The sequence below is a fragment of the Afipia sp. P52-10 genome, assembly GCF_000516555.1.
GTDB lineage: Bacteria > Pseudomonadota > Alphaproteobacteria > Rhizobiales > Xanthobacteraceae > P52-10.
The window spans coordinates 1,141,803-1,196,590 of the sequence record NZ_AZSJ01000007.1; the positions used below are offsets into that span (position 1 = coordinate 1,141,803).

Annotated in this window: 59 protein-coding genes and 1 tRNA gene (2 of these 60 cut by a window edge); 24 read left to right on the top strand and 36 right to left on the bottom strand. The window is 64.9% G+C overall.

Features of this window, described 5'->3' with window-relative positions; all coding sequences use genetic code 11:
* A protein-coding gene (locus X566_RS22695; RefSeq protein WP_034471843.1) for a flavin reductase family protein crosses the window boundary here: on the top strand, window positions 1-64 show its final stretch. Its footprint begins 419 nt before the window's first position; only the last 64 of its 483 coding nucleotides appear in the window; its start codon lies off the left edge, out of view; it ends in the stop codon at window positions 62-64.
* A gap of 39 nt (window positions 65-103) precedes the next feature.
* Window positions 104-298 carry a hypothetical protein gene (locus X566_RS24135; RefSeq protein WP_051444440.1) on the top strand — a complete coding sequence of 65 codons (195 nt, stop codon included), beginning with the start codon at window positions 104-106 and terminating at the stop codon, window positions 296-298.
* 53 nt (window positions 299-351) lie between these two features.
* Here the strand turns inward: X566_RS24135 and X566_RS22705 are convergent, their stop codons facing one another.
* From X566_RS22705 to X566_RS22710, 3 genes are all read right to left on the bottom strand, one after another.
* A complete protein-coding gene (locus X566_RS22705) occupies window positions 352-570 on the bottom strand; it encodes a hypothetical protein (protein WP_034471849.1) in 219 nt (72 codons plus the stop codon).
* Window positions 571-799: 229 nt separating this feature from the next.
* The gene (locus X566_RS24885; protein WP_152540030.1) at window positions 800-1,141 is read right to left on the bottom strand and encodes a hypothetical protein; all 342 of its coding nucleotides are present in this window, start codon (window positions 1,139-1,141) and stop codon (window positions 800-802) included.
* Between the two features lie 10 nt (window positions 1,142-1,151).
* Window positions 1,152-1,865 carry an outer membrane protein gene (locus X566_RS22710; RefSeq protein ID WP_034471852.1) on the bottom strand — a complete coding sequence of 238 codons (714 nt, stop codon included), beginning with the start codon at window positions 1,863-1,865 and terminating at the stop codon, window positions 1,152-1,154.
* 359 nt (window positions 1,866-2,224) lie between these two features.
* Between X566_RS22710 and X566_RS22715 the strand changes: the two genes are divergently transcribed.
* Complete coding sequence (locus tag X566_RS22715; RefSeq protein WP_034471855.1) at window positions 2,225-3,475, top strand: multidrug effflux MFS transporter; 1,251 nt, start codon at window positions 2,225-2,227, stop codon at window positions 3,473-3,475.
* Window positions 3,476-3,616: 141 nt separating this feature from the next.
* Here the strand turns inward: X566_RS22715 and X566_RS22720 are convergent, their stop codons facing one another.
* The 3 genes from X566_RS22720 to cutA form a co-directional block, all read right to left on the bottom strand.
* Entirely contained in the window at window positions 3,617-4,603 is a 987-nt protein-coding gene (locus X566_RS22720) for a tripartite tricarboxylate transporter substrate binding protein (protein WP_051444442.1), read from the bottom strand.
* A gap of 112 nt (window positions 4,604-4,715) precedes the next feature.
* Complete coding sequence (locus X566_RS22725; RefSeq protein WP_051444443.1) at window positions 4,716-5,144, bottom strand: hypothetical protein; 429 nt, start codon at window positions 5,142-5,144, stop codon at window positions 4,716-4,718.
* Window positions 5,145-5,212: 68 nt separating this feature from the next.
* Window positions 5,213-5,542 (bottom strand): divalent-cation tolerance protein CutA, encoded by a 330-nt coding sequence (gene cutA / locus X566_RS22730; protein ID WP_034472836.1) that lies wholly within the window; start codon window positions 5,540-5,542, stop codon window positions 5,213-5,215.
* Window positions 5,543-5,582: 40 nt separating this feature from the next.
* Here cutA and X566_RS22735 point away from each other — a divergent pair, with 40 nt between their 5' ends.
* From X566_RS22735 to X566_RS22745, 3 genes are all read left to right on the top strand, one after another.
* Complete coding sequence (locus tag X566_RS22735) at window positions 5,583-6,359, top strand: NAD kinase (RefSeq protein WP_034471862.1); 777 nt, start codon at window positions 5,583-5,585, stop codon at window positions 6,357-6,359.
* A gap of 87 nt (window positions 6,360-6,446) precedes the next feature.
* Complete coding sequence (locus X566_RS22740; protein WP_034471864.1) at window positions 6,447-6,992, top strand: response regulator; 546 nt, start codon at window positions 6,447-6,449, stop codon at window positions 6,990-6,992.
* Window positions 6,993-7,012: 20 nt separating this feature from the next.
* Window positions 7,013-7,609: an Hpt domain-containing protein gene (locus tag X566_RS22745; protein WP_034471867.1), complete on the top strand. Its 597-nt coding sequence runs from the start codon at window positions 7,013-7,015 to the stop codon at window positions 7,607-7,609.
* An 89-nt stretch (window positions 7,610-7,698) separates the two neighbouring features.
* On the opposite strand, the gene X566_RS22750 is transcribed toward X566_RS22745, so the two are convergent.
* The 4 genes from X566_RS22750 to folE form a co-directional block, all read right to left on the bottom strand.
* Window positions 7,699-8,877, bottom strand: a complete 1,179-nt coding sequence (locus X566_RS22750; RefSeq protein ID WP_034471869.1) for a DUF2336 domain-containing protein — start codon at window positions 8,875-8,877, stop codon at window positions 7,699-7,701.
* Window positions 8,878-9,026: 149 nt separating this feature from the next.
* A complete protein-coding gene (locus X566_RS22755; protein ID WP_034471871.1) occupies window positions 9,027-10,049 on the bottom strand; it encodes a transglycosylase SLT domain-containing protein in 1,023 nt (340 codons plus the stop codon).
* 99 nt (window positions 10,050-10,148) lie between these two features.
* Entirely contained in the window at window positions 10,149-10,616 is a 468-nt protein-coding gene (gene hisI, locus X566_RS22760; protein ID WP_034472837.1) for a phosphoribosyl-AMP cyclohydrolase, read from the bottom strand.
* 249 nt (window positions 10,617-10,865) lie between these two features.
* A complete protein-coding gene (gene folE, locus X566_RS22765) occupies window positions 10,866-11,519 on the bottom strand; it encodes a GTP cyclohydrolase I FolE (RefSeq protein WP_034471873.1) in 654 nt (217 codons plus the stop codon).
* 233 nt (window positions 11,520-11,752) lie between these two features.
* Here folE and X566_RS22770 point away from each other — a divergent pair, with 233 nt between their 5' ends.
* Window positions 11,753-12,217, top strand: a complete 465-nt coding sequence (locus tag X566_RS22770) for an iron-sulfur cluster assembly scaffold protein (protein ID WP_034471875.1) — start codon at window positions 11,753-11,755, stop codon at window positions 12,215-12,217.
* A gap of 55 nt (window positions 12,218-12,272) precedes the next feature.
* Here the strand turns inward: X566_RS22770 and X566_RS22775 are convergent, their stop codons facing one another.
* Window positions 12,273-13,151 carry a hypothetical protein gene (locus tag X566_RS22775; RefSeq protein WP_051444444.1) on the bottom strand — a complete coding sequence of 293 codons (879 nt, stop codon included), beginning with the start codon at window positions 13,149-13,151 and terminating at the stop codon, window positions 12,273-12,275.
* A 258-nt stretch (window positions 13,152-13,409) separates the two neighbouring features.
* Between X566_RS22775 and yidD the strand changes: the two genes are divergently transcribed.
* Window positions 13,410-13,775: a membrane protein insertion efficiency factor YidD gene (gene yidD / locus X566_RS22780; protein ID WP_051444493.1), complete on the top strand. Its 366-nt coding sequence runs from the start codon at window positions 13,410-13,412 to the stop codon at window positions 13,773-13,775.
* 27 nt (window positions 13,776-13,802) lie between these two features.
* On the opposite strand, the gene X566_RS22785 is transcribed toward yidD, so the two are convergent.
* The 3 genes from X566_RS22785 to X566_RS22795 form a co-directional block, all read right to left on the bottom strand.
* The gene (locus X566_RS22785) at window positions 13,803-14,153 is read right to left on the bottom strand and encodes a DUF3574 domain-containing protein (protein WP_244434856.1); all 351 of its coding nucleotides are present in this window, start codon (window positions 14,151-14,153) and stop codon (window positions 13,803-13,805) included.
* A 59-nt stretch (window positions 14,154-14,212) separates the two neighbouring features.
* Complete coding sequence (locus X566_RS22790; RefSeq protein WP_152540031.1) at window positions 14,213-15,376, bottom strand: MFS transporter; 1,164 nt, start codon at window positions 15,374-15,376, stop codon at window positions 14,213-14,215.
* Window positions 15,377-15,583: 207 nt separating this feature from the next.
* Complete coding sequence (locus X566_RS22795; protein ID WP_034471882.1) at window positions 15,584-16,723, bottom strand: MFS transporter; 1,140 nt, start codon at window positions 16,721-16,723, stop codon at window positions 15,584-15,586.
* Between the two features lie 275 nt (window positions 16,724-16,998).
* Between X566_RS22795 and thrS the strand changes: the two genes are divergently transcribed.
* Together thrS and X566_RS22805 are read left to right on the top strand one after the other, a co-directional pair.
* Window positions 16,999-19,038, top strand: a complete 2,040-nt coding sequence (gene thrS / locus X566_RS22800) for a threonine--tRNA ligase (protein WP_034471883.1) — start codon at window positions 16,999-17,001, stop codon at window positions 19,036-19,038.
* A 136-nt stretch (window positions 19,039-19,174) separates the two neighbouring features.
* Complete coding sequence (locus X566_RS22805) at window positions 19,175-19,738, top strand: nitroreductase (RefSeq protein WP_034471884.1); 564 nt, start codon at window positions 19,175-19,177, stop codon at window positions 19,736-19,738.
* 127 nt (window positions 19,739-19,865) lie between these two features.
* On the opposite strand, the gene X566_RS22810 is transcribed toward X566_RS22805, so the two are convergent.
* The gene (locus X566_RS22810; RefSeq protein WP_152540048.1) at window positions 19,866-22,346 is read right to left on the bottom strand and encodes a bifunctional diguanylate cyclase/phosphodiesterase; all 2,481 of its coding nucleotides are present in this window, start codon (window positions 22,344-22,346) and stop codon (window positions 19,866-19,868) included.
* A gap of 162 nt (window positions 22,347-22,508) precedes the next feature.
* Window positions 22,509-23,600 (bottom strand): hypothetical protein, encoded by a 1,092-nt coding sequence (locus tag X566_RS22815; RefSeq protein ID WP_244434857.1) that lies wholly within the window; start codon window positions 23,598-23,600, stop codon window positions 22,509-22,511.
* Window positions 23,601-23,828: 228 nt separating this feature from the next.
* Here X566_RS22815 and X566_RS22820 point away from each other — a divergent pair, with 228 nt between their 5' ends.
* Window positions 23,829-24,905 (top strand): patatin-like phospholipase family protein, encoded by a 1,077-nt coding sequence (locus tag X566_RS22820; protein ID WP_051444445.1) that lies wholly within the window; start codon window positions 23,829-23,831, stop codon window positions 24,903-24,905.
* A gap of 31 nt (window positions 24,906-24,936) precedes the next feature.
* On the opposite strand, the gene X566_RS22825 is transcribed toward X566_RS22820, so the two are convergent.
* Window positions 24,937-26,127 (bottom strand): CynX/NimT family MFS transporter, encoded by a 1,191-nt coding sequence (locus X566_RS22825; RefSeq protein WP_051444446.1) that lies wholly within the window; start codon window positions 26,125-26,127, stop codon window positions 24,937-24,939.
* Window positions 26,128-26,298: 171 nt separating this feature from the next.
* Here X566_RS22825 and X566_RS22830 point away from each other — a divergent pair, with 171 nt between their 5' ends.
* On the top strand, window positions 26,299-27,234 hold the full coding sequence (locus X566_RS22830) for a LysR family transcriptional regulator (RefSeq protein ID WP_034471890.1): 936 nt from the start codon (window positions 26,299-26,301) through the stop codon (window positions 27,232-27,234).
* On the opposite strand, the gene X566_RS22835 is transcribed toward X566_RS22830, so the two are convergent.
* Window positions 27,221-27,649 (bottom strand): CBS domain-containing protein, encoded by a 429-nt coding sequence (locus X566_RS22835; protein ID WP_034472845.1) that lies wholly within the window; start codon window positions 27,647-27,649, stop codon window positions 27,221-27,223. The two genes, X566_RS22830 and X566_RS22835, sit on opposite strands and share 14 nt — an antisense overlap.
* Window positions 27,650-27,926: 277 nt before the next feature.
* Complete coding sequence (locus X566_RS22840) at window positions 27,927-28,295, bottom strand: helix-turn-helix domain-containing protein (protein WP_034471891.1); 369 nt, start codon at window positions 28,293-28,295, stop codon at window positions 27,927-27,929.
* A gap of 175 nt (window positions 28,296-28,470) precedes the next feature.
* Between X566_RS22840 and X566_RS22845 the strand changes: the two genes are divergently transcribed.
* On the top strand, window positions 28,471-29,082 hold the full coding sequence (locus X566_RS22845; RefSeq protein ID WP_034471894.1) for an NAD(P)-dependent oxidoreductase: 612 nt from the start codon (window positions 28,471-28,473) through the stop codon (window positions 29,080-29,082).
* A gap of 21 nt (window positions 29,083-29,103) precedes the next feature.
* Here the strand turns inward: X566_RS22845 and X566_RS22850 are convergent, their stop codons facing one another.
* Entirely contained in the window at window positions 29,104-29,838 is a 735-nt protein-coding gene (locus tag X566_RS22850) for a rhomboid family intramembrane serine protease (RefSeq protein WP_034472847.1), read from the bottom strand.
* Between the two features lie 746 nt (window positions 29,839-30,584).
* On the opposite strand from X566_RS22850, the gene X566_RS22855 reads away from it, so the two are divergent.
* The 3 genes from X566_RS22855 (at window position 30,585) to X566_RS22865 (ending at window position 32,851) form a co-directional block, all read left to right on the top strand.
* Window positions 30,585-31,163: a PAS domain-containing protein gene (locus tag X566_RS22855; RefSeq protein ID WP_034471895.1), complete on the top strand. Its 579-nt coding sequence runs from the start codon at window positions 30,585-30,587 to the stop codon at window positions 31,161-31,163.
* A 100-nt stretch (window positions 31,164-31,263) separates the two neighbouring features.
* A complete protein-coding gene (locus X566_RS22860) occupies window positions 31,264-31,881 on the top strand; it encodes a PilZ domain-containing protein (RefSeq protein WP_034471899.1) in 618 nt (205 codons plus the stop codon).
* A gap of 385 nt (window positions 31,882-32,266) precedes the next feature.
* Window positions 32,267-32,851, top strand: a complete 585-nt coding sequence (locus tag X566_RS22865; RefSeq protein ID WP_051444447.1) for a transglutaminase-like cysteine peptidase — start codon at window positions 32,267-32,269, stop codon at window positions 32,849-32,851.
* A gap of 178 nt (window positions 32,852-33,029) precedes the next feature.
* Here X566_RS22865 and X566_RS22870 read toward each other — a convergent pair whose 3' ends face one another.
* From X566_RS22870 to X566_RS22885, 4 genes are all read right to left on the bottom strand, one after another.
* The gene (locus tag X566_RS22870; RefSeq protein ID WP_034471903.1) at window positions 33,030-33,884 is read right to left on the bottom strand and encodes an alpha/beta fold hydrolase; all 855 of its coding nucleotides are present in this window, start codon (window positions 33,882-33,884) and stop codon (window positions 33,030-33,032) included.
* Between the two features lie 113 nt (window positions 33,885-33,997).
* Window positions 33,998-34,528 carry a gamma carbonic anhydrase family protein gene (locus tag X566_RS22875; protein WP_034471906.1) on the bottom strand — a complete coding sequence of 177 codons (531 nt, stop codon included), beginning with the start codon at window positions 34,526-34,528 and terminating at the stop codon, window positions 33,998-34,000.
* A 98-nt stretch (window positions 34,529-34,626) separates the two neighbouring features.
* Complete coding sequence (locus X566_RS22880; protein ID WP_034472849.1) at window positions 34,627-35,235, bottom strand: bifunctional 2-polyprenyl-6-hydroxyphenol methylase/3-demethylubiquinol 3-O-methyltransferase UbiG; 609 nt, start codon at window positions 35,233-35,235, stop codon at window positions 34,627-34,629.
* A gap of 157 nt (window positions 35,236-35,392) precedes the next feature.
* Window positions 35,393-35,725: a DUF6949 family protein gene (locus tag X566_RS22885; RefSeq protein ID WP_034471909.1), complete on the bottom strand. Its 333-nt coding sequence runs from the start codon at window positions 35,723-35,725 to the stop codon at window positions 35,393-35,395.
* 211 nt (window positions 35,726-35,936) lie between these two features.
* On the opposite strand from X566_RS22885, the gene X566_RS22890 reads away from it, so the two are divergent.
* Window positions 35,937-36,641, top strand: a complete 705-nt coding sequence (locus tag X566_RS22890) for a hypothetical protein (protein ID WP_034471912.1) — start codon at window positions 35,937-35,939, stop codon at window positions 36,639-36,641.
* Window positions 36,642-36,652: 11 nt separating this feature from the next.
* Here X566_RS22890 and X566_RS22895 read toward each other — a convergent pair whose 3' ends face one another.
* Both X566_RS22895 and cysE read right to left on the bottom strand, forming a co-directional pair.
* Complete coding sequence (locus X566_RS22895) at window positions 36,653-36,868, bottom strand: DUF3126 family protein (protein ID WP_034472852.1); 216 nt, start codon at window positions 36,866-36,868, stop codon at window positions 36,653-36,655.
* A 203-nt stretch (window positions 36,869-37,071) separates the two neighbouring features.
* Window positions 37,072-37,893, bottom strand: a complete 822-nt coding sequence (cysE, locus tag X566_RS22900) for a serine O-acetyltransferase (protein ID WP_034472855.1) — start codon at window positions 37,891-37,893, stop codon at window positions 37,072-37,074.
* Between the two features lie 330 nt (window positions 37,894-38,223).
* On the opposite strand from cysE, the gene X566_RS22905 reads away from it, so the two are divergent.
* The gene (locus X566_RS22905) at window positions 38,224-39,591 is read left to right on the top strand and encodes a hypothetical protein (RefSeq protein ID WP_152540032.1); all 1,368 of its coding nucleotides are present in this window, start codon (window positions 38,224-38,226) and stop codon (window positions 39,589-39,591) included.
* Here X566_RS22905 and X566_RS22910 read toward each other — a convergent pair.
* Together X566_RS22910 and X566_RS22915 are read right to left on the bottom strand one after the other, a co-directional pair.
* Complete coding sequence (locus tag X566_RS22910) at window positions 39,549-40,301, bottom strand: alpha/beta fold hydrolase (protein WP_034471915.1); 753 nt, start codon at window positions 40,299-40,301, stop codon at window positions 39,549-39,551. The two genes, X566_RS22905 and X566_RS22910, sit on opposite strands and share 43 nt — an antisense overlap.
* Before the next feature lie 82 nt (window positions 40,302-40,383).
* Window positions 40,384-41,511, bottom strand: a complete 1,128-nt coding sequence (locus tag X566_RS22915; RefSeq protein ID WP_244434858.1) for a hypothetical protein — start codon at window positions 41,509-41,511, stop codon at window positions 40,384-40,386.
* Window positions 41,512-41,869: 358 nt separating this feature from the next.
* On the opposite strand from X566_RS22915, the gene X566_RS22920 reads away from it, so the two are divergent.
* Complete coding sequence (locus X566_RS22920) at window positions 41,870-42,115, top strand: zinc-finger domain-containing protein (protein WP_034472861.1); 246 nt, start codon at window positions 41,870-41,872, stop codon at window positions 42,113-42,115.
* Window positions 42,088-43,275 (top strand): FAD-dependent monooxygenase, encoded by a 1,188-nt coding sequence (locus tag X566_RS22925; RefSeq protein ID WP_051444449.1) that lies wholly within the window; start codon window positions 42,088-42,090, stop codon window positions 43,273-43,275. Before X566_RS22920 ends, X566_RS22925 begins: the two co-directional genes overlap by 28 nt.
* Here X566_RS22925 and X566_RS22930 read toward each other — a convergent pair.
* Both X566_RS22930 and X566_RS22935 read right to left on the bottom strand, forming a co-directional pair.
* Window positions 43,265-43,960: a class I SAM-dependent methyltransferase gene (locus X566_RS22930; protein ID WP_034471918.1), complete on the bottom strand. Its 696-nt coding sequence runs from the start codon at window positions 43,958-43,960 to the stop codon at window positions 43,265-43,267. The genes X566_RS22925 and X566_RS22930 overlap by 11 nt on opposite strands.
* 22 nt (window positions 43,961-43,982) lie before the next feature.
* On the bottom strand, window positions 43,983-44,414 hold the full coding sequence (locus tag X566_RS22935; RefSeq protein WP_034471920.1) for a hypothetical protein: 432 nt from the start codon (window positions 44,412-44,414) through the stop codon (window positions 43,983-43,985).
* Between the two features lie 353 nt (window positions 44,415-44,767).
* Between X566_RS22935 and X566_RS22940 the strand changes: the two genes are divergently transcribed.
* Complete coding sequence (locus X566_RS22940; RefSeq protein WP_051444450.1) at window positions 44,768-45,787, top strand: tripartite tricarboxylate transporter substrate binding protein; 1,020 nt, start codon at window positions 44,768-44,770, stop codon at window positions 45,785-45,787.
* Between the two features lie 39 nt (window positions 45,788-45,826).
* Here X566_RS22940 and ggt read toward each other — a convergent pair whose 3' ends face one another.
* Together ggt and X566_RS22950 are read right to left on the bottom strand one after the other, a co-directional pair.
* Window positions 45,827-47,515: a gamma-glutamyltransferase gene (gene ggt, locus X566_RS22945; protein ID WP_034471922.1), complete on the bottom strand. Its 1,689-nt coding sequence runs from the start codon at window positions 47,513-47,515 to the stop codon at window positions 45,827-45,829.
* A gap of 96 nt (window positions 47,516-47,611) precedes the next feature.
* Window positions 47,612-48,286, bottom strand: a complete 675-nt coding sequence (locus X566_RS22950; protein WP_034471923.1) for a L,D-transpeptidase — start codon at window positions 48,284-48,286, stop codon at window positions 47,612-47,614.
* Between the two features lie 530 nt (window positions 48,287-48,816).
* Here X566_RS22950 and X566_RS22955 point away from each other — a divergent pair.
* The 3 genes from X566_RS22955 to X566_RS22965 all read left to right on the top strand — a co-directional run bounded on the left by X566_RS22955 (window position 48,817) and on the right by X566_RS22965 (window position 50,633).
* Window positions 48,817-48,903 (top strand) — tRNA-Leu (locus X566_RS22955).
* A 193-nt stretch (window positions 48,904-49,096) separates the two neighbouring features.
* Complete coding sequence (locus X566_RS22960; protein WP_034471924.1) at window positions 49,097-49,501, top strand: YccF domain-containing protein; 405 nt, start codon at window positions 49,097-49,099, stop codon at window positions 49,499-49,501.
* 241 nt (window positions 49,502-49,742) lie between these two features.
* On the top strand, window positions 49,743-50,633 hold the full coding sequence (locus X566_RS22965) for a crotonase/enoyl-CoA hydratase family protein (protein WP_034471926.1): 891 nt from the start codon (window positions 49,743-49,745) through the stop codon (window positions 50,631-50,633).
* Between the two features lie 146 nt (window positions 50,634-50,779).
* Here the strand turns inward: X566_RS22965 and X566_RS22970 are convergent, their stop codons facing one another.
* From X566_RS22970 to X566_RS22985, 4 genes are all read right to left on the bottom strand, one after another.
* Window positions 50,780-52,816: a methyl-accepting chemotaxis protein gene (locus X566_RS22970; RefSeq protein ID WP_034472868.1), complete on the bottom strand. Its 2,037-nt coding sequence runs from the start codon at window positions 52,814-52,816 to the stop codon at window positions 50,780-50,782.
* A 163-nt stretch (window positions 52,817-52,979) separates the two neighbouring features.
* The gene (locus X566_RS22975) at window positions 52,980-53,951 is read right to left on the bottom strand and encodes an NADPH:quinone oxidoreductase family protein (protein WP_034471927.1); all 972 of its coding nucleotides are present in this window, start codon (window positions 53,949-53,951) and stop codon (window positions 52,980-52,982) included.
* A 34-nt stretch (window positions 53,952-53,985) separates the two neighbouring features.
* The gene (locus X566_RS22980; protein ID WP_034471929.1) at window positions 53,986-54,600 is read right to left on the bottom strand and encodes a 2-hydroxychromene-2-carboxylate isomerase; all 615 of its coding nucleotides are present in this window, start codon (window positions 54,598-54,600) and stop codon (window positions 53,986-53,988) included.
* Window positions 54,601-54,781: 181 nt separating this feature from the next.
* Window positions 54,782-54,788, bottom strand: partial view of a glutathione binding-like protein gene (locus tag X566_RS22985; RefSeq protein WP_034471931.1) — the final stretch only. 689 nt of this gene lie beyond the right edge of the window; only the last 7 of its 696 coding nucleotides appear in the window; its start codon lies off the right edge, out of view; the stop codon is at window positions 54,782-54,784.

Here is a 54,788-nt window from a genome sequence, read left to right on the forward strand (position 1 = left end):
CAAGGCGTTTACGCAGAACAGCACCATCCAGCCGTTGATCAGCTTCGCCGGCCGCTATCTATGATCGACATCGCGTGGCGACGGGCGGAATAGGACACGGGCCATGACCTCTGAGCAGAAGCGGCCGGACGAGCAGGATAACGTGATTTCGCTACGCGACGCACGGCAGCGGCAAGCCGCCGCGCAACGACAAGCCGCGGCGCAGCAGAAGCCCGTGCCTGAAAAGAAGATGCCGGCGTTTTTGATTTTCCTGGCCTTGCTGGCAATCCTGGTTGCCTACAAGATGCTGCTGAAATGATGCCGCGGCGGAGCACTCCTCTGGCACCAACGTCCCGCGCGCGAACGTCCCGCTCAGGCGGCGGGCTCCCTTCCCTCGGCGACCGCCGCCAGTAGCAGCTGATCTCGCGCGGTGACACCGCTCGATGCGGTCAGAACGATCCGCTCCGCCATTTTCGCTTTCGTCGCCGGCGTGCGGTTTTCGTAGTTGATCCGCTCGACCGCTTCTTCGAGAACATTGCGCATGATCGAAACCAGTTCAGCCCCGAATTCGGTGGGTGGGATTTTTGTCATGAGCACGCTTCCTCTTTCGGAAGTAAGCACTAGCCGCTCAACATGACCATTGTGAGTCTGGATACTCACAGCTTCGCGATTGGCCTTACATGACTTCTAAAGCCGAAGGCGCGCTACGGTTCTGCTGCTATGATCAGATTTTGAAATCGACAGCCGGCCCAGCCTGACCATCGGTCACGCGCATCAGTAACAGAACGGACACAGGTATGGCGGTGATACCACGCACCCTTCACAGATGCGTGCAGAGAAGCCAGACATTGACCGAGCACGCGAGCATCAACGTGAATGCCAACACCAGATTGACCGGTGTGCTGAGCTCGGGCCGCAATTTCCGAATCGACTGTTCCATAGAGATATTTGAGCGAGGCATGCCGAGCAGGTCACGCGCTTTGTTTTTCTCTGCAGGGGTTGCGACTCGCACCGAGTTCGAGTCCGCGACAGAATCGGTGGCGAGATGTTGAAGCCACGAATCGGCGGGCAAGAGCCCCAACTCGCGACGCCCATGTCCTTCCCATGCACCGCCACCAAAAACAAAGAGGCCGGCGCAAGGGCCGGCCTCTGCATCGAACATTGCGGAGCGCTTAGTAGCGCGGCACCTGCGGGCCGTCCCAGGTGAAGCGATAGTTCAAGCCGGCCTTCACGGTATGCTCGTCGTTCTTGAAGCTCGTACCCTCGATGGCCGGCGGGCCCGAGGTGAACGTGGTGCGGCCGAAGTCGTAGTACTGGTACTCGGCCTTCACCGACCAGTTCTGGGCAAACATGTATTCCAGACCGGCACCGACGGTGTAGCCGTCCTTACCCTTGCCCGAGGTGGAGAAAGCGGCAGGCGCACCGCCCACGTTCACATCCAGGCTGCGATCCAGAAACGCGTAGCCGCCCTTGGCATAGATCAGCACCGGGCCGATGGCATAACCGAGCCGGCCGGTGACCGAGCCAATGCCGCGGTTGTCCAGGGTCGCAGCGCCGTTCGGGGCGAAGGCCAGCGTGCGGTCGCTGCTCGTCGGCAGCCACGAATACTGCGCCTCGATACCAACCACCCAGTTCGGGGCGAACTGGTAGTCCGCACCACCCTGCACACCGACCATGAAGCGTGCATCATTGCCGGAGAATGTGTTGGAGCCGGCGAATGCGCCGCCGACATGGGCACCGATGTAGAAACCGGTCCAGTTGTAGACCTGCGCGACCGGCGTCGGCGCCGGCGGCGGCGCCTTGTAAACCGGCGCGCGCATATCGGCCGCCAGCGCAGGCGCTGCGACCAAGACTGCTGCTGCGGCAGCGAGAACAACACGTTTCATAACGACCACCCTCAAACCAAACAACGTCGCGGGCCCAACCGCAACGACATGCGACTTGTCATCAAACAACGTGGCACGGATTTGGTTGCTTGGCGGTGAAGCCATGGCGTCCTTTCCGGACCGGTTGTGGCGCGACAGTCACGGTGGAACCTGAATGGGTCTGCGGCGCAGTCATTCACGTTCAACGATGGCGATGATTGCTGCCATCCATGGCGAATATAGGCCTGACATGGCAAAAAACGGCCATGATCACGGCCACGTGATCAGCCGCGCTGGAACCGTGATGAGCAGCCATCCCGGCGGTGGGGTTGCACCGGCGGGAGCGACCGTGAACAACAGGGTTCCATACAGGTCCACTCATGAACTCTCCCGCAGCATCACCGCCGCTTGATACCGCCTCACCGCGGCATCTGCCGATGCGGTTCCCCGAATTCGTCATGCTGGTTTCGTGCCTGATGGCGCTGACCGCGCTGGCGACTTCGATGATGCTCGCCGTGCTGGCGCCGATCGGCCGGTCGTTCGCCGTCAACGACGCCAGCACCCAGGGCGTGCTGACGGCCTTCTTTGCCGGCTTCAGCGTCGGGCAGTTCGTGGTGGGGCCCGTCTCCGACCGGTTCGGCCGCAAGCCGGTGCTGCTGGGTTGCCTGGCGCTGTATCTCGTGGCCTCGCTGTTGTGCATCGTCGCGCCCAGTTTCGAGACACTGCTGATCGCCCGCTTCGTCCAGGGTCTCGGCGCCGCGGGCCCGCGCGTCATCACGATCTCGGTGATCCGCGATTGCTACAGCGGCCGCAGGATGGCGAGCGTCATGTCGCTGACCATGACGGTGCTGATGATCGTGCCGGTGATTGCTCCCACCATCGGCCAGGTGGTGGTGCTCGCCGCGCCTTGGCCATGGATCTTCGTGTTCCTGACCGGCTATGGCCTGATCGCATCGGCCTGGGCGTTCGCCCGCCTGCCCGAGACCCTGGACCCGGCCAACACCCGCTCGTTGCGTCCGGTGGAGATCATCGACGCCGTGCGGCAGGCGCTGACGACGCCGCAGACGCTCGGCTACATGTTGGCGAACGGCGTCACCCAGGGTGCGCTGCTGGCGACGCTCTATGCCGCTCCGCAAGTCATGGGCGGGTTGCTCGGCATGGGCCCCTATTTCACCATCGCCTTCGGCATCGCCGCGGCGGCAATGTCGACCGGCGCGTTCATCAACTCACGCCTCGTCGGCCGGCTCGGCATGCGGCTGCTGTCGCACGCCGGCATGATCATCGCGACCGGCCTCTCGGTCGTGCTGTTGCTGGTGGCGCAGGCGGGCATGGTCGATGCGATCAACTACACGCTGTTCATGTGCATCATCAATGCGCTGCACCTGATGGCCTCGTCGAACTTCAATGCGCTGGCGATGGAGCCGCAAGGGCGGATCGCCGGGACCGCCTCGTCGCTGATCGGCTCGGTCGCGACCATGATGCAAGCGCTGATCGCGCACATGATCGGCCAGCTCTACAACGGCACGTTGCTGCCGCTGTGCATCGGCCTCGTCGTCTGTGGCACGATCGCGATCCTCATCGCGGCGATCACCGAACGCGGCAAGCTGTTCGGGTCCGCCTCGCCCGCCTGACCTGCCCTGCCCCGGCCCCGGTCTACTCTCAGGCGCAGCAGCATGCGCAGACGCTGACGGTTCGTGCGTGCGCTGCCCATATGACAAAGCCGCCGCACATGGCTCCGTCCATGCCGGCGGCTTCGTTGCAGCTTCGAAGTTCTATTCGCGCTTCAGCCCGGTGGTCTCGATGATGCGCTTGTTGCGCGCGATCTTGCCGGCCACGAACTCCTGCGCCCATTTCATGTCGCCCGGCATCACCTTGAGCCCGAGATTCTCCAGCTTCTCCTTGATCTCGGGCTTCGCCGCCGCCTCGTTCACCGCCTTGTTCAGCTTGGCGATCACCTCCGGCGGCGTGCCGCGCGCGGCCACCAGCACGTTCCAGGCATAGGCGTCGTAGTCCTTGAAGCCGGTCTGCTCCGCAGCGGTCGCAAGATCAGGCAACAGCTTCAGCCGCTCAGGCCCGCCTGCCGCGAGCGCCTTCAACTTGCCGCCGGTGAGGAACGGCGTCGCAGACGCTGCAGCCACGGCGCCGATCGTCACGTCGCCGCTGAGCAGCGCGGTGATGGCCGGCACGTCGCCCTGGAACGGCACATGGATCATCTTGACCTTCGCAAGCTGCGACAGATTCTCGACATCGAGGTGCGCCGGACCGGCGACGCCAGCGGTGGCGAAGCTGATCTTGTCCGGATTGGCCCGCGCATCGTCCAGCACGTCCTTCATGGTGCTGTACTTCGAATTCGGCAGCGCGACGAACGCGAGATCGACGATGCTCAAGCCCGAGATGATGTCGAGGTCGCGCAGCGGCTGGTACGGCGTCTTCTGATCGATGAGTGGCGCGATCGCGGTCGGACCGACACCGCTGACGCCGAGCGTGTAGCCGTCGGGCTTGGATTTCGCGACCGCGTCGATGCCGATCGTGCCCGCCGCGCCAGGACGGTTCTCGACGATGACGTTCTGGCCGAGAATGGCCTGCAGTGCTTCACCGTAGATCCGACCTGTCAGATCGGTGGAGCCACCAGGCGTATAGGGAATGATCAACCGGATCGGCTTGTCCGGGAAGCCCTCCGCGGCAGCGGGCGCAGAAAACCCTGGCAGCAACAACAGCGATGCGGCCAGAAGTCCGCGCAGCGAACGTTTTATCATCATCACTCCTTGAGTTTCCTCGCACAGCCTTCTATGGGCCGTGCAGTCCCATCCATTGAACGGGGCGCCGCATTCTTTCCAGAACCGGAACGGGGTCAAGAACGAAGTTCTCAACTCAGCGTTTCAACTTTTCCAGTTCGGGGAATGGCGCATAGGCGGTTGCCGGACAGAGATCCTGCGGCTTCTCGATCATTCGGTCGAAGCGGCCGTCGAGATAGAGCGCTGCGCGGTCGGCCGTCCCAGTATAGTGGCCGCTTGAATCGCGTGTATCGTAGCGTACGCACAGCACGTAGCGGTTAGCGCCACCGATGAAACGCTGCACGGGCTCGGAAATCGAGGCATCCCGCACGTTGGTCGGATCGTTGAGATAGGTGCGCAGAAACGCCAGCAGGTCGGCACGGTAGTTGACGGGGAACGGCTGCGGGGCGCCCGCATTGCGAGGCCTGGCAAAATAGGTCTCCTCGCCCGATCCGCCAGCGCAGGCCGCCAGCGGAAGGAACATCGCGAGCGCGAGACTGCAGCGAACGAAACGACCCAACCCCATGGCGGCTGCATAGCATGGATAGCCAGCCGGTTGAAAGTTCACAACCGCGTCAGCGCTCCGCCCCGTGTTCAGGTCTCGTCCGGCTTGGTCGAGTCGAGCAGCCAACCGAAATAGTCGCGATCGACGCTCTCCAGGGCGATCACCGCGATCGCCGGCACTTCATAGGAGTGGTTCTGCCGCACCGCCTCGCGAACGCGGTCGGCGAGCGAGGTGCGGGTCTTGAAGATCGTCACCACCTCCTCCGCGCGTTCGACCTTGCCCTCCCAGCGGTAATGCGAAATCATCCCCGGCAGGATGTTGGCGCAAGCGGCAAGCTTGCCCTCGACGATCACCTTGGCCGCGGCTTCCGCCTCGACAAGGCTCGGAAAGGTCGTATAGACGAATACCGCGCGATCCATTTGGTAGTTTCCCTGCACGTTCTCGGGCCCGAACCAACCCATGACGCAACAGAAATATGACCGGATCGCGTTTGTTGCGAGCTCGAGCCCGGAAGCGCAGGAGGCGCTCGCAGCCCTCACCAACGTCTACGGCAATCACGATGTGCCAAAGGCCGACGTGATCGTCGCCCTTGGCGGCGATGGCTTGATGCTGCAGACGCTACACAAGCATATGCGCTCCGGCACCCCGATCTACGGCATGCATCGCGGCACGGTCGGCTTCCTGATGAACGAGTTCAGCACCGAGCGCCTGCACGAGCGGCTGGCGGCGGCGCGGCTGACCATGATCAACCCGCTGTTGATGCGGGCGACCGACATCCACGACAAGCAGCACAAGCACCACGCGATCAATGAGGTGCACCTGTTCCGCCAGACGCACCAGGCGGCGCGGCTGCGGATTCTGGTGGACGACAGCGAACGGATGGCGGAACTGGTCGCCGACGGCATCATGGTGGCGACGCCGGCGGGCTCTACGGCCTATAACCTGTCGGCGCAGGGACCGATCCTTCCGATCAACGCCGCCCTGCTCGCGCTCACGCCGATCAGCCCGTTCCGCCCGCGCCGCTGGCGCGGCGCCCTGTTGCCCAACACCGCCGTCGTGGTGTTCGAGGTGCTGGAAAGCGACAAGCGCCCGGTCGCAGCCGTCGCCGACCACGACGAAGCGCGCAACGTCAAACGCGTCGAGGTGGTCACCGACCGCTCGATCGCCATGCAGATGCTGTTCGACCCCGGCCATAGCCTGGAGGAACGGATTCTGCGTGAGCAGTTCGGAGCCTGATCCCTGACCCCGCAAACCGTTCATTAACCAAACGTCCATAGGGTTAATGCATCGTGTACCGGCTCTCCGGACGCGCGGGGCTGTGGCATGTTCGGGATCGATTTCAACAAGCTGCGTTTTCTGATCTGCGACGACAACGCCCACATGCGGCGGATCCTGCGCACGCTGCTGCACTCGTTCGGTGCGCGCGAGGCCTACGAGGCCGAAGACGGCGCCACGGCGCTGGAAATGTACATCCACTACGTGCCGGATATCCTGATCATCGACTGGTCGATGCCGATCTTTGACGGGCTCGAACTGACGCAGATGATCCGCCAGCCCAACGGCAACGGCAATCCCTATACCCCGATCATCATGCTGACCGGCCATTCGGACAAGCGGCGGGTGATGATGGCCCGCGATGCGGGCGTGACCGAATTCCTGGCCAAACCGATCTCGGCGAAAGCGCTGTATCAGCGCATCATCAACGTCGTCGTCAGTCCTCGTCCCTTCATCAAGACCAAGAACTATTTCGGCCCGGATCGCCGCCGCAACACCACCAACACCTATATCGGCCCCGAACGCCGCCAGGGCGGCAAGGCCGAGGTGATCCAGCAGCAGGCCTTGCTCGACAAGGTCAAGGCGTCGAGCTGACGCTGGCGGAGGATTCCATCATGGCCAACAGCCGACGCAGCCGCGACGCCAGCAAGGCGAAGATCGAGATCGAGACCTATCCCGACTATCAGATCATCCGCCAACCGAACCCCTTGCACGGCGCGGTGAAGCGCATCTCCGAGCAGGGACACGACGATCCAGTCGCCCGCGCCGAACAGGCGCTGAACGAGCTGTCCGGGGAGTTCGAGGGCTGGATGCAGGAGGAATGCAGCCGGCTGGCGCTGGCCCATGCCGCGATCATCAAGCAGGGCTTCAACGCCGAAACGCAAGCTGAGCTGTTCCGCGCGGCTCACGACATCAAGGGTGACGCCGCGACATTCGGCTACCCGATCGCCGCGGCGGCGGCGGAAAGCCTCTGCCGGATTCTGGAGCACGCGCCGGATGTCGCCAAGGTGCCGGGCGATCTGATCGCGCATCACGTCAACGCCATCCAGGCGATCGTGCGCGAGCACAGGCGTTTCGGCGTGGACAGCGTCGCCGGCGAACTGTCGCGGAAGCTGCGCGGCGTCGCGGACGAATTCCTCGCCGCCGTCAACAAGGATCGCCCCGACCATCTCGAAGTGATCCTCGCGCCAAGCATCATTCCGGCCGAATGATCGTCCCCTGAACGACCCGCGATCTGGCCGCTAGCGCGTTTGCGAGCGAAGCGAACACCATTTCGCGCGACGAACGCGCGAGAGGCGCCTCAGGCGGCCAGGCGACGATCGCTGGCATCGCGATCGAGGTGTTGCGCGGCGACCAATTCATCGCAGAACAGCCGCGCTTCCTCGCGCGCGGACTCGGTCTCGAACCGCCGCAGCAGGATCAACAGCGCTTCCGTCGCCTCCGAGTCCTGTTCGCAGCTCGTCAGCACGCGCTCGACCATCCGTCGCTGCAGCCGTGTCGCACCATCGATGGTTCCGGCGAAGCCGATCTCGCCGCCCGCTGCCAACGCCGCACCGAAGGCTGCGAAGGTGGAGGGCGGGAAACCGGCGCGGCTCAAGAGCGCGGTCAGGCTCGCGCCTGCGGGCTCCTGCAGGATCGCACTCACCCGCTGGCGGTTCATGCCGGTCAGTTCGACCAGCGACAGTTCGAACATGTCGGCATTGCCGGACAGCAGCGTCCGCAGGATCAATCCTGCCGTCAGCTGGCCGCTCTCGCGCAGGTGGCGGACCAGGACACACAGATCATCGCCCGGCGCCTTCGCCGCGATGTTGACCATCGAGCGCTCACGCGCTTCGCCGGTGACGATCTCCGCCCGCTCGGTGCTCAGCCAGTTGCGCGCCGTGACGAAGCGGCTGAGCTGATCCGACAGCTTGGCAACCAGAGCGAGGCGCGTCGCGGCAGGAAGCTCGCGGCCATCCAGCAGCCGCTCGCGGATCGCCGCGACATGACCGAACCGCTCGACGATGCGATCGATCGAGAGCGGTGTGAGCGCCGCCTCGGCATTTTCGATCAGCACCAGACAGGCTTCGATCGTGCCCACTTCGGCGATTGCCGCGCAGATCGACGCCGGCAGATTACGGCGGCTGGCGATCGCGCACTGCACCTCGCGCTTGCCGGTGGCGACGATATCGACGAGGTCGGCGTCGATCAAAAGCGGAGAATGTTGCAGAATCGGCAGCGCCACCGAGGGCTGGTCGCAGGACAGCGCCCGCACGATCGCGGCCGGCGCGTCGCTGCTGTGAGCGAACACCTGCGCCATCGCCTCTCGCACCAGCGGCGACGGATCATCCAGCAGCATCAGCAGCGCACCTTCGGTCGCCGCAACGTCGTCCGAGGACATTTCGGAGAAGAGCCAAGCCCGGGCCAAAGCGCGGGTCGCTTCCGCCCGCTCGCCCGCCGGAGCCGTACGCACCCAACCGAGAAAATGCCGGACAATCATGGGCATTCCACTTGACGCAACTGGTGACGGCATCGACCAACGATGCCAACTCTCGTCACTCTAGCGGCCGACGCTTAACAAAGCGTTCACCATAACTGTTTGGAATGATTGACGTTTGATTAACGGACGGCCGCACGGAGATACCGCCATCAGCTCCGGTATGCGCCGAAGCGATCGCTGAACAGATCGAGCGGCTGACTCTGCCCGGCGGATGCTGCGGGGGCCGCCGGAGCCGCGACCGCTGGCTTCTGCACGTCGGATGCGATGCCGGCGGTGGATGACGTGGAGCCGTTGGCCCACAGCTCGCGCACGGCTGCCGACACCGGCTCGGCGCGGTCACCGGTCTGAAACATCGCATGGAAGCTGAAGCGAGCGTTGCGCTCGGCGATGCCGCGTTGCCGGCTCTCGGCCTCGGAGGCCTCCGGCGCATAGGCGCTCGCCTGCGCCATGGTGCTTGTCGAGAGCGCAGCCAGCGTACCGCCGGTCGGCGGCGCGACACCGGCGGCCGCGATCATGCTGCGCGCATCTTCGGAGCGTGCGGCTGTGGCATATCGCCCGGTCAATGTGGCGTAGACCTGCGAGGCGGTGCGCGGCGTGCCGTCGTTGGCATAGAAGATCGAGCGGTTGGCGGCGGCAGCACGCGGAAACATCGCCGCTGCATTGGCCTGCGGATTGGTCTCGGCCTGCGCAATCAACCTGGAGGCTCCACCCGCGCCAAGGAAATGCGCGATGTACAGTTCGCCCTCGCTCGGCCTGCGGCCGAGATTGCTGGTGAGCTTGGAGCCGTTGGAACGGGTCAGCACGCCGGCCATCGCGGCATTCGCCGCCGGGTCCTTGCGCAACTGCAGGATCTCGTTGCGCATCGCCGGATCGCTCACCTCATAACGCCCCGACGGCGTGCGGGTGATCGCGTCAGCGTAGCGGTTGTAGCCGAAGTAGGAGCCCGCCTCCTTCACCGTGCCGAGCCAGGTCTGCTCGATGAACTGATAAAGCCCGCGCGCGGAGGAGGATGGGGCGGCGGCGGACGGGTTGAGATTGGACTCGATCTTCGCAGCTGCGACGAGATAGCCGAAGTTGACGCCGGTTGCGCTGGCGGCCTGCCGGATGGTCCCCGCGAGCGCGGTGCGCACCGGGTTGGCAGCTGAGACTGGTATGGCCGCTTCGACCGCCATGATGGGACCGGGCTTGGGTTCAGGTATGGGCGGCGACGCACGGGGCCCGCCCGACCTCCTCGACCGTCATCAAAGTGAAGCGTTATGGTTAACGCAGTGTTAATCGTCGCTGTGGCCGTGCCCGGCCTTGCCATACACCGCGTCCGGATCGAACAGCCGCTCCGCATCGACGAACGCGAGCGAATCCGCCCCGCCTGCCCCGGGCACGACCGCGCGGTAAAAACAGGAACGGCGGCCGGTGTGGCAGGCAGCGCCGCCGGTCTGATCGACCCGCAACCAGATCGCGTCCTGGTCGCAATCGATCCGGATCTCGACCACGCGCTGAACGTGACCCGATGTCTCACCTTTATGCCACAACGCCTTGCGTGAGCGGCTGAAATACCAGGCCTCACCGGATTCAACCGTTTTCTGAAGCGCCTCGGCGTTCATGTAGGCGACCATCAGCACCTCGCCGCTCGCAGCGTCGGTGGTGACGCAGGTCACAAGGCCTGCGGCATCGAAGCGCGGACGCAGCACCACGCCCTCCTCCAAATCGTCGGCTTGCTTTGCAGATGGTTCGGTCGACACGGAAGCCTCCAGCGGCGCATGGTCCGAAACGGCCACCGCCGCATCGGATGCGTGAACTCAAGATTTGCGAGCGGCTACGCCGTCAGCAAACTGATTAGGGAATCAGGTGCCAACAATAGCTCAGAGGAGCGCCGGATTTGACATCCAACTCATGGGCGACGACGCCCAGCCGGGCGCGGACGTCTCCTCCGCTCCACCCGGATCGTATTCGAACACGACGGAAAGCAGGCTCGGCCAGAGGCCGACCGGTCAGCGGCCGGGGCCGCGTACCATATTCAGGAAACGCCCCTGCATCTGAACGTCGTCGCGGAAGACGCCGGTGAACTGCGTGGTCAGCGTGGAGGCACCCTCCTTGCCGACGCCACGCACCGACATGCAGGTGTGCTCGGCCTCGACGACGACCGCGACACCGCGCGGCTTCAGGGTCTTCTCGATCGCATTGACGATCTGCGCCGTCAGGTGCTCCTGGGTCTGCAGGCGCGCGGCGAACACATCGACCAGCCGCGCCAGCTTCGACAGCCCCACCACCCGGTCCACCGGCGCATAGGCGATATGCGCCTTGCCGTAGAACGGCATCATGTGATGCTCGCAATGGGAGGTGAAGCCGATGTCCCGCACCAGCACGAAATCGTCGTAGCCGGCGGTCTCGCCGAAGGTCCGCTCCAGCAGTTCATCTGGGGACTGCTGATAGCCCTGGAAGAGCTCGTCATAAGCCTCGACCACCCGCCGCGGCGTATCGATCAGCCCCTCGCGGGCGGTATTCTCGCCGATGTAGGACAGCAGGGTCTTGACGGCGGCCTCGGCCTCGGCGCGGGATGGCCGCGCAGCAGCATTCCCACTCTTTGAAGCATCCATTTCAGCATCAGCACCGGCCGCGCGAAGCGGCTTGATCACGGCATCCATTACGACTCTCCGTTCGACCGGCCCCATTGTGGGACCGGAGTGTCACCGGTCAATCGCAGCGACTCTTTCGTTCGCTGGACGCCGCAAAATAGACCCAAGCGCCTGATAGCGCCCGGGCTGGCTTATTGTTCCCAGAGGCATTGGCAGCCGATGCTTTCCTGGGAGACCATGACTATATAATGCCGGAAGCACGTCCCGCAATGCGGGACCGGCACGGGTCTTATGCATTAGCCATGATAAACGACATCTATAACAAGCGGATCATCGAGCTGGCCGGCAGCATCCCGCGGCTCGGGCGGCTGGCCGACCCGGACGCAACCGCAACCGCACACTCCAAGCTCTGCGGCTCGACCGTGGTGGTCGACCTGAAGATGGACGGCCCGGTGGTCACCGCGTTTGCCCACGACGTAAGGGCCTGTGCTCTCGGCCAGGCGTCCTCTTCGATCATGGCGCGGAACGTGATCGGCTCCACCGCCTCGGAGCTGCGCGACCTGCGCGAGACCGTCCGGCGGATGTTGAAGGAAAACGGCCCGCCGCCGACCGGCAAGTGGGCTGATATCGCCGTGCTCGAACCTGTGCGCGACTACAAGGCGCGTCATGCGTCGACGCTTCTGACCTTCGATGCGGTGGTCGATGCGATCGGCAAGATCGAGGCCCGCGCGTCGTCAGACGCCGATACGAGCACGGTCGCAGGCTGAAAGCCTTTCGCCGAAACGGCTGCAGGCACGCGCGACGGGCCTGCATCACGACCGGCTACTTGTTTTCGGTGTTCACCGTCAGCGCCGGAGCTTTTGCCTCCGCCGTCTTCTGCACCTCGGCCGTCTTTGGCTGCTCACCCGCATAGCGATCCTGGACCGGCTTCGGCACCGATACCATCGGTACGGAGGCAACTCCCGGCAGCAGGTCAGCCAGCGTTTCAACGCTGGTCAGGTTGCTGGTGCGGATTTCGGCGGCGGTCAGCTCGCGCAACGGCTTCCAGGGCGGAACGCTGAGTGCGATCTCAAGCAGGTCGCCGGTCCCGCCCATCTCGAACGTATACCGGGCGAGCCGTCCGACATCGCGCTCGATGATGAAGACATCCTCCGCCGAATAGGTCGCGGCCTTGGCGTCCTCGGCCCGATCCCCCATCCAGATCTGGTGCACGCGCAGATGCGCGCCTGGCGGCACATAGCGATTCACGCCGGCCAGCAGCAGGAACACGCACATCGACTCGCAGGAGGCGTCCGGCGCGATCGAGACACGCGCAGCAATCGCCCCGTCGGCGGGCGGAGCAACCACTGTGCCGACCGTCGTCGACATCCGCAGCTCGCGCCAGCGCCGACCGAGCTTGATCGAGTCCAGCACCGAGCCGCCACCGGAGTCCAGCACGACCGTCGCACCGCGCAGGTCACGCCCGGCAGCGAACTCCTCGAACGCGCGGTAGGTATCGGCGGTGACAATGCCGGTTGCGGTAACCCAGCCCCTGCAGTGCGGCTCGCATGCCCGCGAGCCACCGTCCGCAGTCCAGGAAAATTTCATCGGCAGCTTTCGCTCTTCGAGCGAGGATGCCGCGTGAGCCGCTCCATCGAATACGGCCGGCAACACCGCGGTCAGCAACAATGCTGCGGCGCATAAGCGCACCCAGCCGCCCATCACAAGCGACCTACAGACCAAGTGAATCCCTTCCCCGCCCCAACAAACCCCGATAAACGCTAGCGAAGATTTCCGCAGCACGGCCCCGCCGGTGCTGTCACAGTCACATCATAAAAATCGTAACTGGCCGTAGGAGTCGCGTCCAGTTAAAGTTCGCTGCATTGCGTCGAACGCACGCAATATTTACGAACTGTTGCGGCGTTGCCGGACGAGCCGGTTCCAATGCCGGAACTACCGGATGATGACCGTACGCTCGACATGATGTTTCTTCGCGCCGTGCTGTCGCTGTTGTTACGCGGGCCAAGCCTGGCCGGACGCGCGCTGATCCGCACCTATCAATATACCCTGTCGGCCCTCGTCGGCCATCACTGCCGCCATCTGCCGAGTTGCTCGCACTTCGGCGATGAGGCGCTCGCGCGATACGGTCTGTGGGCGGGCGGATGGATGACGCTGGCCCGCCTTTGCCGCTGCCATCCATGGGGAACATCCGGCATCGACAATGTGCCGCAGCGTCTGCCCGCCGCAGCTCGCTGGTACCTGCCCTGGCATTACGGGCGATGGTCGTGGAAACCGCTCGATCCCACGCCTGACGCAACGTCCGCCTGCGGACATTGCAAACACTGAGGCTTGATCCGGTCGATCTCCTCGCGCTTAGAACGTGACGCAACTCGGACGTAGCGACGTCATCACCGATTGTTGGCTGAACGTTTGCTTATATGCATCGACGATCGCCGCGATGTCCGCGCGCCGGCGCGCATCATCGGCGAAGGTGATGAGCACGAGCTTGCTCGGCTCCCGCACGATGACGCCGCGGCTGCTGTCGCGCCATTGTCCCTTCGCATCGATCACGGTCAGACCGTCGGGAAAGCGCGGCGTGATCTCGCGCGCGACGAAGGCGGCGAAGGCCGCATCGCTGACGCCGATGCGGTCGCCAATTTTCCGGCCGAACATCAGTTCGGCGGCGATCATCGCCTGCGCAGGCGGCGCGCAAGCTTGCGGCAAGGCCGTACATGCCGGCAGCAACAACAGCGCAAGGAAAGCTGTCGCTGACCATCCTCGCATCACACGCCCGCACTGACATCAGCGTTGTGTGGCCTCGTCATCAACAGAACGCCGAGACTGGCGACCATCACCGCCGTCGCGAGATAGCCGATCGAGAGATAGTGGCCGCGGTCGAACAGCACGCCCCCGATCAGCGAGCCGATCGCCTGGCCGATATAGAGCACCGACGTGTTCAGCGCCACCGCGCCGGCACTGAGCGCCGGAGCCGCGAGCACCAGCCTCGCCTGCTGGAGCGAGTTGATCGCGGAGAACCCGATCCCCCAGATCAAAACCCCGGTCAGCATCGCCGCATAGATTTGCGCCCCCGCCGACCAGATGCACATGCCGATCGCAATCGCGCCGGCGAAGATCAACGAGGTGGTGAATGGCCCGACCGGGCCGACGATGCGGGCAGCGGTGACGCTGCCGATGATGCCGGTGATGCCGAACAGGCCGATGGCGATGCTGATGCCATCCGCATCGCTGTTGCCCAGCAGAACCAGCAGCGGCGCGATGAATGTCAGGATCATGTACTGCGCACAGGCGACGATCGCGGTGATCAGCAGCAGAAGCAGGATGTCGCGCGAACGGAACAGCGATGCCCAGGCTTGCAGATCGACCGGCGGCGTCTTGAAATGCGAAGGCAGCGCCGTGGCGAGCAGCAAGAAACTGACCGCTGCAGCGAAGCCGATCGCCAGATAGGCTGCCGGCCACCCGAACCGGCTCGCAAGCGCGGTCGCGATCGGTACGCCAAGCGCGATCGCAAACGACCAACCGATGAAGACAAAGGCGATCGCGCCGGCGCGCTTTTCCGGCGCCGCAGCGATTCCGGCGATGCTTGCCGCCTGCGGCGTGAAGAATGCAGCCGCCAGCAACATCACCATGCGCATGGCGAATAGCGCCACGAATGTCGAGACGAACGCCGAAACGATATGGCATACGGCGATGATCAACATCGCCCCCGCCATCGCGAGCCTGCGGTCGAGCCGGCCGGTGAGCCACGACATCAGCGGTGACCCGATACACAGCACGGCAGAGCCGAAGGCGATCAGATAGCTCGCCTCGCGAATGGTGACGTCCAGACCATCGGACAACTCATTGAGAATTCCCGCCGGCGCGACAACGCTTGTGCCGATGATGAAATTGCCGATCAGCAATGCGGTGAGCATGAACGGATTTGACAATGTGTGCCTTCTTCAAAAATGACAGGCTCGTCAAGTATTGAGCGCGCGCGGCGCGCCACACGCCATAGCATCGATCGCGCATGTACGCCACTTGCAGTCGCAGACATTCACACGATGCATCGCACACCGACGCATCAACAACGCATTTATCGAAACTTGCGCACGAGAATTTTGCAGTGAGGAATGACACCCCTCATGCAACGATGGTCAAGCGTGGCGTGAGCGGGCGATGAACGCCAGCGCGACGATCATGATCGCAACTGCAACATAACCGGTCGCCAGATAGTGGGCCTGCACGAACAAGGCTGAGCCGATCGCCGAGCCGATCGCCTGGCCGGTATAAAGCGCCGATGTGTTCAGCGCGACCGCCGAGCCGGCCTGCGCGGGGGCGGCTGCGACGAGCCGCGCCTGCTGCATCGAGTTGGCTGCAGCAAAACCAAGCCCCCAGACGAAGATCCCGGCGACCATCCAGACGTAGTGTCCGGCACTGGCCGCCCAAATGGCGATGCCGGTTCCGACCGAAAGGGTCGACAGCAGCGACGTGCGGAACGCGCCGAGCCCGCCGACCACTTGTGTCGCCGCGACGTTGCCAAGGAAGCCGCCGATGCCATAGAGCGCAAAAGCAATGCCGATCCCGTTCGGATCCGCCTGGGTGAAATGCGCCAGCAGCGGACCGATGAAGGTGAAGATCACGAACTGCCCGCTCATCTGCAGGATCGTGATGAACAGCAGCACCTGCACGAGACGGTTGCGAAACAAGTCGCCCCACGCCTTCAGGTCCACCGCCGGCGTGTGCAGCTTGGGCGGAAGCCGCCATGCGAGCAATGCGCAGCTCACCGCCGCCATGATCGCGATCACCACGAAGCCGTACTGCCAGCCGAACCGGCTGGCGATCGCAGTCATCAGCGGCAATCCGGCGGCGGCCGCCAACGACCAGCCGAGAAAGACATAGGCGATCGTACTCGATCGCCGCTCGACCGGCGCGATCAAGCCGACGACCGCGGCGGCTTGCGGCGTGAACGGCGCCGCGGCCGCCAGCATGACGAGGCGCAGCAACAGCACAGCCGCAAACGACGTCGTCAGCGTCGAGACGAGGTGCGTGACGATCACCACCAGCAGGATAACGCAGAGCAGTTTGCGCCGGTCCATCCGGCTCGTGGCCCAGGAGAGCAACGGCGAGCACAGACACAGGACCGCGGCGCCCAGTGTAACCAGCAGGCTCGTCTGGCCGATCCCAACGCCGAGATCGCGCGACAATTCGTTCAGCATGCCCGCGGGGGCCATGATGCTCGTGCCAATGACGAAGTTGCCAAGCAGCAACGCCGTGGGGACAAAACGGGCGTTCAAACGCGCTCTTTCGGTCTTGAAAGTTCAGGAGGGACAGCCCGGCAGAGGTAAGCAGCCTCAGCGTCCATCGCAATGGCTGCGGTCCACGGGATGTGACGGAAGATGCGTAACACGCTGCACGACCGGACCTGGTCACGGCCGCCCCTCGGCCCATTCCCAGAGCCTTAGACCTAAGCCCTGAAGCCTGGTTTGCCGTTGCTTTGGCTCCAACCGCTGCTATACAGCGGCTTCGCTTACCTGCGTCCGTTCGCAGGAGTGAGCAGAAGGAGATGCATATGGCTGACAAACCTGTTTCCGCGTCGGGCTTCCAGTACACGCTGAGCAACCTGAAACCCGTCGAATCGCGCGCGATCACCCTGACTTTTCCGGACGGCGCGCGCCGCGAATTCCCAAGACACACCACCGGCCTCGATATCGCCAAGGGCATCTCGCCCTCGCTCGCCAAGCGCACGGTGGCGATGGCACTGGACGGCACCCTCACCGATCTCGCCGATCCGATCGAGCGCGATGCCACGATCGAATTCGTCAACCGCGACGATCCGCGCGCGCTGGAATTGATCCGGCACGACTGCGCCCACGTCCTGGCGGAGGCGGTGCAATCGCTCTGGCCCGGCACCCAGGTCACCATCGGCCCGGTGATCGAGAACGGCTTCTACTACGACTTCTTCCGCAACGAGCCGTTCACGCCGGAAGACTTCGACGCCATCGAGAAGAAAATGCGCGAGATCATTGCCCGCGATGCGCCGTTCACCAAGGAGATCTGGACCCGCGACCAGACCAAGCAGGTCTTCAAGGACAAGGGCGAGCTGTTCAAGGTCGAGCTGGTCGACGCCATTCCGGAAGATCAGACCATCCGCATCTACAAGCAGGGCGACTGGTTCGATCTCTGCCGCGGCCCGCACATGACCTCGACCGGCAAGGTCGGCAACGCCTTCAAGCTGATGAAGGTGGCAGGCGCCTATTGGCGCGGCGACAGCAACAATCCGATGCTGACGCGCATCTATGGCACCGCCTTCGCAAAGCAGGACGACCTCGACGCCTACCTTAAGCAGCTCGAGGAAGCGGAGAAGCGCGACCATCGCCGCCTCGGCCGCGAACTCGACCTGTTCCACTTCCAGGAGGAAGGTCCGGGCGTCGTGTTCTGGCATCCGAAGGGCTGGACCATGTTCCAGGCGCTGGTTGCCTACATGCGCCGCCGGCTCGCCGGCGACTACGACGAGGTGAACGCGCCGCAGATCCTCGACAAGGAATTGTGGGAGACCTCCGGCCACTGGGGCTGGTATCGCGAGAACATGTTCGCAGCGCAGTCGGCGGGAGAAGAGGCCGAGGACAAACGCTGGTTCGTGCTGAAGCCGATGAACTGCCCCGGCCATGTGCAGATCTTCAAGCACGGCTTGAAGAGCTATCGCGACCTGCCCCTGCGCCTGGCCGAGTTCGGCATCGTCCATCGCTATGAAGCGTCGGGCGCGATGCACGGGCTGATGCGCGTGCGCGGCTTCACCCAGGACGACGCGCATGTGTTCTGCACCGAGGAGCAGCTTGCCGAGGAATGCCTCAAGATCAACGAGCTGATCCTGTCCACCTACTCGGACTTCGATTTCGGCGACATCGTCGTCAAGCTGTCGACTCGCCCCGAGAAACGCGTCGGCACCGACGAGATGTGGGATCACGCCGAGCGCGTGATGGCCACTGTGCTGTCGCAGATCGAGGCGCAGTCGGGCGGCCGCATCAAGACTGCGATCAATCCGGGCGAAGGCGCGTTCTACGGACCGAAGTTCGAATACGTGCTGCGTGACGCGATCGGCCGTGACTGGCAGTGCGGCACGACGCAGGTGGATTTCAACCTGCCGGAGCGGTTCGGCGCGTTCTACATCGACGCCGATGGTTCGAAGAAGCCGCCGGTGATGGTGCATCGGGCGATCTGCGGCTCGATGGAACGCTTCCTCGGCATCCTGATCGAGCACTATGCGGGCAACTTCCCGCTCTGGCTTGCGCCGACGCAAGCGGTCGTCACCACCATCACCTCCGAAGGCGACGAGTACGCCAAGAAGGTGCTGGCGGCGGCTCGCCGCGCCGGCCTGCGCACCGAGATCGATCTTCGCAACGAGAAGATCAATTACAAGGTGCGCGAGCACTCGCTGGCGAAGATTCCGGCGCTGCTGGTGGTCGGCAAGAAGGAAGCCGAGCAGCACACGGTGTCGATCCGCCGCCTCGGCTCGGAGCGTCAGCAGGTGATGCCGCTCAACGAGGCGCTGAAGGCGCTGGTCGAGGAAGCAACCCCGCCGGACGTGAGGCGGCTCCGCGACCTCGCCTAAAACGATCCTCTCTCGCGCCGGCATGCCGGCGCGAGATGGCGTTCCAATTTAGAGCTTTGCCAAACAAGGCACCCTTGCCTTCGCGAGGACCGTGCCGATATCAGCGCCTGACGCTCATCATTCGTTTGGACCCGGCATGCCCGACATCATCGACCTTCTGAAAACCCGCCGTTCGGTCAAGCCGATGGAGATGGCCGGCCCCGGCCCCTCGCCCGCCGAACTCGAAACCATCATGATGCTCGGCGCCCGTGTGCCGGATCACGGCAAGCTGGTGCCCTGGCGTTTCATCGTGTTCGAGGGCGAGGCGCGGGCGAAGGCGGGCGAGATTTTCGCTGCGATCTTCAAGGACAAGAACCCGCAGGCGACCGCGGACCAGATCGATGTGGAACGCAAGCGGTTCCTGCATGCACCGCTGGTCATCGCCGTGGTCAGCCGCGCCAAGCCGCATGTGAAGATCCCGCTCTGGGAGCAGGAGCTGTCGGCCGGCGCCAGCGTGATGAACCTCATCATCGCGGCGAACGCGCTCGGCTATGTGGCGAACTGGCTCACCGGCTGGATCGCGTTCGACCGCACAGCGCTAGACGCCCTCGGCCTTGCACCGGACGAGAAAATGGCAGGCTTCGTGCATATCGGCCGTTCGACCCGGCCGGTCGAAGATCGCGACAGGCCCAAGCTCGCCGACATCGTCACGCGGTTCTAAAGCGCGATGAGATTGAGATGAATCATCCTCGCGCGCTTTAGCTCATTGTTTAAGCATGATCCATTCGGAAAACCGCTACACACTTTTCCGGATCAGACGTTAGCCTGCAGCGCCTCGGCCGCGCCGCTCAAGCGGCCTGTGATGCGCTGTGGGCGCCGAACCTTGCAATGAGTTGCCGCGCCTCGGATGCCGGCCGCGCCGGGCTGAACAGGAAACCTTGAACTTCCATGCAGCCTTCGTTGCGCAAGCAATCGAGCTGCGCCGTGGTCTCGACGCCCTCTGCGGTGGTGGTGATGCCGAGGCTGCGGCCGAGGCCCGAGATCGCACGGATAATCGCTACGCAATCGGGCCGCTCGGTGACTTCGCTGACGAAGGAACGATCGATCTTGATCTTGTCGAACGGAAAGCTGCGCAGGTAGCTCAGCGATGAATAGCCGGTGCCGAAATCGTCCATCGAAATACTGACACCGAGCGCGCGGATCTGATGCAGCGTCGCAAGGTTGGTTTCGGTCTCCGCCAGCAGCACCGACTCGGTGATCTCCAGTTCGAGCCGCTTCGGTTCGAGACCGGAATGCGCCAGCGCGCTGACGACCGTCTGCACCAGATTGCGGCTGCGGAATTGTGCCGGCGATAGGTTGACCGCGACCTTCACGGACGCAGGCCAATGCGTCGCCTCGGTGCAGGCCTCGCGCAGGATCCATTCGCCGATCGGCACGATCAGGCCGATGTCTTCCGCAATCGGGATGAAGTCGCCGGGCGAGATCATGCCGTGCACCGGATGCCGCCAGCGCAGCAGCGATTCAAATCCCGTGATCTGCCCGGCGGCCAGATCGATCAGCGGCTGATAGTGCAACTCGAATTCGCTACGCGCCAGCGCTTGGCGCAGATCCGCCTCCATCGTGCGGCGGCGCTGGGCCTGATGATCCATGTCGACCTCGAAGAAGTGATGCGAGCCGCGGCCTTCCGACTTCGCGCGATAGAGCGCCATGTCGGCGTTGCGCAGGAGTTGGTCCGCACTGTCACCATCCCCCGGCGCAAGCGCAACGCCGATGCTGGCACCGATCACGAGCTCAACGCCGTCGATCAGGTAGCGCTCGCTGAGGATTTCGATCAGCGCGGCGGCGCGGGCGCTGACATCGTTCGCGCCCTGCACCTTGTCGAGGATGATCGCGAACTCGTCGCCGCCGATGCGCGCGACCAGCTCGCTTTCCCGCAACGACTGCCGCAGACGCTCGGCCACGCAGCGGAGCAACTGATCGCCCATCGAATGGCCGAACGAGTCGTTGACGTTCTTGAACAGATCGAGATCGACGCAAAGCACGGCGACGCTGCTCTGCGCATGCGCGCGTGCGAGCGCGGCTTCCAGCCGCTCGCGATAGAGCACGCGGTTCGGCAGGTCGGTCAGCGCGTCGTGATGGGCCATGTGCGCGATCCGCGCCTCGGCCTTCTTGCGGTCGGTGATGTCCACCGCCGTCACCAGGAAGGCATCGCGATTGTCGAAGGCGATGCGGCGGCCGCGCGTCAGCACCTCGATCTCGCTGCCATCGGCCTTCACATGACGCCAGCTCCGCGATGACTGGTAGACGTCGCCGAACTCGTTGATCGCCGCGAGGTGCGTCTCCCACTCGTCGCGCGGCCAGATATCCTGCAAGCGCATCGTCAGGAAGCCGTCGCGGCTGTAGCCGTAGTGACTGACCGCAGCGTCATTGACGCTGAGGAAGCGATGCGTCGTCGCGTCAAACACCCACATCGGCATCGGGTTGTGATCGAACAACAGGCGGAACGACTGCTCCCGCCGCTTGACGTCGGTGATATCGGTCAATGTCGCCGCGAGCAGATCGCCGATCGCGCCGACGCTGATTTGCAGATAGGAGAGTCCCTCGCCTTTCGGCACGGTCACCTCGAACTGCTGGCGGCTGCCGGTCTCGAGCACGCTCTGCATCCGTTCGGCCACCTCCGGCTTGGACAGGATCGGATGGCCATCGCCGATCCGCCGGAATCGCAATTCGTCCATCCGGCTGCGCAACAGGTGGCAGGCCCCCTTGTTCAGATCGAGGATCTGGAAATCGACCGTGCGGCCGTGCGAGTCGCGCAACGCCGCCAGCGCCAGAATGCCCTCGCTGGTCGAACCGAAGATCGCGTCGATCAGGTTGTAGCGGGTGCCGCGCTCCTTCACATACACCGCAGCCAGCGGGCCGCTCCAGCGGCACGCCATCGGCAGCGCCAAAATGTCGTAGGTCTCGACCAGGCCGCCTCGCACCCGGTGCGCGATCGCATGATGCGGCTGTCCCACCTGCAACGCGTGGCCGACCGCCTCGGTGACGGCGATGCTGGTGTCGAGCGGCAATGCGATCGGCTCGTCGTCGGCCGCGTCCGCCCAGTCGCGCACGTAACGCCCGGCGCGTGTGATCCCCTCGGCAAGGCCAAGGTCATAGTTCACCAGAAAGAGATGATCGCTCACCCGCCCGAGACTGCCGAGCATCACCTCTTCGAACGGAGGCAACGCCACACCGGGCTTCAGCGCAGCCCTCCACTTCCGCTGCAGCAGAGACATATCGTCCAGCACAGGCGGCTGAACCGACGGCTTGCGACGCAACGCCGACACCATAACACGCATCCCCAGTACCCAATCGGTCAGCGCGCAATGTTTGGTTCCGGCGTTAAGGCAAGGTAAAGGGCTACTGCATGAGTGCAGCCGAGCCGCATTATGACACTTTTAAGATGAGCGATGGTTACCGGCGGAAGACGGAGGCCGGATCAATCCAAGTGATCACTTCGACAGCACTTCGATTTCGCCATCGACGCCGTTGACGACGTCGAAGTTGCGTTCGAACACGCGGCCCTCGTTTCGGGCGATTGCGCGATACTGGCCCTCGGCCAGGACCACGCGCGGAAACGCGCCGATCGATTCCTTGACGATGTCGCCGCCCGGCGTCAGCACCGACCACGACGTGTTGGCGAGCGCCTCGCCGCCGCGCTCGGAGACGAGTTTCAGCACGATCAGCGCAGCGCGATGGGTGACGGTCACGTCGGTCAGCTTGCCCGCCTGCACGCGGATGTCCGAGCGCACGACCGAGTTGCCGTCGCCGTAGTTGGAGATGATGTAGTAGTTGCCCTCGGGGATCAGCGCGATATCACCGGAGGGAACGTTCTGCGCGATCGGCGTTTTCTCCTCGGCGTCGAACTGGCTGCCCTTATAGATGTTGAAGGTCACCTGCCCGGATGGAATGCGGGTGGTGCCGACGCGGCCCTCGATGCGCAAGCCACCCGCCGGAATTTCGAAGGACTCCCGCATCGTATCCTGGCGCAGCGTCACCGGGCGAACGGCGCTGGCAAGCCCGAGGCTCGCATGCACGACGTAGCTCCCCGGCGGCAGCACGATGTTCGGCGTCGGTGAGCGCTCCTCCCGCACCAGACGGAAGACGCCGCTCGGATCCGGCCTGTCGGCATAAATCCGCCAGATCACCCCGCCGGTGACGGCGGGCAGATCCTTGCCGAACTTGGCGCTGAGCGCGAGCACGGCCTGCTGCGGGTTCGCGGGCGGGGTTGCGGCACCAGCCGGCGCGGATGCGGACGGAACCGGCGCGGGCGCAGCCCCCGGCGGCGCCAGGATCGATTGCGGCAGGGCCGGCGCGGCGGCCGCCCCGGAGGACGGCGCAAGATTGGCGGCGCCGCCGATATCTGGCATCGGGACCGCGGCCGGCGGCACCGGCGGCGGGGACTCCCCGAAAATCTGCGCCTGCGCGGGGACCGCCAAGGCGAGCGCACCGGCGAGCCACAGCGGCCCAAACCGTACATAGACACCGATTCGCCCGGCTGACCGCCCGAACCGCTCGTTCGCTGATATTGCCGCCCCGATCATCACCCGCTTCTCGACCGAAAACGCGGCAAATTCAAGCCTGTGCGGACCCGAGCAGCCGTCCTTGCCATAGCTTTGCCGTGGCGCGCACTGATAGTGGTGTGGACAAACTGCAAGGCGGCAACGAATAGGTTACTTGGCCGGGATATTGGAACCGGTACGAGCAATTCCTATTTTCTCAGGGCATTGCGACACTCGCAACGGCAACGAGATACGAGGCAGGGCTTCAGCGTGCTTGAGAACTGGTTCAGGCAAAAGAACGGCGCGCCCAAGAACAAGGTCGGTCTTGGTCCATCGCGCCGTCCGGTGATCGGGCTTGCGCTCGGTGGCGGCGCTGCGCGCGGCTTCGCGCATATCGGCATCCTGCGCACGCTCTTGGCGCGCGGCATCACTCCGGACATCGTCGTCGGCACCTCGATCGGCGCGGCTGTCGGCGGCGCCTATGCCGCCGGCCACCTCGACGAGTTCGAGACGTGGGCGCGAAGCCTGCAGCCGCGCAGCGTGTTCAGCTATCTCGACATTCAGCTCAACGGCTCCGGCCTGATCGGCGGCGGCCGACTCGCGGCCGAGCTGGAGCAAGCGATGGGCCGTCGCCTGATCGAGGACCTCCCGGCGAAATTTGCCGCCATCGCCACTGAAATCACCACCGGCCACGAGATCTGGCTGACACATGGGCGGCTGGTGGATGCCTTGCGCGCGTCCTACGCCCTGCCCGGAATCTTTTCGCCTGTGATGGTCGGCGACCGCTGGCTGGTGGACGGCGCGCTGGTCAATCCCGTGCCAGTCTCGACGGCGCGCGCGCTCGGCGCCGAGATCGTCATCGCGGTCAATCTCAGCGCCGACAGCTTCGGTCACGGTGGAACGATCGCATCTTACGGTACCCCGCCCGATGTCGCGCTCGAGGAGGAATTTCCCCCCGAGACTGCGAAGACCGGCTTCAGCAAATTCTTCTCCGCCGAACGGACGATGAAGCGCGAATTCTTCGGCAGTGTCAGCCGGCCCGGCATCTCCACGGTGATGGTGGAAGCGTTCAACATCATGCAGGACCGCATCACCCGTGCCCGCTTGGCCGGCGACCCGCCCGATGTCCTGATCTCGCCGCGCGTCGGCAAGATCGGCTGGTTCGAGTTCCACCGTGCGGAGGAAACCATCGCGCACGGCCAGCGCGCAGCCGAGCGCACCATCGAATCGATCGAAGAAGCGATCGCGATCCTCGCGCCCGATTACGTTGCCGCAACCGATCCGGCGGAGACGGACGCGCCGAAGGACAACGGCGACACTGGCGAGCAGCAACAGGCAGCCGGCTAACGCGCGAGTGCTTCATTCGCGACCGGGCGTCTCATGGCCCGCGCAGCACCTTGCGCAACAGCAGCGATACGACGAAACCCGCAGCGCCTGCGGCCACAACGATCGCCGCGGCCGACGGCCAGCCGAACCGGTCGATCGCACCGCCAACCGCCACAGGACCGATCACCTGACCGAGGTTGCTGCCCTGCATCACGAGTCCGACGGCGACCGGCACAAGCCGCTCCGCCGGCGCCAGCATCGGCGTCGTCGCAACGATCGTCGCCGGCAGCATGCCTCCCACGCCGGAGAACACCACGCACAACAGGAGGGCGCCGAGCGGCGGCAGCACCGGGATGAAAATTCCGAGCGCCGCGAGACTCATGACCGCGCAGGCAATGCCGATCAGGGTCGTGCGGCTCGCGCCGCGCGAGAGCAGCACGCCCGCGATCAGATTGCCGGCGATATTCGCAGCGGTGGCGAGCGCGCTCAAGAAGCCCGCAGCGGTCAACGACACCGCCATCCGCTGCATCAGCAGCACCGGCAGGAAACTGAACAGTGCAAAGAACATCAGGCTGTAGAGCGCGAACGACACGGCGAGCAGCGCCGGCCCGACGCGCAGCGTCGCCCATGCGTCCTTCACCAAAGCGCGCCAGACGAACCTCGTACGGCTGTCTGCTCCTGCTACACTCACCGCGATGCCGACGGCGCTCAGCGCCGCCAGCGCGCCGCTGCACCACCAATAGACCTGCCAGCTCGCCGCGAGCGGCACCGTCAGCATCGCCAGCGCCATGCCGGCCGGCATGAAGCAGCTCCAGAGCGCGAAGGCGAGATCGCGATCGCCCGCGGCGACGATCCGCTGCAGCACCGCTGGTCCCGACACCGCGATCATCAGAAAGCCCAGCCCTTCGATCACCCGCGAGCCGAGCAGGACCGTGAAGGTGGTGGCGCCGCCGCCGACCGCAGCTCCCAACGCGATCGCCACAAGACCCGCAAGCAGCACCCGCCGATCCCCGAGGCGCGCCGTTACCGCACCGGCAGGTACGCCGCCGACGACACCGAGCACGGCAAAGATTGCGGTGATCCAGCCGACCGCGGCAAGATCGAGACCAAGATCGGCTTGCAGCAGCGGTGCGGCAATCGCCGCCTTGCCGACCTGCAAGGCCGCCGTCACACCGGCGCCGACCACCGTGCCGACCGCGACCCAAGCCGTGCGAGGCCGCGCAAGCGACGGCGTCATGACCATCACCGACGCCTCCCCAGCGCAGCACCACCGGCGACATTCATCCGCAGCGACGCATCCCGTTCAGCACCAGCGCCCATCGGAAATCCCATTGTCATGCGACGACAGTCTGATGGCTTCCGACGATCGATCATAGTGATATAATTTGCATCGAAACGATCGATCAAAGCGATCATGTTGGACGCCCTGACGCTAGACCAGATGCGGGTGTTCGCCGCCGTTGCCGACAGCGGCAGCTTCCGCGCGGCCGCCGGTCGACTGTCGCGAGTGCAATCGGCCGTCAGCCATGCGATCGCCAACATGGAGGCCGAACTCGGCCTGACCCTGTTCGACCGAACCGGCCATCGCCCGGTGCTGACGCCGGAAGGGCGCGCCTTGCTGGCCAACGTGCGCGACATTCTGCTGCGCGTCGATGCGATGCGGGCTCGCGCCAAAGGCCTCGGCGAAGGCGTCGAGCTCGAACTGCCGCTCGTGGTGGACACACTGTTTCCGCTGGCGCTGGTCGGCGCGGCGCTGAACGAGATGCGTGCGCATTACCCGTCGGTGGCGATCCGGCTCGCGGTCGAACCGCTGGGCGGTCCCGTCAACGGCCTGCTGCAGCGGCACTACGCGCTCGGCATCGTCGTCGGCGAAGAGCTGCGCGATCCGCGCGTCGCGCGCGAGGCGCTGCTGTCCGTGCCGATAGTCGCGGTCGTCAGCGCGCGGCATCCGCTTGCCGCACGAACCGAGCCCGATGCGCTTGGCGCCGCCGATCTCGCCGATCACCTGCAGATCGTCCAGTCCGATCCGTCGCCGCTCACCGAGGGTCGCGATTTCGGCGTGATCTCTCCGCAGACGCTCCGCGTCAGCAGCCAGGACACCAAACAGGCAATGATCGTTGCTGGCCTCGGCTGGGGCCGCCTGCCGCTCTGGCAGGCCGCGCGGGATCTGGCGGAGGGACGTCTCGTGCGCCTGGCGACGGCCGCACTCGGGCGGGACAGCGAAGTGACGATGGAGGCCTATCTCGCCCATCGGATCGATGCGCCGCTCGGGCCCGCCGCGCGTGCTTTCGGCGCGGCACTGAAACGCCTTGGCGCAACGCGAGACGAACAGATCGCTACGCGGTCTTGATATAGTCGCGCAGGGCTTCCTGCTCGTGTTCAAACTCCGACAGACGATGCTTGACCACGTCGCCAATCGAGACGATGCCGACGACGCGCCCGTCCTCGATCACCGGCAGGTGGCGGAACTTGCCGTCGGTCATCTTCTCCATCACCGAGGCGACCGTATCGGCCTTGCGGCAAGTCATGACCCGCGTCGTCATCAGCGCGCGCACCGGCTCGTCGAGCACCTTGGCGCCTCGTTCCGCCAGCACACGGACAATGTCGCGTTCGGATACGATGCCTTCCATCCGCTCGTCGGCCATCACCAGCACGGCGCCGATCCGCCGCTCGGCCAGCAGCGCCACCACCGATCCGACGGTCGCATCCACTCCGATGCTCACGACCTGGCGGCCTTTCACATCCAAAATTGCACGAACGGTCATCGTCGCCTCCCTTTCAGGCGACCGCGCCGGCCGGACGCGGTCACATTCTTGCATAACAAGAAACAGCGCAGCGTCGTTTTGGTTCACTGATGATGGAGCAACGCTCGGCGTCCCGCAAGACGGCGCGTGCCGATGTCGCAGCCTGCTCATGTTTGACATGAGCTTGACCGTTTCACTTAACCACGTTGTGGGGCTGAATCATTCGACACCCGCGGCCGATACCGTCAATGACGCGTGCGCCCGTTTTCGCTTGACCGGAAGCTCCGGCGGAGACCGCTCAAGCTCCGGCGTAATCGCGGCGAGCGGCTCGGATTGCCTGATGGTTCTTGTCGGCCCAGGCGACCAGGTTTCGCATCGGCTTGAGGAAGGATCGCCCGAGCGGCGTCAGGCGGTATTCGACCCGCGGCGGCACCTCGGGACACAACGTCCGGGCAACCAGCCCGTCCTGCTCCAGCCGCTTCAGGGTCTGCGACAGCATCTGCTTCGAGATATCGCCGATCCGCCGGCTCAGTTCGCTGAAGCGGAGCACCTCCTCCGCCAGCGAGTCGAGCACCAGGAAGCTCCATTGATCGCCGATCCGGTCCAGCACGTCGCGGATCGGACAGGCCGCTTCGCTCGTCTTCGCGATCTTTCTCTCCGCAGCCATATCAATCAGCCCTTCATTGTACCGCCTTTCGCCACATCCGGGTCAGTGCCGACTGACCTGATCACGCGGCGATGACGTCTTGTGGCGCCCTCGCTAGCAGCTTAGGTGGGTGCGTTCCAGGTCTACTTGAAGGACCTGGTCCGTTTTTCGAACCAAAGCACCAAAGGGATTTCGCATGGCGCATATCGCTCTCATCGGCGCATCCGGACAGGCAGGCTCGCGTCTGCTGAAAGAGCTCTCCGATCGCGGCCATACCGTCACGGCCATCGCCCGCAACCCCGACAAGATCGCCAAGCTCGAGAACGTGACCGTGAAACAGGGCGACGTGTTCGACCCGAGCGCCCTCGCAGTCTTGTTGAAGGGACACGACGCGGTCATCAGCGCGGTTCACTTCACGGCCAGCGATCCAGCGACGCTGATCGAAGCGGTCCGCGCCTCGGGCTTGAAGCGCTATCTCGTGGTCGGCGGCGCCGGCAGTCTCGAGGTTGCGCCCGGCAAGCGCCTGGTGGATACGCCGGACTTTCCGGCCCAGTACAAGGCGGAAGCGCTCAAGGGTGCGGAGTTTCTCGACCTGCTCAGAGGCGAGAAGCAGCTCGACTGGACCTTCCTGTCGCCATCGGCGATGTTCGTCGCTGGCGAACGCACCGGCAAGTTCCGGCTCGGCAAGGACACGTTGCTGACCAACGCCAACGGCAGCAGCATCTCGTTCGAGGATTATGCGATCGCCATGGTCGATGAGATCGAAAAGCCAGCCCATTCGCGCCAGCGCTTCACTGTCGGCTATTGAAGCTGGCGCCAGCAGGACCCCTTAGCCGCCCGAGCTCTGATCGGTCACACCGACCGCCGCATCGGAGAGGTTGCGCGAGGCCGGCGGGATCGGATCGAACAGCGAGAACAGCAGCAGGCCCGCAAGGAAGCCGCCGATATGGGCCTGCCAGGCGACGCTCTGCGACGGCGCCGCAAACGGCGTCGATCCAAGGCCGAAGATGATGTTGATGCCGAACCAGACGGCGAGGAACGCGATCACCCGTGGATGACGCAGCGCCTTCAACAGCGGCAGCGCAGGCACCTTCGCCGCAGCATCCGCGTCGCCGCGCCGGAACGACAGGAAGCTGCCGCGGCCGAAGGCAAAGCGCAGCGCCGCCGCCATCGCACCGGAGACGGCGGCCGAGGCACCGATCATCGGCGCCAGCTCACGGGCATGGGTGAGCAGGTGTGCGGCGGCTCCGGCGATCGCCGCCACCGCCAGGAACAGGAAGAAGCGGATCGCACCGAAGCGGCGCGCGACCGCGCTGCCGAACGGCAGCAACCACAGCATGTTGAAGGCGAGATGCGTGATGTCGGCGTGCAGGAAGCTGTAGGTCAGAAACGACCAGACCTTCGCCCCCTCGCCGCCATACTCGGCGAACCGGTCCGCCAGCAGCGATGAATCGAACCGCGCCGGAACAAAGCCGAAGGTCCAGATGATCCACTGATCGGACTCCGCCGGCAGGATCTGCCGGAAGAGATGGATACCTGCAAGCACGATCAGGACCGTCGTCATCGCCCCCGGCAGGTTGAGCACCGGTTCGCGCGGGGTTTCAGGCTCAGTCACGGCAAGGAACGTCCATTAGCGCGCACGTCGCAAGGGTACCGGATTCTCCAGGGAGGCGATGCGCCAGCGCTCGCTTGCGGCAACCGTCTCGCCCACGACTCGTAATCCCGACGTGTGGGCATAGGCGCCTTGGGCGGCGCAGGCAAGCATTTGCGCGCGGGAGAACGTCGAAAGCCTGTCCTGCGTGGGGACTGACAGCAAACGAAAAGGAGGGCCGGATCGGCCCTCCTCATCGCGTGTCCTGCCGCCGGTCGCATCCAGAGTATCCCCACCCCTCCCCGTGACCGACAGCCGGCAATCAGCAGTGTCCTTTGCGACTTTTCTGCGGGCCCTTCCTGGAGATGAAAAACCAGCAGGACAAACATACCGCCTGAGGCCGCCGACCCCAAGATCATGGTGAATTTAACGTTAATGCCCACCGCTCTCTTCGGGTGCGTCCGTATTGCCGGGGGCGCCTGAGACATTCGGACGGAAAGACCTCAGATCGAGCGACTGAGACGCGTAAGTTACTGATCCGTTTACGGCGATGGTGAATTTAACGTTAACGGCACAAAGAGAACCCGATCCACTTGTTTCCGACCGGCAGGCATGGACGCTGCAAGACCGACCTGCGAGAGACATAAGGCGCGGTTTTCTATGTCGGATCGGGACAATTGTGTTCCACCGGCCGCGCTTCCGCGTCAGTTAGGCCCTGAATGAAGCATTCGACGACCCGCGCCCTTTACGCCTACTGGGACAAGCAGCGCGCAGACGCCCAGGCTCCCGACCGGCGGGCGATGGAACCCGGACCGATCCGACACCTGATCGGGGACACCTTCGTTCTCGCCTGCGATCGCGGCGCCCGCTTTCCCGTCCGTGTCGCGGGAACGCGGGTGTGCGCCCTGGTTGGACGGGATCTCAAGGGGCAGGATTTCCTCGATCTCTGGAACGCCTCCGGCCGCCACGAGATCGAGGACCTGATCGGCATCAGCACCTCCGAGGGGCTTGCGACCGTCGCCGGCGTAACCGCCCAGACGGATACGCAACTGCCGGTCTATCTGGAGCTGCTGCTGCTGCCGTTCGCGCCATCGTCGCTGGCGCCGCAATGCATCACCGGCTCCCTGGTGCCGCTGACGGTGCCGGAGCGGTTCGGTCACACACGGCTCGAGACCTTCACGCTGACGACCTGGCGCCACCAGGGCCACCGGCTGCAGACGATCCGCCAACGCGCCGTGCGCAAGCTCGCCCTCGCCCGCGGCTTCATGGTTTACGAAGGATTGCGCGGCGAAGTCTGACCTACGGTCCACGTCTCGGACACGCCTTCATATACGGGGCGTTAACCCTGCCAGCCTTAGGGTTGCAAGATACCGATCACCGCGGCCCCGGTTGGCAGATATGGCGCTTGCACATAAGAATCCTCCGGCTGCCCCGCTGGGTGAGGAACGGAGACGCTTCCAACGCGTCAAGGTTCACCTCCTGGGACGGTACATGCTTCAGGATCATCGCGAGTTTCCGTGCCAGGTGGTGAACATGTCGCCGGGCGGGCTTGCGATGTATGCGCCGGGAATCGGCCAGATCGGTGAACGCGTCGTCGCCTACCTCGATCACGTCGGCCGCGTCGAAGGCAAAATCACCCGCCTGATCGACAACGGCTTCGCCATGACGATCTCGGCGACGCCGCGCAAGCGCGACAAGCTCGCTGCTCAGCTCACCTGGCTCGCCAACCGGCAAATCCTCAACCTGCCGGAAGACCGCCGCCACGACCGCATCGTGCCGCGCAATCCGAGCGGTGTGCTCACCTTCGAGGACGGCCGCAAGGTTCCCTGCCGCATTATCGATCTCTCGCTCTCGGGGGCTGCGATCGGCGCGCAGATCCACCCCGACGTTGGCACTGCGCTGATGCTCGGCCGGGTGCAGGCGCGGGTGGTCCGGCACCTCGACGATGGCTTCGCGATCGAGTTCCTGCACGCGCAACTTCCCGACACAGTCGAAGATAGCGTCACCGCCAGGTAAACGGCGCCGACGCCCAAACGTCTCTTTCCAGTCCGATCAAGCGCTTGATCCCGGCCTCCGCACCGGACGATGGCACCGGCGCGGCAGCTGCATCCGGTTGCCTGGGCGGTTAACGCTGCCGGTTGCGCGCGAAAGCGATGCGCATTTTCGCTGGCTTTGACGCGTTAATGCATAAAATTTGAATCAAATCGCGACGTTTCGAATTTTATGCAAAGTCGATTCAACTTCGCTTCGAGTTGTCGTTGAGTTTGACGCGTATTCGCTTCAATTGCTGATTTCGAACTTAGCTGCGGCGAAAATCGTTCGTGCGAAGTGTGGCCCAACAAGAAAACAGGGGGCCACAGTGGCTATTCGTTACGGACAGGGGATTGGTTTCGCGTTTGTCATGCTGCTTGCGATGGCGAACGGCGCACAGGCAAACGATCGCATCGCGTATGCAAGCGTCGGCGATACGTCGCGTGCACCGATCGGCTGGGTCGAATTCTGCGCCGACAATCCGCAGGAGTGCCGCAGCAGCCAAGCGCAGCCGCGCGATATCGTGATGTCGCAGAGCGCGTGGAAGGATCTCGTCCGCGTAAACCGCTGGGTCAACGAGACCGTCAAGCCGATGACTGACCAGGAACACTGGGGCGTGGTCGAGCGCTGGTCCTATCCGACCGACGGCTACGGCGATTGCGAAGACTACGTGCTGTTGAAGCGCAAGATGCTGATCGAAGCGGGCTGGCCGCGCGAAGCCCTGCTGATCACCGTCGTTCGCGACAAAAAGGGCGACGGCCATGCGGTGCTGACGGTGAAGAGCGACAAGGGCGAGTTCATTCTCGACAACCAGAACGAAGACATCCTGCCGTGGCAGGAAACTGGCTATCGCTTCGTCAAGCGCCAGTCGCAGGCCGACCAGAACGTCTGGGTCGCGCTCGGCGAGCCGCGCCCGAACGTGGCGACGGCAAGCGCCCGTTCGAGCGCCCGCTAAACAAACAGGAGCTCCGCGAACCGGTCACATCCCCACCCCTCCCCGTCCGACCGGTCCGCGCGCGGCCGAGCTTCCCCCAAGCTCGGCCGCACCTTTTTGATCTCAGCGTTGATCTCTGCCGATCAAAGCTGGCGCGCCTTCGCAACGAAAACCTGTAGCGCGCATCGCCGCAAGCGCATCAACGGCGCTGCGCGATCACACGCTCGACCCAATTCCGAAGCGCGATGGCTGCGCCCTCGTAACTGAGAATGCCGTGGTCGGCGTCGGCAATCGGATGCATCTCCGATTGCGGGATCGCCTTGTGCAGCGTCTCGCCCCACGCATAAGGCACGACGCGATCGGCTGTGCCGTGGATGATGCACACCGGCATCTGCAACTCCTTCAGCCGCGGCGTGTAATCGACGCCGAGATAGGCCTCGAAGTTCCTGATCTCGCCGACGGAATAACGAAACAGATCCTCCTCGGACACCGCCTGCAATGCGGCCTTCAGTTTTTCCTGCCGCGCGATCTCGGCCGCGTCCTTAGGCTCGCTCGGCGGCGGCACGCGCAGCGCATCCTTGCGCGACAGGAACACGGCCTTGTCGCCCTCGGCCTTGCAGCGCTGGACCAGCTCAAGCCGCGTCTTGCCCTGCGGCCGCTCCAGCGAGGCCAAATGCGCACCGGTGTTCGGCAGGCATAGCGCGATCACCCGCTCGGGCTTCGACAGCGCAAGCTCGAGCGCGATCGGCCCACCCGCCGAGGAGCCGACGATGATCGCCTTATCGATCGACAGGTGATCGAGCAGGCCGAGTGCATCGGCGGCCAGCGTCGGCAGCGTGTAATGGGCGTCGGTGTACGAAGACAGGCCGGCATTGCGGCGGTCGTAGAGAATGGTGCGAACGCGGTCGCGCGGCAGGATGGTCTTGATCGCGTGGGTCTGCGGCGCGAGCGTGGTCGGCGCACCGCCATAGCCGCCATGGATGAACAAGAGCGGCACACCCTCACCGACGCTGTCGTAAGCCAGCCGCACGCCGTTCACATCCGCAAAGGGCATCGTCCCCTCCTTGTTGTTCTTGTTTGTCTGATGCTGCGTGCCGGCCTCACAGGAACGTGGCACGCGAGCATCAGAGAGAGTATCGGCGCAGCCGAGGGCTACCCTGCCGCCGGTCAGCCGATCTTCTTCAGCCCCGCCTTGAAGCGCTTGGCGTTGGCGACGTAGCGCGGCGCGCCGCGCGTGAGTTGCGCGACCTGCTCCGGCGTCAGCGTCCGCACAGCCTTCGCCGGCGCGCCGATGATCAGTGAATTCTCCGGGAACTCCTTGTCCTCGGTGACGATCGCACCCGCGCCGACCACGCATCCGGACGCCAGCTTGGCGCCGTTCATGACGATCGCGCCCATGCCGATCAGGCAGCCGTCGGCGATGGTGCAGCCATGCAGGATCACGTTGTGGCCGATGGTGCAGTTCTTGCCGACGATCAGCGGCTTGCCGGGATCGGTGTGGCACACCGTATTCTCCTGCACGTTCGAGCCTTCGCCGATCTCGATCCACTCGTTGTCGCCGCGCAGCACCGAACCGAACCAGACGCTGGCGTCCGGCTTCAACCGCACCTTGCCGATCAGCACGGCGCTGTCGGCGACCCAGTAGCGGCCGTCGGAGGGAAGATCGGGCGCCTGCCCGTCGAGTTCGTAGATTGCCATGCCTGTCCGTGTCCTGTCCTTGGAGGGTTCTCAGTGTTTTGCGTCGCCATGACGGAGTCTGCCACGAAACCGCGGCCGGTGGCGAGCCGGTCAGTGCCTTACGGCTTCAGCGCGGTGACGTGCAGGAACGTACGCGGCACGCCGTCGTAACCGCCGCCGGGCGCCTCTTCCATCGTCACATCGATCCAGGCGCCCGCCTGCCGGTATGTCGCCTCGAGCCGCGCGCGCGACGGAAAGTTGTAATAGCGGCCGAGTCCGTCGCGATCGCCGCCGTCGCCCATCTTGTAGCTCGCATAGAAGCGGCCGCCGGGCTTCAGCGCGACGAAGATGCGCGTCAGCACGTCGCCCAGATGCTCCGCCGGCACATGCAGCAGGCACGCATTCGCCCAGACCGCATCGTAGGCCGCGAGCGCGTCCAATTCCGCGAACCGCATCAGCTTTACGGGCCGTCCGAGCCGCTTTTCTGCTTCGCGCGCAAGCCCCGGCGAACCGTCGGTCGGCGTCACGTCGAAGCCGGCGCGGATCATCGTCTCGGAATCCTGGCCGCCGCCGCAGCCGAGTTCGAGCACGCTCGCGCCCGGCTTCAGCGCCGCCATGAAGCCCTCCAGCCGCGGATTGCGCTCCGGCTTCGGGCGCACCGCATAGCTCGCAGCCTCGCGGTCGTAGAAGGCAAGCGTTTGCGCATCGTGCGCGACATTGTCTGACATCTGGAAACCTGCGCTGATCCATTCCATGAGCGGCACGATGTCAGCATCTGCATCCGATTACGACAACGCGCCCGCAAATCCCGACATCGCCCGCACCCATTTGCCCGCCAATCAGCGGGCCGCGCAAGCAGGATGCGGCAAGTCAGCCCTGCATGATTCAGCCCTGCATCAGGCCGACCGCCTGCAGCATCATCACGAAAAAGGTGCCGGACATCATGCTCCAGAAGCCTGCGAGCACCGTCGCCAGCATCACGAATTCGAAACGACGGCGTTCGATCCTGCGGCCGCGCACGGTGTTGCGCATGATGATGAAGGGCGCGGCAAACACCAGGAACGGTACGGCGGCGAAGGTTTGCGGACTGGCCCCACGGGCGAGCAGGCCGAACCCGGCCGGCTGTTGCACCAGCCCCTGATAGGCCGAGACCAGCGCACCCGCGAGCGCAAAACCGATGCCGATCGCAAGAAAGGAATGCAGCGTATCAAGGGACATGCCGGGCTCGCGTCTGTGCACAACGACGCGACAGGCTTCGCAAATGTCCGTTGGCCGCGCCAGCTTATCCTTAAGAAAAGGTTAATGCGCGAGGCGCGACCCGCCCCGCACGCATGACTTGCGATACCCGATCGCTGCCACAATAGCGAGGAAATCGCCGCGCGCATGGCATACTGCACGCTGATTCGACGCAAACTGCGGTTCTTCCTCGATGTCTTCCTACTCTGCCTCGCCTGCGCAGCCTGCCCGGCAGCCGCATCGGCCGAGTCCGCTTGCGCTCATGACATGCTGCGTGGTCGGCATCGCCGCCCTTGCCGGCGTCGTCTATCTGCTCTGGCCGACCTGGCACGCCACGGCCGCGAACGATCCGGACCGGCTGCCGATCACCATCGGCAGCGCGCTGTTCAACGTGCCGGCGAAAGCGATCCGCATGCGCATGCAACGCCGCGCCGGACCGCAGGAGCGGATCGATCTCGCCTTCGAGTATCCATCGCTGCAGCCGCCCGCGCCGCAAGTCCACGTCACCGCCGACACGGTCGAATCCCTGCCGGTCGCGCGCGATCGGATCGTGATATCGATCGCCGCCGATGGTGACGTGATCACGCCGCAGGAGCGCGTGCGCACGATCTATCCACGCTATGTGGAGGCCGACAGCACGACGCAGGACGGCTTGACCGCCCGCGCCTTCCGTGAGTCCTCGCCTTATCACGGCGAGGACCTGTTCACGGCGACGACGCCATACTTCGTCGTGCGTTGCACGCGCGATGCGATGACGCCGGGAATGTGCCTGAGCGAACGCCGTGTCGACGGCGCCTACGTCACCTATCGCTTTCCGCGCGCATGGCTATCGGACTGGCGTGGCGTCGCGAACGCGATGGATAAGCTGATCGAGCAGATGCAGGGCAGAACGGGCTGACGCGCCCGCTCTCAAGCCTCGTCGAGATCGGTATCGAGGATCGCCATCTGGAACTGATAGGAGCGGTCGTCATCCTCGTCGTCGACGAACAGGATGCCGACGAACTCCTCGCCGATATAAACTTCCGCCGAGTCGTCCTTCTTCGGCCGCGGCACCACGCGGATGCGCGGATTGCCGAACAGCCGCTTGAGGTAGCTATCGAGTTTCCTGACTTCCTGAACGTTCACAATCGTCTCCTCGTCCACTCGCGTCTGCACGCGGGAAATTTGAGGCCAACCTTTATTGCCTGTCGTGAGGAAGCGCTAGGGGTTCAACTCCAACATTTGCATCCAAGTACGGCCAAGCCGCACGCGAATGCGCGTCATCAAAGAACCGTCAGCAAACATAAGGGCTTAGGGAAGCGGGGATTGAAGCCCGCGCACCGCTCGGCTCACTCGCCGCCGTTCAGCATCTGATCCATGGTGCGCGAAGGCTCCGCGCAGCCTGCGGCGCCGACCACTTTTGCCGGCACGCCCGCCACCGTCACGTTGTTCGGCACCGGCTTCACCACCACAGAGCCCGCGGCGATCCGCGCGCAATGGCCGACCGCGATGTTGCCGAGAATCTTTGCGCCGGCGCCGATCATCACACCGCGACCGATTTTCGGATGACGATCCTCGTTCTCCTTGCCGGTTCCCCCGAGCGTGACGTCATGCAAAATCGAAACGTCGTCTTCGATCACCGCCGTCTCGCCGACCACAAATCCTGTGGCGTGATCGAGGAAGATGCCGCGGCCGATGCGCGCTGCCGGGTTGATATCGGTCTGGAAGGTTGCCGAGGAGCGGCTTTGCAGGAAGTAGGCGAAATCCTTGCGGCCCTTGTTCCAGAGCCAGTGCGCCAGACGGTGCGTCTGAATCGCGTGGAAGCCTTTGAAGTAGAGCAGCGGGTCGATGAAGCGCGAGGTCGCCGGATCGCGGTCGTACACGGCGACCATGTCAGCGCGGAAGGCGTTGCCGATATCCGGATCGTCGCGCAGCGCTTCCTGGTAGGCTTGGCGGATCAGATCACCCGACAGTTCGGGATGATCGAGCCGCTCGGCGACGCGATGGACGATGGCATCCTCCAGCCGCGAATGATGCAGCACCGAGGAATAGATGAAGGTCGCCAGCTCCGGTTCCTTGCGGACGATTTCTTCCGCTTCGTGCCGGACATGCGCCCAGACCGGGTCAAGCTTGCTCAGGGCGGACTGCGTGTCGAGGCGGGTTTTGGACATGGATTTCATCCGGCAGTTCTTCAGGAGGCGATCCTACCACATAATGCGCCTTGGTCATGCCGCAATGACTACGCGCACCGGATATGAGGTAAAAGATTTGCTCGCGTGCGTTGCAGAGCTCCGCGTTCGCGTCCAACAATCTGATTCTCACGAATAGAATCAATAACTTGCGTATTTGCGGATGGTTTGGACGAGGCTGCTCGCCGCTCCCTCCGCCAAGAGTTGAAGTCTCGGAAGCATCATGACGATTGTGTCTGCCGGGCCGGCGCCGCATAGTCCGCCGCGGGGATGAGGGGACAAGCAACCAGCACGCTCGCGCTCCGTGAGCGCTTGAGAATCTCGGCTGCCGCAAGCTTTGCGGCGGTGCTGCTGCCGCTTGCGCTGATGCTCCCTGCCCTCTGGAACGGTTTTCCGCTGCTGCAATACGACACCGGCGGCTACATCGCGCGCTGGTACGAAGGCTATCTGGTGCCGAGCCGCTCCACGACCTTCGGCCTCTATCTCCATCTCGGCGAGGACAGCCACTTCTGGCTCAACCTCAAACTGCAGGCGCTCGCCACGATCTGGATCCTGCAGGCAGTGCTGCGCGTCTACGACGTGGCGCGGCTGGCGCAGATCATCACCGTCGTCGTCGTCCTTGCGCTGACCACGGCGCTGCCGTGGCTCGTCAGCTTGCTGCTGACCGACATCTTCGCCGGCCTGTCCGTGCTGTCCTTGTTTCTGCTCGTGCTGCACGGAGAACGCGTCTCGCGGCTGGAGCGCGGCGCGTTGTTCCTGTTCACCGCCTTTGCCGCCGCCTCCCACAGCGCGACGCTTGCGGTGCTGCTCGGGCTCGTCGGCTGTGCTGTCTTGGCGCGGCGCTGGCTGGCACGCGCCCTTCCACTCAAGGGCATCGTCCACGGCGGGCTGGCGCTGCTCGCCGGCGCGGCGATGCTGCTCGCCACCAACCTGATGATGAGCGGCAGGCTCGCCTGGACGCCTGGCGCATACGGCATTGCCTTCAGCCGTATCCTGCAGGACGGCATCGTCGCACGCTATCTCAACGACCATTGCGCCCGCGAGGCATTGAAGCTCTGCCCGTATCGCAACGATCTCCCCGCCACCGGCGACATGTTCCTATGGGGCAAGAGCGTGTTCAATCAGCTCGGCCGCTTCGAGGGCATGAACGACGAGATGCGGGATATCGTGCTGCGCTCGCTGATCGCCTATCCCGGTCAGCATCTCAGCACGGCCGCCGCGGCGGCGATCAAGCAACTGACGATGGTTGCGACCGGCGAAGGCGTGCACAGCGACTTGATGCACACGCACCGCATTATCGAACGTTACCTGCCGCAGCAGGCCCTCGTCATGCAAACCTCGCGGCAACATCGCGGCGACCTGTCGTTCACCGAGATCAACCGCATCCATGTGCCGGCGGCACTCGCGTCGCTGCTGCTGATCGCAGCGCTCACCGCCTACGCGCTCTGGCGCCGCACCTTCGACGATATCGCGCTGCTCTGCGTCACCACCCTGCTGGCCGTGCTCGGCAATGCGGCGGTGTGTGCGGTGCTGTCAGGCCCGCACGACCGTTACGGCTCGCGTCTCGCCTGGATCGCCACATTCACGGCACTGGTCGCGTTCCTGCGCAGCTATCAAGCCCGCGCCGGCGCGCTCGATCACGCGCTGCTCGTGAGGAACGCCAGCACGCCCTCCTTGTAGACCTTGTCGCCGACCGCGCGCATGTGGTCACGGCGGGGAATGTCCAAGACCTGCGCGCCGTTGATGATCTCCGCAAGACCTGACGCCGAGCCCGCGATCTCATCGGTGGTTCCGACCGCGATCAGCACCGGCACCGCGATGCCTGCGACCTCTTCCCGTGTCATCAACCGGCGCGAGCCGCGCAGACAGGCGGCCAGCGCGCGGTGGTCAGACCGCGTCTGATCGGCGAAGGCGCGGAACATGCGGCCCATCTTGTGGGTGACCGCATCGAGCGACGGCGCCTCCAGCGCCTTGGCGACGTTTTCGTCCGGCCCGCCGCCCTCGATCAGGCCAAGCCCGATGCCGCCGAGGATCGCGCGATGCAGGCGCTGGCCGTGATGACGCGCCAGGTAGCCGGTGATGCGGCCGCCGAGCGAATAACCCATGATGTCGGCGCGGGCGATGCCGAGATGATCCATCAGCGCGAGCACGTCACCGGCCATGGTGCCGATGTGATAATCCTCGGGATCGTAGAGCTTGGTGGAGTCGCCATGTCCGCGGTTGTCGAGGGCGATCACGCGACGGCCGGCCTGCCGCAGAAACGAGACCCAGGTCGGATAGACCCAGTTCACGTTCTTGCTCGACGCGAAGCCGTGCACGAGCACGATCGGCTCGCCCTCGCCCTCGTCGAGATATGCGATTTCAACACCGGCGTTGGTAAAACAGGGCATCGGAACTCGTGCTTGGTCGCAGGCTGGAAAGACGATCGAGGTGGGAGAAGAAGGTAGCGAAGCGGGCCGCGGACGTCGAGGTTCAGGCCGCGGCAACGGCTTGCCGGGCGCGCCGCTCGCGCTTTCGTAACCACAGGCGATGGGTGATGCGCTCGGTGAGCGACTTGATCGAGGCAAGAATTCCAAACAGGAACAGAAGCGCGCTGAGCAGCCAGCTCGCCAGATTGAACGCGCCCGCCGCCAGCAGCAGCGCGCCGCGTCCAAGAACTTTCAGCAACGCCCGCGTCTGGCTGCCCTTGCTCTCGGCGAGCTTTGCAGCCTTCGCAAGCTCCTTCGGATTGTCCGCCACCTTGACCACGTCGAGCGCGGCACGGGCGCCGGCCTTTTCGCCGACGCGACCGACATCCTTCACCGCAGCGACCAGCAGCCCCGCCTTCTCGGTGCGGACCGCCGCTTTCAAAGCGCCGAGCGATTCGCCGGGCCGCGTCACCGATACGTTGGAAACCGCGCGCCGCAACCCATCCGTGTCGATCACATCAGCGGTCGAGCGCCGCGCCCAATGCGCCAGCCCTTCGCTCAGCCGCGCGGACTTGCGGGCGCCCTTGAACAGGCTGAGACCCGCCCGCGCGGGACTGACGGTGCCGACCGATGTGTAGGTGCCGGCGGTGATGGCGAGTCCGACCGCGGCAAGGCCGAGCACCAGCGTATCGGCCTGCTCGCCGAGGGCGTAGCGGCGCCCCTCGCGCACCATGTCGCGAATGTCGCCGAAGGTGAACAGATCGCCGGTGACGGTGCCGGACAGGCTGGCGAGATCGTCGGCTTCGCCGGTGACGAAACCGCTGGCGAACCGCCCGGCCAGGTGCGCAACCGAGCGCTGCTCGGCCACCGCGTCGGTGACTTTGACCAGAAGATCCGCCGAGACCGGCAGGTTCTGCGCGTCCGCAACGTCAACGAAACTCTGGGCGAGATCGGCATCGCCTTGTGCCAGCGCGGCCTGGATCTCGCGATCGATCAATGCCGGATCGCCCTTCACCGCACGTCGAAGTTGCAGATCGCTCAAGACCGCAGGATCGTCCTTGGCGGCGAAAATCGCAGCCGCCTCGCGGGCCTGCGGCCAGACGGCCATGAGCCCGCCGGCACAGAGCGCAGCGCAGGCAAGAGCGGCAAGCGGTCGAGACAGGAACGTCAATGTCATCAACGTCAATGTCATCTCAGTCCATCGCGCGGCATGGACGCTGAAGGAAACAGCCGGGAAAGCCGAAACCAGCCTGCCACGTGCCCACGCTCTCGTTAAGGCCCTCGTGCCGCGGGATTGCCCGCGCGGATGCCTGTACGGCACATACACAGTCACATAGCGCTGACGCCTGCCGAGACAAGCGGGCTGACATGCGACCAAAGACGGCCTTTCTTAAACGAGCGATTGTGTCGATTTTACCAGCCGCGCGGGCGGTATGGAGGCATGCAAGGCAGGGGTTCCTCTAGGAATCGCCACAACTCGCGATTATGGTGCGCGCGGCTCGGCAGGGTGCCGGCCGGTTCAGCCGCAGAAGAAGCTCGAGGTTAAGATCATGGCCGACCACGTCGTCCCCCATTTCCAGAATGATGCGGGCGTTCCCGTCATCGAAATCGGGGCCACGGAATTCATGTGCGTCGGCGCGCAGCCGCCTTTCGATCATCCGCATGTGTTCCTCGACCTCGGTGACGATCGCGAGATCATCTGCCCCTACTGCTCGACGCTCTATCGGTACGCTGGTGACTTGGCCGCCGGAGAATCACGCCCGCCGGAATGTGCGCTAAAGGACAAGGCAGCCTGACACCGGCGACCACCGCGCAGACCCGTGCACGGCGCGCGGTCGCGGTCGCCGGCGCCGGGATCGGCGGATTGACCGCGGCACTGACGCTGGCCGAGAAACGTTTCCACGTCGTCCTGCATGAAAAGGCCGAGGCGCTGGAAGAAGCCGGCGCCGGTATTCAGCTCTCCCCGAACGCCACCCGCATCCTGATCGGCCTCGGTCTGGAGCAGGAGGTCGCCGCGCGCGCGGTGACGCCGGACGGCATCAGCATCCGCAACGCGCGCAGCGGGCGTGAGATCGTCCGCATCCCGCTCGGCGCCTTCGCCCAGGCCCACTATGGCGCCCCGTATTGGATCGTCCATCGGGCGGACCTACAGGCCGCCCTGCTCGCTCATGTGCGCGCACACCCGGACATCGACCTGCGGCTCGGATCAGCCTACTCGGACAGCATCCACCCCGGCATGCCGCTGATCGGCGCCGACGGCGTCTGGTCCCGCGTCCGGCAGCAGCTTTTCGGCGGTCCGCCTGCGACGTTCTCCGGTCATGTCGCCTGGCGCGGCACGCTGGACGCCGCCGCCTTGCCGCGCGACATCGCCCCCGGCAGCATCGCGCTCTGGCTCGGTCAGGCCGCCCATCTCGTCGTCTATCCCGTCCGCAGCGGCACGCTCGTCAATGTCGTCGCGATCGTCGAGGGCCAATGGGAGCAGCAGGGATGGAATGCGCCCGGCGAGGCCGCCGAGATTGCCGCCGCGTTCGATCCGCGCCGCTGGTCGGGTGCTGCGCGCGACCTCATTGGCGCGATCGAAACCTGGCGCAAGTGGGCGCTGTTTTCGGTGAGCCACACGCAATGGGCGCGTGGTGATGTCGCGCTGATCGGCGACGCGGCGCATGCGATGCTGCCGTTCGCGGCCCAGGGTGCGGCGATGGCGATCGAGGACGCCGCAGTGCTTGCCGACTGCCTCGGCCAGTCACCGGACGATGCAAGCGGTGCGTTTCAGCGCTATGCGTTGCTGCGCCGCTCCCGCATCGCTCTGGTGAAACGCACGACCTGGCAGTCAGGCCTCATCTATCATCTGCCGCCGCCGGTCTCGCTTGCACGCAATCTGGTGATGACGCTGCTCGGCGGCGAGCGGCTGCTCGCTCAGCGCGACGCGATCTACCGCTGGCGGCTCACGCCGTAACGTCCGGCAGTTGCGCGATCGGCCACAGCGCCAGCGCCTTGTCGGCATAGTCGCCGCCCGCCTCATCGCAGCCTTCGACGATCACCGCCGCCGGTTCGGGAAAATCGAACGGCGCGCGCTGCAGGTTGAGCGGCCGCCAGTCGCCGTCATCGATGTCGCCGTTGCTGGTGATCTGCAGGAATGTCGTGGTCAGCAACCAGCGGCTGCCGGAGCGGCGGATATTGCGGAGCGCACGATGGATGTGCGCGAACGACAGATGCACCAGGCAATCGCGGCATAGGATCAAGTCAGCGGCAGGCAGGGGATCATCGACGAGATCGAGATGACGGAACGCGATACGATCCGGCCTTGCGTGGTGTGCCGTGTTTGCCGCGATCAGCGCCGGCACAATATCGGCACCGAGGTAGCGGACGCCCGCAAGGTCCACATGCGCCATCCAGCCGAAATCGCCGCATGGCAGGTCGAGCAGAGCGCGGATGTCGAGATCGCGCAGCAGCTTCGACAGCTCCCGTCGCAGCGTCGCGGTGGCCGCCAATTCCGATCCGACGCCGGAGACGGAACTGTCGGCACCCCACAGATTGGTGCGATGGATCAGATCGAAGCGTTGCGCGAGATCAAGACCGTCGAACGCGGTGCGGCTTTCGGCGAAGCAGCGTTGCGCGAGAACGGGCCGGCGGTGGTCCATGCCCTCCCGCCCCGATCAACCGTTAATAAACGCCGGCGCCGCTACGGCCTGCGGCCGGCTTCGCTCCTGGCGCGGGACGGGCCAGCGACGGATCGGTCGACACGTCGCAGCGGTTGCGCTGCCACTCATCGTTGGCCCGCTTCAACGTGGCCTGGGCGGAGAGGTAGTCCGGCCGGTACGCCAGCTCGGCAATTACCGGCCCGCCTGGGCCGGTCTCTGCCTTGTTCATCAGTCCCTTCAGCTCCTCGACACGCGCCGCATAGGACGTGCGGACCGACGCCAGCTGCTTGCAATCGTAGAGCGCGAATTTCGCGGGGTCGGAGAAAAACGTGGCCTCGTTGAGCGAGACGTTGGTGCCGCCGATCTCGCCGCCGGCGCAGCCGCCGAGCAACATCGCCGCGACCGCAAAAGCCGCCGACTGCTGAAACCACTTCGTCCCCTGGCGAACGCCCAAGACCACATCCCCTAAGACCACATCCCCTAAGACGACATCCCCCAAGACCACACCCATCGTTAGACTACCACCCCGACACTGACAGCGCGTAAAAGCAAGGCGCGATGTCGAGAATGTGGCTTCCGGCAGTTTGCCCGCCACAATCTCCGAACGATCCTCGACCGGCGAATGCGTTCGGCGCAGTCATACGTTCCCCACGACGGCCTGAAAAGTCCCCCTGTCCCCTGTTTTCTGACGGCGCGACAGGTTTGGTATCGCAACCGTCGTTGCGAACCATGCCAATGCTGGCATGCTGCCGTCATAAAATCCGAGCGGCGCAAGCCCGCCGCCGACAACGCCATCCGGGAGGTTCCATGACGACCGACATTCGGCGCGGCAGCAATCGAGGTTTACCTGCGGCCCTGCATCGCCTGGCCTCTGCAGTCCTGCTGATGCTGTCGCTCGTCTGTTGCCTGCCTGGCATCGCGGCTTCCGCTGCCGGCTATCCGAGCAATGTCGTCACGCTCGTCGTACCCTATCCCGCGGGTACTGCGACCGACACCTACGCACGCCTGTTCGCACGCAAGCTCGAAAGCGATTTCGGCCAGCGCGTCATCGTCGAGAACAGGCCCGGCGCGAACGGCATGAACGGCGCGGCGACGATCGCGCGCGCCAAGCCGGACGGCTACACGCTGCTGTTCACCACCAGTTCGACCCACACGTCCGTCCTCGGCCTCTACAAGGCGGTGCCGTATGATCCGATCAAGGACTTCACGCCGGTCGCGATCCTCGCCGCCGGATCGACCTTGCTGGTGGTGCGTTCGGATCAGAACATCAGCAACATTCCGCAGCTCGTTGCCGCGGCAAAAGCCAATCCCGGCAAGCTCAACATCGGCTTCGCCAATGCCAGCGGCCAGATCGCGGTGGAGGTTCTGAAGAAGCGCGCCGGCATCGATGTCGTCGGCGTGCCCTATCGCGGCACGCCGCAGGCGATGACCGATCTGCTCGGCGGCAACTTGCAGCTGATGGTCGCCGACATCGTCACCGCCGGACAGTATTTCGATCAGGGCAAGCTCAAGCCGCTGGCGTTCTTCTCCAAGCAGCGCCGCGCTGTTCTGCCGGATGTTGCGACCTATCACGAGACCATCGCGCCGGGCGTGGACCTGAGCTTCTGGTATGCCGTGTTCGCGCCGCCGGGCACACCGAAGGACGTGACCGACGTGCTGGCGAAGGCGCTTCGCAAGGCGCTCGACGACAAGGAGATCCAGGAGCACACCGCCAAGGTCGGCACCGAGATCGCCTGGACCGGTCCGGACGCGTTCACGCCCTATCTCGCCAGCGAGATCAGCCGCTGGGACGCGGTGATCAAGGAAGCCGGCATCCAAAAGGAATGACCGTAAGAGGAATGACCGACTCTTCGCGATCCAGTCCCCTCACGGGCGCCGCTCCAGGGTGAAGCGCACGCCCGCGCGCGCGAGCCCACCTGCCAAGCCGATCGGCGTGCCGTCAGCGCGCCAGCAGGCGGCGCCGGAGAGCGTGCCGTCGGCATGAAACTGGATCGCATTCATGCCGCCGGCGACGGCCGCCACCGGCAGCACGTCGTGCCCCATGGCACGCAACGCAGCACGGATGCTGTCGGGCACCGCCTGCTCGACCTCGAGCGCGTTGCCTTCGGTCCACACCCGTGGCGCCTCCACCGCCTCCTGCAGGCTCATGCCATGGTCGATCAGGTTGACCAGCGCCTGCATCGCGCTCGGGAAGATGCGTTTTCCGCCCGGCAGGCCCAGTGCGTACACCAGCTTGCCGTCACGCAGCGCCATCATCGGGCTCATCGAGGTGGTGACCCGCTTGCCCGGCGCGAGCGACAGCGCATGGCCGGGGCGCGGATCGAACAGGTTGAGATAGTTGTTCGGCACCATGCCGAGCCCGGGAATGAGGATCTTCGCGCCGAACAGATTGTTGATCGTCTGCGTGGTCGCGACCACGTTGCCGTCGCCGTCCGCCACCGTCATGTGTGTGGTGTGCGCGCCCTCGAGCTGACGTACGCCGGCGCTCCAGGCCTGCGCGCGCGACTGATCGATCGCCGCGCGCCGTTCGTCGGCATAGGCCTTCGAGGTCAGGCGCTCGACCGGCACCCGCACGAAATCCGGGTCGGCGGTGGCTGCAGCGCGATCCGCGAACGCGATCTTCAAGACCTCCGCCAACAGATGGATCGTCGCCGGCGTACCGAACCCCATCGCGCCGAGGTCGTAACCTTCGAGGATGTTCAGCATCTGCACGATGTGCACGCCGGATGCGGCCGGCGGCGGCGGTCCAAGAATATCAAAGCCGCGATACTTGCCTCGAACCGGCTGGCGCTCGACGACCTTGTAGGCACGAAGATCGTCGCGACCGATGAACCCGCCCTTCGCCTGCATGTAATCGGCCAGGATATCGCCGAGCGGTCCGCCATAGAGCGCCGCCTCGCCGTCCCGGGCGATCTGCGTCAGCGTCTCGGCATAATCCGCCTGCACCAGGCGGTCGCCGACCTGCAACGGTTTTCCATCCGGCAGGTAGCGCGCGGCGATCGGCTTGTCCTTCAGCATCTCGCGGGCCGCATCGCTGATGCATTCGTGCAGGTACGGCGTCACCGCGAAGCCGCGCGATGCATGCTTGATCGCTGGCTGCATCACGTCGGCAAGGCTCATGGTGCCGAACCGGCGCAGCGTCTCGCACCAGGCCTTCAACGAACCCGGCGTCGCCACCGCCTTCGGGCCGGTCAGGTTCTCGTCGTCCACCGTGTCAAACACGTCATGGGCAGACCCGGGCTTGGAGCGGAAGGTATCGCCGCGAACGGCGAGCGGCACCGTGCTCTGGCCGTCGATCACCCGGTGGCTGCCGTCGGCGAGGCGGATGTGCGCCATNCCCCCGCCGATCAAGCCGACCATCATCGGCTCGACCACAGTGAGCGTGAACAGGGTTGCGATCGCAGCGTCGATGGCGTTGCCGCCGGCCGCCAGCATCTCGGCACCGGCCGCCGAGGCCAACGGGTGGTTGGAGACCACCATGCCGCGGCTGCCCGACGCGGTCTGCTTCTGACATGCGAACGGTGTGCCCGCGCGGCTCCGCCAATCCTTTGCCATCGTTCCTGCCCGTTATGATGTGACGGCTCTGCGGCCGCCGCACCATCTTCTCCATCGGGCGGAATGCGTCAACGGCGCAATCGCGCCGGACGGCCGTTAGGCTGACACGGACGCGGCAGCGGACAGGACCACGGCCTTGGTCGGAATCGCGACACGCCGATAGAGATCGATGATGTCCTGGTTCAGCAGGCGGATGCAGCCGGAGGAGACCATCTTGCCGATGCTCCACGGCTCGGTGGTGCCGTGCAGGCGGTAGAGCGTGTCGCGTCCGTCCTTGTACAGGTAGAGCGCACGCGGGCCGAGCGGATTTTCCGGTCCGCCGGGAAGGCCGGCGGCATACTTTCCATAGCGCTCGGGTTCGCGGGCGATCATGTTGGGTGTCGGCGTCCAGCGCGGCCACTCCGCCTTGCGGGCGATCACCGCGTCGCCCTTGAAGTTGAAGGCTTCCGTCTTACCGACGCCAACGCCGTAGCGGATCGCCCGCCCCTTCTCCAACACGAAGTAAGCAAAGCGCGCGTAGGGATCGACGACGATGGTGCCGGGCGGCTGCGGAGTCGTGAAAGCCACCTCCCGCCGCAGATATTGCGGGTCGACCTCGCTGAGGTCGATCGCGGGCACGGGGAACGGTTCGGTCGTGATCGCCGCATACATCGTGGTGTAGCTCGGATCGACCAGGTTGCTCAAGGAATTGAGGATCGGTGGGCGCTGTGCCACGCATCCAGCAAGCAGGAGCGGCGGCGCGGCAATAACGATACGGCGGCTGATGGCCATCTTCTCTGATTGGGTTCCTGTTGAGTGTTCATTGTTGCGCGACACTGATCACGCGGGCTGGTGCGTTGTCCAGCCGTTATGACCTCATCATCTCCACAACCACGCGTAATTGATCGATCTCGATCGATCGCGCGGTCCGCGGATGCGAACGCAGCGCGATGACGCCCTCGCGTGGTCTTGCCGGATCGCAACCTGTGACCATAAAGCATCGCCCGGAACTTGGACGGCTTGATGCCTTCGTCCGATAACGCCCCTTCGACCTCGCGCCACCGGCGTCGTCACGAGGGCTGCACGGCGATCGCGCAACACATCCTCGCGGCGATCGAATCGTGATCCCCTTCAACAGGACCATGCGTCAGCCAACCCGCCCGTCGTGCAGCCTTGTGCGGGATGCCTCAGAGCGGTTGTTCAGGCCTGTGTAAGCTGCGGCGGCACACTGCTGCCGAAGCCCTCGGCTTGTGCAGGACCGGTCCACCGGCATGCAAACACCGGTTGACCTTGACGCAGAAAACCCTGCAAAACCAACAGGCGCGAACGTGGCGGAACTGGTAGACGCAAGGGACTTAAAATCCCTCGATGGCAACGTCGTGCGGGTTCGATTCCCGCCGTTCGCACCAAGTTCGTCGCTGACGGCCACAACGATCCTACTGATCCGAACCAGCCCGGCGCCAATGCATTCGGCGAGCTTGATCGGGCTTCCGCGCGTCGCTCGTTTCAGGCCGGCCATCATTCCCTTCGGTCCGCTGCAAGACTACATATGCTTGGCCGCGGTCCGCGCGGCTGATCGCTGGAGGTCCCATGTCGCGTCCCATGTCGCCCCTGTCGTTCCTCTTGAATCTGGCCTGGATCCTGTTCGGCGGCCTGTGGATGGCGGCCGGCTGGGTGCTCGCGGCCATCATCATGGCCATCACCATCATCGGCCTGCCGTGGTCGCGCGCGGCTTTCAACATCGCCGCGTATACGTTCCTGCCGTTCGGCCAGCGGGCGGTGTCGCGGGACACTTACACCGGCCGCGAGGACATCGGCACCGGCGCCTTCGGCATCATCGGCAACATCGTCTGGTTCGTGCTGGCAGGCTGGTGGCTCGCGCTCGGTCACCTGATCACGGCGATCGGCCTCGCCATCACCATCATCGGCCTGCCCTTCGCCTGGGCGCACCTGAAGCTCGCCGGCCTCGCGCTGTGGCCGATCGGCAAGACCATCGTGCCGGCGTGACGCCTCAGACCTGAGCGGCCGAAGAGATCGCGCCCCCACGCCGGGTCGCTGGCTGCGAACACGTCCGGACCATCACGATGCACGCACGCCCTGCCGTTTTCGCGAGGGCCGCGCGTTCCACTCATGCGCCTCTCCGCGTCGGCGCATTTACCCCGCCCGGACGACATGCCACGATAAGCGCGCAACAGGATGGCCTGCGCCATCCATAAAAACGTCTGTCTACGATTGGAGAAAATGCCGGATGGCCTACGAAACGATCCTCTATGAGGTGAAGGACCACGTCCTGACCATCACGCTGAACCGGCCGGACAAACTCAATTCGTTCACCGCGACGATGGGCGACGAACTGATCGACGCGTTCGACCGCGCCGACAAGGACGACGACATCCGCGCCATCATCGTCACCGGCGCCGGCCGCGGCTTTTGCGCCGGTGCTGATCTTTCCGCCGGTGCCAAGTCGTTCGACCGTGGCGCGCGCGGCAAGACCGCCCCGACGCTGCCGAACGGCGAGCCGGATCTCAGCGACGAGATCGTCCGCGACGGCGGCGGCCGCGTCACCTTGCGCATCTTCGAGTGCCTGAAGCCGGTGATCGCCGCGGTGAACGGCCCTGCGGTCGGCATCGGCGTCACCATGCAGCTGCCGATGGATATCCGCATCGCCTCGACCGAGGCGCGTTTCGGCTTCGTGTTCTCGCGGCGCGCGATCGTGCCGGAAGCGGCCTCGAGCTGGTTCCTGCCGCGCATCGTCGGCATCTCCCAGGCGCTGCAATGGACCTTCTCGGGCCGCGTGTTCCCGGCGCAAGAGGCGCTCGACGGCGGACTGGTATCCAAGGTCGTGCCGCCGGATCAACTGCTGCCGACTGCGCAGGCGATCGCCAAGGAGATCGTCGACAACACCGCGCCGGTGTCAGTGGCGATGATCCGTCAGATGATGTGGAAGATGCTCACCGCCGACCACCCGATGGAAGCGCACAAGGTCGACTCGCGCGGCATCTATGTCCGCGGCACCTCGAACGACGTGAAGGAAGGTGTCACCTCGTTCCTGGAGAAGCGCCCGCCGAACTTCACCGACACGGTGAGCAAGCACATGCCGTCGTTCGTGCCGTGGTGGAAGCCGCGCAAATACGAGTGACCAGCGCCGTTTGTACGGCTCAAGCGTCTTTCGAACGACAGCCGGTCCCGGGTCTGCTCCGGGATCGGCACTGGTTCGCGTGAAGCGCGTCGGCAAGACGCGAGCACTTCGGCTCTCGAGTCCATCAGAACCGGAAATGCTCAGGATCAGGCGGCGCGGATATCGCGCAGGAAGGTCTCGACCCGCTCACGCATCGTCTCCGCCTGTTCCGACAGCTCGCGCGAGGCGGACAGCACGTCGCCGGCCGCCGTGCCGGTGTGATCGGTGGCCTCGGACAGCCCACGCACGTTACCTGCGATCTCGGTCGTACCCGCCGCAACCTGCTGCACGTTGCGTGTGATCTCCTGCGTTGCCGCCGACTGCTGCTCGACTGCGCCTGCGATCGTCGCCGCGATCCGGCTGATGTCGCTGATCGTCGCGGTAATCGCCTGGATTGCCTGCACGGCGTCGGTCGAGGTGTCCTGGATTTCAGCGATCTGCGCCGAAATCTCGCCGGTCGCCTTGGCCGTCTGATCGGCGAGCGTCTTCACCTCCGCCGCGACCACCGCAAAGCCGCGGCCGGCCTCGCCCGCGCGCGCCGCCTCAATGGTGGCGTTCAGCGCCAGCAGGTTGGTCTGCGCGGCGATGGCGTTGATCAGCTTGATGACATCGCCGATCCGCTCGGCCGCGCGCGACAAGGTCGCGACCGTGGCATTGGTCCGCTCCGCCTCATCCACCGCCCTCTGCGCCACCTGCGCCGACTGCATCACCTGACGGCGAATCTCGTCGATCGAGCCGGACATCTCCTCGGTCGCCGCCGCGACCGTCTGCACGTTGCCGGTCGCCTGCGTGGTCGCGGCAGCGACGCCGGACGCCTGCTGCGAGACCGTCGTCGCTGTCGCCGACATCGAGGTCGCGGTCGCATGCAGCTCCGTGGAAGCGGTGGCCACCGACCGCAGCACGCCCGCCATCGCCTGGTCGAACGACTGCGCAAGCTGATCGACGCGGGCGGCGCGGGCCGACGTCGCCTTCAGGCTCTCGGCCTCCTTGGCTGCGAGCTCGCGCGACCGGATCATGTTGTCCTTGAACACAGCCACAGCACGGGCCATCGCGCCGACCTCGTCGCCGCGCTCCGTGTTCTCCACCGCGGCCGTTATATTGCCGTCAGCAAGCTCGCGCATGGAGCGCGCGAGCGACTCGAGCGGCAACGTCATGCTGCGGGCCATCACCATCACGAGCGCAAGGCTTACCAGCATCGCCGTCGCTATCAACGCGGCGAGCAGCACCAGCGCATGGGTCGCAGTCTGCTGCTTGCTGGCAGCCAGCGCCACCAGATCGGCTGCAAGCCTGTCCTCGATCGTCTTCAAGAGATCGATCCGCGCCGTCGACGCATCGAACCAAGCCTTGCCCGTCAATTCGCTGAGATCGCCGGATAGCCCGCGGTCGGCAACGAACGCGCGCATGGTCTTCACGGTCTCGATCACCGGGCCCGTGAGCGTCGCCGCATAGAAGCTGCGCTGCGCCGGCGTCGCGAGCGAGAGGAAGATGTCGAAATAAGCCTGCTGGGCCGCCTCGAGGTTCAGCGCCGCGCGATAGTCGGGCAGATGAAAGCGTCCCGCCGCAAGACCGCCCGCGATGCGCGCACGCTCCTGGCCGGCACGCTCCTTGCCCTGCACGAAGCTGACGTAGCTCGCAATCGCGATCGAGCTGTCGCCGTCGGCGGTCGCGGCGCCGATCGCGGCTGCCACTTCGATCAGCGCGGCGATCGTCTGCGAGAAATAGGCGATCGATGCCGGCGGCGCCAGCGTCAGCCCGTCGATGTCGCTTCGCTTCGGATCGAGCTCGGTAAGGGCAAGGCTCGCCTTCCGCACCGCCGTCTGCAGATCGGCGGCCTGCGTCGTGCCCGCCAGACGCTGCAGCGACTGCTGCGCCGCCGCCCGCTGCGCATCGCTGGCGTTGCGCTGATCGGCCAGCTCGACACGCATCTGTCCGCCGCGGCTCGAAAGGAACACCGACGATGCGCCCCGCTCCTTCTGCAGCTCGTGTACCAGCCGGCTGAAATTGCCGACGTCCTCGGCATAGACGCTGAGCCGCATCATCTCCGATCGAACCCGCCACTTCTGCGACAGTTCGTAGCCGGATAGCGCGATCAGCAGCGCGATGGGAAGCAGGATGGCCAGCAGCAAACGCTGGCGGATTTTCATATCGGTCAACAAGACAGTCCCCCCGACTTCGTTGTCGGTCAAAATCGACGGGACCTTCACATTCGCGCGCTAATATTCCGTGAACCCATTTGCGCGGCACGCTGCCGATAATTTCGGCAGCATGCGTGCACGCGCCGGCCCAGCCAACGCGTGCGTATAACCTTTACATCACCAGCGCGACACGACCGATCGCTTTGCGGTCGATCAACAGGCGCATCGCCTCTGCCCACTTCTCGAGCGGCAGGCGGTGCGAGATGTTCGGCGATATCTTGCCTTCTTCGGCCAACCGCAGCAGGTCGCGCTGGCGTGGCCCGGCAAGGCTCGGATCGCGTCGCATCGCCTCGCCTGCACGAATGCCGAGCACGCTGGCGTTCTTGATCAGCACGAGGTTGGTCTTGGCCACGCCGACGCCGCCGAGGAAACCGACGATGCAAAGCCGCGCCCCCCAATTGATGCAGCGCAGACTCTCCTCGAACGCCTGGCCACCGACCGGGTCGAACACCACGTCGGCGCCGCGGCCGTCGGTGAACGCCTTGACCTGCTCGCGGAACGGCTGGCCCGACAGCAGCGTGTGGTCGGCACCGCGGGCGCGGGCGATCGCCAGCTTCTCCTCGGAAGAGGCGATCGCGATCACCTTCGCTCCATAAGCCTTGCCGAGCTCGACCGCCGCCAGGCCGACGCCGCCGGCCGCGCCATGCACCAGCAGCGTCTCGCCGGGCTGGATCCGCGCGCGGTCGATGATCGAGTAGTAAGCCGTGCCATGGCCTGCGAAGAAGGTCGCCCCCTGCGCATAATCGAAGGTCGAGGGCATCGGCGTCAGGTTCTCCGGCGTCACCATGATTTCTTCGGTGTAGGAGCCCTGCTTCGGCTTCACCATCACCCGGTCGCCCACCTTGAATCCCTGCACGTCGCTCGCGACCTCGGTGACGTCGCCCGCGGCCTCCATGCCCGGAATAAACGGCAGCGGCGGCTTGTGCTGATATTTGCCCGCGACCATCAGCACGTCCGGATAGTTCAGCCCGGCGGCGCGAACCGCGATCCGCACATGGCCCGGCTCGAGCGGCTTACTCTCGAACGTTTCCAGATGCAGCGATTCCGGCTCACCCAACTCACGACAGACGACAGCCCTGGGCATTCTTGGTCCTTCTTCTTTCAGGTTTGGAATTCAACTACGCGCGCAGGCCGAGCTTGCGCTCGATCGCCTCGCGCAACAGCGGCAGCCGATCGTTGCCGAAATACATGTCGGTCTTGTCGACGAACATGGTCGGCGAGCCGTAGCCGCCGCGCGCAATCACTTCATCCGTGTTGGCTTTGAGCTGATCCTTGATCGCCTGATCGGCAACGCCGGCCAGAAACTTCTGCGGATCGACGCCGACACGCTGGCAGATCTTCGCCAGCACCTCGTCCTTGGAAATGTCCTCGTCGTCGCCCCAGTAGGCCTCGAAGCACGCGGTGGCGAACGGCAGCAGCTTGCCTTCCTTCTCCAGCAGGATGCAGCCGCGCATCGCCTTCACCGAATTCACCGGGAACACCGTCGGCGGCATCTTGATCTTTAATCCTGCCGAGCGCGCCCAGTCCTGCATGTCCTTCTTGCCGTACCGCTGCTTGGCGGGCACCGGCGCGTTGCGGCTGTTGTAGACGCTCGGATTGACCGCATTGAAGATGCCGCCGACCAGCACCGGCCGCCAGGTGATCGGCACATTATACTGCTTGGCGATCGGCTGGATGTTGTGGAACGCCAGGTAGGTCCAGGGGCTCGAGCAGTCGAAGAAGACTTCGATCATTGGTGTTTCCTCGTCATTCGCCGCTTGATTGCGGCCTTATCAGTCGTTCGTCATTCCGGGACGCGCCCGGAATCCAGACTCCCGGTGGTGGTTATGGATTCCGGGCTCGCTCGCTTTGCTCGCGCCCCGGAATGACGTCCGTTGTCTTGACCACATATCATTGCTCGAAGCCGTGTTCCCGTCACGCT

Coding starts and splice junctions, on each gene's coding strand:
- X566_RS24135 (WP_051444440.1), top strand. CDS start 104: ATGACCTCTGAGCAGAAGCGGCCGGACGAGCAGGATAACGTGATTTCG.
- X566_RS22705 (WP_034471849.1), bottom strand. CDS start 570: ATGACAAAAATCCCACCCACCGAATTCGGGGCTGAACTGGTTTCGATC.
- X566_RS24885 (WP_152540030.1), bottom strand. CDS start 1,141: ATGTTCGATGCAGAGGCCGGCCCTTGCGCCGGCCTCTTTGTTTTTGGT.
- X566_RS22710 (WP_034471852.1), bottom strand. CDS start 1,865: ATGAAACGTGTTGTTCTCGCTGCCGCAGCAGCAGTCTTGGTCGCAGCG.
- X566_RS22715 (WP_034471855.1), top strand. CDS start 2,225: ATGAACTCTCCCGCAGCATCACCGCCGCTTGATACCGCCTCACCGCGG.
- X566_RS22720 (WP_051444442.1), bottom strand. CDS start 4,603: ATGATGATAAAACGTTCGCTGCGCGGACTTCTGGCCGCATCGCTGTTG.
- X566_RS22725 (WP_051444443.1), bottom strand. CDS start 5,144: ATGGGGTTGGGTCGTTTCGTTCGCTGCAGTCTCGCGCTCGCGATGTTC.
- cutA (WP_034472836.1), bottom strand. CDS start 5,542: ATGGATCGCGCGGTATTCGTCTATACGACCTTTCCGAGCCTTGTCGAG.
- X566_RS22735 (WP_034471862.1), top strand. CDS start 5,583: ATGACGCAACAGAAATATGACCGGATCGCGTTTGTTGCGAGCTCGAGC.
- X566_RS22740 (WP_034471864.1), top strand. CDS start 6,447: ATGTTCGGGATCGATTTCAACAAGCTGCGTTTTCTGATCTGCGACGAC.
- X566_RS22745 (WP_034471867.1), top strand. CDS start 7,013: ATGGCCAACAGCCGACGCAGCCGCGACGCCAGCAAGGCGAAGATCGAG.
- X566_RS22750 (WP_034471869.1), bottom strand. CDS start 8,877: ATGATTGTCCGGCATTTTCTCGGTTGGGTGCGTACGGCTCCGGCGGGC.
- X566_RS22755 (WP_034471871.1), bottom strand. CDS start 10,049: ATGGCGGTCGAAGCGGCCATACCAGTCTCAGCTGCCAACCCGGTGCGC.
- folE (WP_034471873.1), bottom strand. CDS start 11,519: ATGGATGCCGTGATCAAGCCGCTTCGCGCGGCCGGTGCTGATGCTGAA.
- X566_RS22770 (WP_034471875.1), top strand. CDS start 11,753: ATGATAAACGACATCTATAACAAGCGGATCATCGAGCTGGCCGGCAGC.
- X566_RS22775 (WP_051444444.1), bottom strand. CDS start 13,151: ATGGGCGGCTGGGTGCGCTTATGCGCCGCAGCATTGTTGCTGACCGCG.
- yidD (WP_051444493.1), top strand. CDS start 13,410: ATGATGTTTCTTCGCGCCGTGCTGTCGCTGTTGTTACGCGGGCCAAGC.
- thrS (WP_034471883.1), top strand. CDS start 16,999: ATGGCTGACAAACCTGTTTCCGCGTCGGGCTTCCAGTACACGCTGAGC.
- X566_RS22805 (WP_034471884.1), top strand. CDS start 19,175: ATGCCCGACATCATCGACCTTCTGAAAACCCGCCGTTCGGTCAAGCCG.
- X566_RS22810 (WP_152540048.1), bottom strand. CDS start 22,346: ATGGTGTCGGCGTTGCGTCGCAAGCCGTCGGTTCAGCCGCCTGTGCTG.
- X566_RS22815 (WP_244434857.1), bottom strand. CDS start 23,600: ATGATCGGGGCGGCAATATCAGCGAACGAGCGGTTCGGGCGGTCAGCC.
- X566_RS22825 (WP_051444446.1), bottom strand. CDS start 26,127: ATGGTCATGACGCCGTCGCTTGCGCGGCCTCGCACGGCTTGGGTCGCG.
- X566_RS22830 (WP_034471890.1), top strand. CDS start 26,299: ATGTTGGACGCCCTGACGCTAGACCAGATGCGGGTGTTCGCCGCCGTT.
- X566_RS22835 (WP_034472845.1), bottom strand. CDS start 27,649: ATGACCGTTCGTGCAATTTTGGATGTGAAAGGCCGCCAGGTCGTGAGC.
- X566_RS22840 (WP_034471891.1), bottom strand. CDS start 28,295: ATGGCTGCGGAGAGAAAGATCGCGAAGACGAGCGAAGCGGCCTGTCCG.
- X566_RS22845 (WP_034471894.1), top strand. CDS start 28,471: ATGGCGCATATCGCTCTCATCGGCGCATCCGGACAGGCAGGCTCGCGT.
- X566_RS22850 (WP_034472847.1), bottom strand. CDS start 29,838: ATGACGACGGTCCTGATCGTGCTTGCAGGTATCCATCTCTTCCGGCAG.
- X566_RS22855 (WP_034471895.1), top strand. CDS start 30,585: ATGAAGCATTCGACGACCCGCGCCCTTTACGCCTACTGGGACAAGCAG.
- X566_RS22860 (WP_034471899.1), top strand. CDS start 31,264: ATGGCGCTTGCACATAAGAATCCTCCGGCTGCCCCGCTGGGTGAGGAA.
- X566_RS22865 (WP_051444447.1), top strand. CDS start 32,267: ATGCTGCTTGCGATGGCGAACGGCGCACAGGCAAACGATCGCATCGCG.
- X566_RS22870 (WP_034471903.1), bottom strand. CDS start 33,884: ATGCCCTTTGCGGATGTGAACGGCGTGCGGCTGGCTTACGACAGCGTC.
- X566_RS22875 (WP_034471906.1), bottom strand. CDS start 34,528: ATGGCAATCTACGAACTCGACGGGCAGGCGCCCGATCTTCCCTCCGAC.
- X566_RS22880 (WP_034472849.1), bottom strand. CDS start 35,235: ATGTCAGACAATGTCGCGCACGATGCGCAAACGCTTGCCTTCTACGAC.
- X566_RS22885 (WP_034471909.1), bottom strand. CDS start 35,725: ATGTCCCTTGATACGCTGCATTCCTTTCTTGCGATCGGCATCGGTTTT.
- X566_RS22890 (WP_034471912.1), top strand. CDS start 35,937: ATGTCTTCCTACTCTGCCTCGCCTGCGCAGCCTGCCCGGCAGCCGCAT.
- cysE (WP_034472855.1), bottom strand. CDS start 37,893: ATGTCCAAAACCCGCCTCGACACGCAGTCCGCCCTGAGCAAGCTTGAC.
- X566_RS22910 (WP_034471915.1), bottom strand. CDS start 40,301: ATGCCCTGTTTTACCAACGCCGGTGTTGAAATCGCATATCTCGACGAG.
- X566_RS22915 (WP_244434858.1), bottom strand. CDS start 41,511: ATGACATTGACGTTGATGACATTGACGTTCCTGTCTCGACCGCTTGCC.
- X566_RS22920 (WP_034472861.1), top strand. CDS start 41,870: ATGGCCGACCACGTCGTCCCCCATTTCCAGAATGATGCGGGCGTTCCC.
- X566_RS22925 (WP_051444449.1), top strand. CDS start 42,088: ATGTGCGCTAAAGGACAAGGCAGCCTGACACCGGCGACCACCGCGCAG.
- X566_RS22930 (WP_034471918.1), bottom strand. CDS start 43,960: ATGGACCACCGCCGGCCCGTTCTCGCGCAACGCTGCTTCGCCGAAAGC.
- X566_RS22940 (WP_051444450.1), top strand. CDS start 44,768: ATGACGACCGACATTCGGCGCGGCAGCAATCGAGGTTTACCTGCGGCC.
- X566_RS22950 (WP_034471923.1), bottom strand. CDS start 48,286: ATGGCCATCAGCCGCCGTATCGTTATTGCCGCGCCGCCGCTCCTGCTT.
- X566_RS22960 (WP_034471924.1), top strand. CDS start 49,097: ATGTCGCCCCTGTCGTTCCTCTTGAATCTGGCCTGGATCCTGTTCGGC.
- X566_RS22965 (WP_034471926.1), top strand. CDS start 49,743: ATGGCCTACGAAACGATCCTCTATGAGGTGAAGGACCACGTCCTGACC.
- X566_RS22970 (WP_034472868.1), bottom strand. CDS start 52,816: ATGAAAATCCGCCAGCGTTTGCTGCTGGCCATCCTGCTTCCCATCGCG.
- X566_RS22975 (WP_034471927.1), bottom strand. CDS start 53,951: ATGCCCAGGGCTGTCGTCTGTCGTGAGTTGGGTGAGCCGGAATCGCTG.
- X566_RS22980 (WP_034471929.1), bottom strand. CDS start 54,600: ATGATCGAAGTCTTCTTCGACTGCTCGAGCCCCTGGACCTACCTGGCG.